Source organism: Thermomicrobiales bacterium (assembly GCA_041390825.1).
Classification (GTDB): domain Bacteria; phylum Chloroflexota; class Chloroflexia; order Thermomicrobiales; family UBA6265; genus JAMLHN01.
In genome coordinates this window covers 1-48,476 of sequence record JAWKPF010000032.1, presented here as the reverse complement: position 1 = coordinate 48,476, position 48,476 = coordinate 1, and the positions used below count along the sequence as shown (strand labels likewise).

The 48,476-nt window shown below is 60.5% G+C and carries 46 protein-coding genes and 3 tRNA genes; 33 read left to right on the top strand and 16 right to left on the bottom strand.

What is annotated here, in order from left to right:
* Window positions 1–373: 373 nt before the first annotated feature.
* Window positions 374–2,650, bottom strand: a complete 2,277-nt coding sequence (locus R2855_15920; GenBank protein ID MEZ4532481.1) for a peptidoglycan binding domain-containing protein — start codon at window positions 2,648–2,650, stop codon at window positions 374–376.
* A 494-nt stretch (window positions 2,651–3,144) separates the two neighbouring features.
* On the opposite strand from R2855_15920, the gene R2855_15915 reads away from it, so the two are divergent.
* From R2855_15915 to R2855_15870, 10 genes are all read left to right on the top strand, one after another.
* Window positions 3,145–3,525: a RidA family protein gene (locus R2855_15915; protein MEZ4532480.1), complete on the top strand. Its 381-nt coding sequence runs from the start codon at window positions 3,145–3,147 to the stop codon at window positions 3,523–3,525.
* Window positions 3,526–3,609: 84 nt separating this feature from the next.
* Window positions 3,610–3,686: transfer RNA gene (locus R2855_15910), tRNA-Val, on the top strand.
* 206 nt (window positions 3,687–3,892) lie between these two features.
* Entirely contained in the window at window positions 3,893–4,621 is a 729-nt protein-coding gene (gene extP, locus R2855_15905; protein ID MEZ4532479.1) for a selenite/tellurite reduction operon b-type cytochrome ExtP, read from the top strand.
* Window positions 4,622–4,683: 62 nt separating this feature from the next.
* Window positions 4,684–5,472: a hypothetical protein gene (locus R2855_15900; GenBank protein ID MEZ4532478.1), complete on the top strand. Its 789-nt coding sequence runs from the start codon at window positions 4,684–4,686 to the stop codon at window positions 5,470–5,472.
* A gap of 61 nt (window positions 5,473–5,533) precedes the next feature.
* Window positions 5,534–6,103: a Rieske 2Fe-2S domain-containing protein gene (locus tag R2855_15895; GenBank protein ID MEZ4532477.1), complete on the top strand. Its 570-nt coding sequence runs from the start codon at window positions 5,534–5,536 to the stop codon at window positions 6,101–6,103.
* A 71-nt stretch (window positions 6,104–6,174) separates the two neighbouring features.
* Window positions 6,175–7,758, top strand: a complete 1,584-nt coding sequence (locus tag R2855_15890; protein ID MEZ4532476.1) for a cupredoxin domain-containing protein — start codon at window positions 6,175–6,177, stop codon at window positions 7,756–7,758.
* A gap of 30 nt (window positions 7,759–7,788) precedes the next feature.
* Entirely contained in the window at window positions 7,789–8,025 is a 237-nt protein-coding gene (locus R2855_15885) for a hypothetical protein (GenBank protein MEZ4532475.1), read from the top strand.
* A gap of 91 nt (window positions 8,026–8,116) precedes the next feature.
* Window positions 8,117–8,575, top strand: a complete 459-nt coding sequence (locus tag R2855_15880) for a hypothetical protein (GenBank protein MEZ4532474.1) — start codon at window positions 8,117–8,119, stop codon at window positions 8,573–8,575.
* A 38-nt stretch (window positions 8,576–8,613) separates the two neighbouring features.
* A complete protein-coding gene (locus tag R2855_15875) occupies window positions 8,614–8,868 on the top strand; it encodes a hypothetical protein (protein ID MEZ4532473.1) in 255 nt (84 codons plus the stop codon).
* Window positions 8,865–9,125: a hypothetical protein gene (locus R2855_15870; protein ID MEZ4532472.1), complete on the top strand. Its 261-nt coding sequence runs from the start codon at window positions 8,865–8,867 to the stop codon at window positions 9,123–9,125. The genes R2855_15875 and R2855_15870 overlap by 4 nt, the downstream gene beginning before the upstream one ends.
* Before the next feature lie 106 nt (window positions 9,126–9,231).
* Here R2855_15870 and lhgO read toward each other — a convergent pair whose 3' ends face one another.
* Window positions 9,232–10,506: an L-2-hydroxyglutarate oxidase gene (gene lhgO, locus R2855_15865; protein MEZ4532471.1), complete on the bottom strand. Its 1,275-nt coding sequence runs from the start codon at window positions 10,504–10,506 to the stop codon at window positions 9,232–9,234.
* A 237-nt stretch (window positions 10,507–10,743) separates the two neighbouring features.
* On the opposite strand from lhgO, the gene R2855_15860 reads away from it, so the two are divergent.
* Window positions 10,744–11,412, top strand: coding sequence for a response regulator (locus R2855_15860; protein MEZ4532470.1), 669 nt, complete (start codon window positions 10,744–10,746; stop codon window positions 11,410–11,412).
* Between the two features lie 129 nt (window positions 11,413–11,541).
* On the opposite strand, the gene R2855_15855 is transcribed toward R2855_15860, so the two are convergent.
* Window positions 11,542–12,879: an ATPase domain-containing protein gene (locus R2855_15855; protein ID MEZ4532469.1), complete on the bottom strand. Its 1,338-nt coding sequence runs from the start codon at window positions 12,877–12,879 to the stop codon at window positions 11,542–11,544.
* 176 nt (window positions 12,880–13,055) lie between these two features.
* Complete coding sequence (locus R2855_15850; protein MEZ4532468.1) at window positions 13,056–13,472, bottom strand: hypothetical protein; 417 nt, start codon at window positions 13,470–13,472, stop codon at window positions 13,056–13,058.
* Window positions 13,473–13,885: 413 nt separating this feature from the next.
* Between R2855_15850 and R2855_15845 the strand changes: the two genes are divergently transcribed.
* Complete coding sequence (locus tag R2855_15845) at window positions 13,886–15,178, top strand: ATP-grasp domain-containing protein (GenBank protein ID MEZ4532467.1); 1,293 nt, start codon at window positions 13,886–13,888, stop codon at window positions 15,176–15,178.
* 16 nt (window positions 15,179–15,194) lie between these two features.
* Here the strand turns inward: R2855_15845 and R2855_15840 are convergent, their stop codons facing one another.
* The gene (locus R2855_15840) at window positions 15,195–15,503 is read right to left on the bottom strand and encodes an oxidative damage protection protein (protein MEZ4532466.1); all 309 of its coding nucleotides are present in this window, start codon (window positions 15,501–15,503) and stop codon (window positions 15,195–15,197) included.
* Window positions 15,504–15,634: 131 nt separating this feature from the next.
* On the opposite strand from R2855_15840, the gene R2855_15835 reads away from it, so the two are divergent.
* Window positions 15,635–16,552, top strand: coding sequence for a formyltransferase family protein (locus tag R2855_15835; GenBank protein ID MEZ4532465.1), 918 nt, complete (start codon window positions 15,635–15,637; stop codon window positions 16,550–16,552).
* A gap of 311 nt (window positions 16,553–16,863) precedes the next feature.
* Window positions 16,864–17,472, top strand: coding sequence for an NADH-quinone oxidoreductase subunit B family protein (locus tag R2855_15830; protein ID MEZ4532464.1), 609 nt, complete (start codon window positions 16,864–16,866; stop codon window positions 17,470–17,472).
* 109 nt (window positions 17,473–17,581) lie between these two features.
* On the opposite strand, the gene R2855_15825 is transcribed toward R2855_15830, so the two are convergent.
* A tRNA-Arg gene (locus R2855_15825) sits at window positions 17,582–17,654 on the bottom strand.
* A 474-nt stretch (window positions 17,655–18,128) separates the two neighbouring features.
* Here R2855_15825 and R2855_15820 point away from each other — a divergent pair.
* The 5 genes from R2855_15820 to R2855_15800 all read left to right on the top strand — a co-directional run bounded on the left by R2855_15820 (window position 18,129) and on the right by R2855_15800 (window position 23,715).
* Window positions 18,129–19,730: an ABC transporter substrate-binding protein gene (locus R2855_15820; GenBank protein MEZ4532463.1), complete on the top strand. Its 1,602-nt coding sequence runs from the start codon at window positions 18,129–18,131 to the stop codon at window positions 19,728–19,730.
* A gap of 115 nt (window positions 19,731–19,845) precedes the next feature.
* The gene (locus R2855_15815; protein MEZ4532462.1) at window positions 19,846–20,790 is read left to right on the top strand and encodes an ABC transporter permease; all 945 of its coding nucleotides are present in this window, start codon (window positions 19,846–19,848) and stop codon (window positions 20,788–20,790) included.
* The gene (locus R2855_15810; protein ID MEZ4532461.1) at window positions 20,787–21,677 is read left to right on the top strand and encodes an ABC transporter permease; all 891 of its coding nucleotides are present in this window, start codon (window positions 20,787–20,789) and stop codon (window positions 21,675–21,677) included. The genes R2855_15815 and R2855_15810 overlap by 4 nt, the downstream gene beginning before the upstream one ends.
* Before the next feature lie 24 nt (window positions 21,678–21,701).
* Window positions 21,702–22,856 (top strand): FAD-binding oxidoreductase, encoded by a 1,155-nt coding sequence (locus R2855_15805; GenBank protein ID MEZ4532460.1) that lies wholly within the window; start codon window positions 21,702–21,704, stop codon window positions 22,854–22,856.
* Between the two features lie 148 nt (window positions 22,857–23,004).
* Entirely contained in the window at window positions 23,005–23,715 is a 711-nt protein-coding gene (locus R2855_15800; GenBank protein MEZ4532459.1) for an SDR family oxidoreductase, read from the top strand.
* A 123-nt stretch (window positions 23,716–23,838) separates the two neighbouring features.
* Here the strand turns inward: R2855_15800 and R2855_15795 are convergent, their stop codons facing one another.
* The 3 genes from R2855_15795 to R2855_15785 are packed head-to-tail and all read right to left on the bottom strand — an operon-like array spanning window position 23,839 to window position 26,508.
* Complete coding sequence (locus R2855_15795) at window positions 23,839–24,192, bottom strand: hypothetical protein (GenBank protein ID MEZ4532458.1); 354 nt, start codon at window positions 24,190–24,192, stop codon at window positions 23,839–23,841.
* Complete coding sequence (locus tag R2855_15790; GenBank protein MEZ4532457.1) at window positions 24,193–24,891, bottom strand: metal-dependent hydrolase; 699 nt, start codon at window positions 24,889–24,891, stop codon at window positions 24,193–24,195.
* A 21-nt stretch (window positions 24,892–24,912) separates the two neighbouring features.
* Window positions 24,913–26,508, bottom strand: coding sequence for an amidohydrolase (locus R2855_15785; protein MEZ4532456.1), 1,596 nt, complete (start codon window positions 26,506–26,508; stop codon window positions 24,913–24,915).
* Between the two features lie 139 nt (window positions 26,509–26,647).
* Between R2855_15785 and R2855_15780 the strand changes: the two genes are divergently transcribed.
* The 14 genes from R2855_15780 (at window position 26,648) to R2855_15715 (ending at window position 40,201) form a co-directional block, all read left to right on the top strand.
* Complete coding sequence (locus R2855_15780) at window positions 26,648–27,550, top strand: ADP-ribosylglycohydrolase family protein (protein ID MEZ4532455.1); 903 nt, start codon at window positions 26,648–26,650, stop codon at window positions 27,548–27,550.
* A 158-nt stretch (window positions 27,551–27,708) separates the two neighbouring features.
* Window positions 27,709–28,833, top strand: coding sequence for a molecular chaperone DnaJ (gene dnaJ / locus R2855_15775; GenBank protein ID MEZ4532454.1), 1,125 nt, complete (start codon window positions 27,709–27,711; stop codon window positions 28,831–28,833).
* Window positions 28,834–28,928: 95 nt separating this feature from the next.
* Window positions 28,929–29,002: transfer RNA gene (locus tag R2855_15770), tRNA-Gln, on the top strand.
* 42 nt (window positions 29,003–29,044) lie between these two features.
* Window positions 29,045–30,427: a bifunctional UDP-N-acetylglucosamine diphosphorylase/glucosamine-1-phosphate N-acetyltransferase GlmU gene (gene glmU, locus R2855_15765; protein MEZ4532453.1), complete on the top strand. Its 1,383-nt coding sequence runs from the start codon at window positions 29,045–29,047 to the stop codon at window positions 30,425–30,427.
* A 2-nt stretch (window positions 30,428–30,429) separates the two neighbouring features.
* Window positions 30,430–31,368 (top strand): ribose-phosphate pyrophosphokinase, encoded by a 939-nt coding sequence (locus tag R2855_15760; protein ID MEZ4532452.1) that lies wholly within the window; start codon window positions 30,430–30,432, stop codon window positions 31,366–31,368.
* A gap of 146 nt (window positions 31,369–31,514) precedes the next feature.
* On the top strand, window positions 31,515–32,234 hold the full coding sequence (locus R2855_15755; GenBank protein ID MEZ4532451.1) for a biotin--[acetyl-CoA-carboxylase] ligase: 720 nt from the start codon (window positions 31,515–31,517) through the stop codon (window positions 32,232–32,234).
* A gap of 234 nt (window positions 32,235–32,468) precedes the next feature.
* Window positions 32,469–33,689, top strand: a complete 1,221-nt coding sequence (locus tag R2855_15750) for an acyl-CoA dehydrogenase family protein (GenBank protein MEZ4532450.1) — start codon at window positions 32,469–32,471, stop codon at window positions 33,687–33,689.
* 18 nt (window positions 33,690–33,707) lie between these two features.
* On the top strand, window positions 33,708–34,901 hold the full coding sequence (locus R2855_15745; GenBank protein ID MEZ4532449.1) for an acetyl-CoA C-acetyltransferase: 1,194 nt from the start codon (window positions 33,708–33,710) through the stop codon (window positions 34,899–34,901).
* The gene (locus R2855_15740; protein ID MEZ4532448.1) at window positions 34,894–35,427 is read left to right on the top strand and encodes a gamma carbonic anhydrase family protein; all 534 of its coding nucleotides are present in this window, start codon (window positions 34,894–34,896) and stop codon (window positions 35,425–35,427) included. Before R2855_15745 ends, R2855_15740 begins: the two co-directional genes overlap by 8 nt.
* A 4-nt stretch (window positions 35,428–35,431) precedes the next feature.
* Window positions 35,432–36,208, top strand: a complete 777-nt coding sequence (locus R2855_15735) for an enoyl-CoA hydratase-related protein (protein ID MEZ4532447.1) — start codon at window positions 35,432–35,434, stop codon at window positions 36,206–36,208.
* A 9-nt stretch (window positions 36,209–36,217) separates the two neighbouring features.
* Window positions 36,218–36,973: an electron transfer flavoprotein subunit beta/FixA family protein gene (locus R2855_15730; GenBank protein ID MEZ4532446.1), complete on the top strand. Its 756-nt coding sequence runs from the start codon at window positions 36,218–36,220 to the stop codon at window positions 36,971–36,973.
* A gap of 21 nt (window positions 36,974–36,994) precedes the next feature.
* The gene (locus R2855_15725; protein MEZ4532445.1) at window positions 36,995–37,795 is read left to right on the top strand and encodes an exodeoxyribonuclease III; all 801 of its coding nucleotides are present in this window, start codon (window positions 36,995–36,997) and stop codon (window positions 37,793–37,795) included.
* 91 nt (window positions 37,796–37,886) lie between these two features.
* Window positions 37,887–38,861: an electron transfer flavoprotein subunit alpha/FixB family protein gene (locus tag R2855_15720; GenBank protein MEZ4532444.1), complete on the top strand. Its 975-nt coding sequence runs from the start codon at window positions 37,887–37,889 to the stop codon at window positions 38,859–38,861.
* A 44-nt stretch (window positions 38,862–38,905) separates the two neighbouring features.
* Window positions 38,906–40,201 carry an FAD-dependent oxidoreductase gene (locus tag R2855_15715; protein MEZ4532443.1) on the top strand — a complete coding sequence of 432 codons (1,296 nt, stop codon included), beginning with the start codon at window positions 38,906–38,908 and terminating at the stop codon, window positions 40,199–40,201.
* 47 nt (window positions 40,202–40,248) lie between these two features.
* On the opposite strand, the gene R2855_15710 is transcribed toward R2855_15715, so the two are convergent.
* From R2855_15710 to R2855_15680, 7 genes are all read right to left on the bottom strand, one after another.
* A complete protein-coding gene (locus R2855_15710) occupies window positions 40,249–41,997 on the bottom strand; it encodes a hydantoinase B/oxoprolinase family protein (protein ID MEZ4532442.1) in 1,749 nt (582 codons plus the stop codon).
* Window positions 41,997–43,781: a hydantoinase B/oxoprolinase family protein gene (locus R2855_15705; protein MEZ4532441.1), complete on the bottom strand. Its 1,785-nt coding sequence runs from the start codon at window positions 43,779–43,781 to the stop codon at window positions 41,997–41,999. The genes R2855_15710 and R2855_15705 overlap by 1 nt, the downstream gene beginning before the upstream one ends.
* Before the next feature lie 2 nt (window positions 43,782–43,783).
* On the bottom strand, window positions 43,784–45,826 hold the full coding sequence (locus R2855_15700; GenBank protein ID MEZ4532440.1) for a hydantoinase/oxoprolinase family protein: 2,043 nt from the start codon (window positions 45,824–45,826) through the stop codon (window positions 43,784–43,786).
* 19 nt (window positions 45,827–45,845) lie between these two features.
* Window positions 45,846–46,937, bottom strand: coding sequence for a DUF917 domain-containing protein (locus R2855_15695; protein ID MEZ4532439.1), 1,092 nt, complete (start codon window positions 46,935–46,937; stop codon window positions 45,846–45,848).
* A 28-nt stretch (window positions 46,938–46,965) separates the two neighbouring features.
* On the bottom strand, window positions 46,966–47,529 hold the full coding sequence (locus R2855_15690) for a nitroreductase family protein (protein ID MEZ4532438.1): 564 nt from the start codon (window positions 47,527–47,529) through the stop codon (window positions 46,966–46,968).
* Window positions 47,526–47,849 (bottom strand): DUF6092 family protein, encoded by a 324-nt coding sequence (locus R2855_15685; GenBank protein MEZ4532437.1) that lies wholly within the window; start codon window positions 47,847–47,849, stop codon window positions 47,526–47,528. The genes R2855_15690 and R2855_15685 overlap by 4 nt, the downstream gene beginning before the upstream one ends.
* Window position 47,850: 1 nt before the next feature.
* Window positions 47,851–48,476, bottom strand: a 626-nt coding sequence (locus R2855_15680; protein ID MEZ4532436.1) for a DUF917 domain-containing protein, incomplete at its 5' end; no start/stop codon positions are given.

Below are 48,476 nucleotides of genomic sequence, written 5' to 3'. Positions count from 1 at the left end.
CACTCCCAACGGACCACCCGGATCGCTTCCGATCCCCCGGTCTCGTCGTCGTGCCTGGCCTGGCAACCAACCTGTCAAGGTGCTGCGCTTTTGGCCACAGCCAATAGCGCCACCCTCAATATGAGGGCCGCTTAATCTACCACGCACCGTCGTAGGTGTCAAGGAAAGATCAAGTCATCTGTGCGCGTCTACGATCAAGATCGATGCGCGTCCCTCTTGCGAAGGCCGCTCAATCTACCACGCTTTCGAAACCCAAGTCAAGGATGGATCGGGCCGATCGTTCGGTCGGTGAAGGAACGGTGAATCCTGTGCAAAAGGGCGCCAGAACGGCGCCCCTTCTTATGCAATCGCCTTGTTCGGAACAACAGCCCGGCTACTCGCTTGCCTCGGGCGTGGGGGAACCGGTTCGGGTGCCAACGAGAATCGTGTTTTCGGACGCAGCGTAGCTGCCGACAAGATCGCCGTCTGCCAGGACTTTGCCATTTTTGTCGGTGACCGTCCGATGAATCGTCGCAGTGAACCCTTCTTGCGCGTACTCCACCTGGAGCTTGGTGCCTTCTTCCAGCTCCGGCGATTCTGTGTACTGTGTGCTCGTGTCCGGCTTGATCACATCTGTGATCTCTGGCTGGCTTACGTCGACAGCCCATCCGGGATCGGTGCCAAGAATACGTGCGGTAAGAACGGCGCCGTCGTCGACCACCTCGACCGCAATCCAATTCCCGGTCGTGTTGGTGAACCTGAAGTCAAGTGTGCCGTTGACCTCGTCGATGTTGACCATTGCATCGAGGCCCTTCATGCCACGCGGCGGTTCACCGTACGTCTGGATCCAGTAAGGATGGCTGTAGCGCTCATCGATCTGCATCCCGGCCCAGAATGCGGCCTGGAAAATCGTCGTCGAAACCTGGCAGATTCCCCCGCCAATAACCGGAGCCGTCGTCACGCCGCCTGCGCCGTCATCGACGATGCCGAAACCGGTGACGAACCCCTGATCTTCGGTGACCCCGCCAACGAACTCGGCGTAGGAGAACTGCGCGCCCGGAGCAATCAGCCAACCGTTCTGAAGCCCAGCTGCGACCTCTACGTTGTTGCGCCGGGCGTCGCTCGAATCTCCATAGTAGGTGGACGACTCCGCGAGCACATCACCGAGATAGATCTGACTGATGACGGGCATCGACAGCGTCGGTTCGACGGTCTTCACCGTGAGCTCGGCCTTGCCTTCGCCAGCGGTTGCGGCGGCAACAATCGCGGAGATCGATGCCTCGACATCGACCTCCTTGCCGTTCTCCCCCTTTTGCGCTGGGATGATGACACCGTCGACCAGGCGCAGACGGGGCTCTTTGACTGCAACATTGATGTTCTTGAATGTCTGCGCGAGTTCCTGCTCGAAGATGGAGCCATCGAATCCAAAGACGAACGGGTCGTCCTGGCCCTCACGAATCCTGACCGTCAAAGCCTTCAACAGATCCGCTCGCTCGAGTTGGACTGAGCCGCCGTCCCAGGTAACGGTAACGCCGGCATCCAGGAGCGCTTCCCCGCGCTCGGCAGCCGCCTGGGCTACGGCGTCTGGTATCTCCTGCGGGGTCGTGGAGTAGATCAGCTCGACATCATGGGTGCCGGTTTGCAACGCAGCGACGATTGCGTCAGCCGTGGCGGCCTGGTCAACTGCGATCGCCGACTGCCCCGGCAGAGCGGCCAACTTGCCATTGTCGTCGACCGTGATGCCCGCGTCCTTGGCGGGTCTGTCCATTGCGCTGGCGATCTGGCCAACGAATGCTTCCACCCCAGCACGATCGACCTCGACCGTTTCGTCGCCCTTCTTAAAGGAAAGCAGCGACTGCATCTGCGTCGGATCGATACTCCACGACGTGTCGGGTCCGCCTACAACAAGCGGCGACTGCATCAGCGTTTCGATCTGCGCCACGCCTGTCTGCAAGTCCTCGACCTTGGTATCGGCTTGCTGAATCGACGTAACCAGCGTCACTGGCTCACTCGAATGTGAGAGCACCCGCTGGATGATGAGGTCGCGAGTCGCCTCGGCGTCGAACGAGACTCCTGGCAGTTCCGGCACAATCGTTGGATTTCCGGTGTCGTCATACGTCAGATAGGCTGGCTGAGGATCGCGCACAAGTTGGAGAGCGGCGCCCTGCAGGGTCGCGTCGATCCTGGCAGTGTCCAGCTTCAACTGCATCGGCACGTCGCGACCATGCAGCAACGCGCCAGCCCAATCCTGCGTCCGCGACCAGATAGATCCGGAGCGTCCATAGTCGAACGCGGCGTCGAGCGATGCTTCGGTATCGACATCGATGCCGGAGGCGGCAGGATCGAAATAGAACTTCTTGTCATCGCTGACCAGCAGCACGGGGCTCGAGGCAGCGTCTGCAAAGGTTCGAGCCACTGCGGCGCGGGCTTCGGTGCGTGACATTCCGCCCACGTCGATGCCGCCGACCGACACGCCCTCGTAGATTTGGTTTGTGTGGGAGAAGCCGTAAAGGAGGAGACCGATGATGGCCGCGCCGACCAGAAGCAAAGCTCCGAAGAAGAGCGATGTCAGCACTCGGCCAACCTGATGCAGATCGCGGGGACGAGCGCTGCTGCTCGCGTCCTTGAAATCGGCCTTGCCGGCGGTGAGACCCTTAAGTGAAATGCTCATAGGCCGTTGCGAGGTCCATCCTTTTCGGTGCGAGCATGAAAAACGGCGTATGGAGCGCCGGATGTCGAATCATATATGCCGTTCGATAGCAAAATCAATTTTCCGCAAAGTCACAGAAGATCGCTCGTGGCCGGTTCCCCATTCCGCCAGGTGCACGTCATCGGCGATCGCGTACTCGCCAGCCGATTCGGTTTCTGGTGCTGCGTCTGCGCATGCGTTTGGCTTCATATCCCGCAGTGAGAAGAGGGGCAGCCGGTCGATCTTCAGCTGAAATGGTCTCGATCTGATCTCTTCGGGTCCTGACCGGTGGGTCGGTATTCTTGCTTGCTGTCTGGCTCCTGCCATCGACGGGTTCATCCCGGATTGCGTCCGGTCAGGCCTGGGAATCAGGCGCCGAAAAGCAGCGAACCGCGGATATCCGATCGATCGAGATCGTGACATCTTCGATAATTGCGCTCAGGGAAGCGTTCGGTTCGCAACAGACAGGGAGAGTGATGAGCAAGAACATCGTGTCGACGGACAAGGCGCCCGCTGCCATTGGCCCATATTCACAGGCTGTCGTAGCCAATGGCTTTGTGTTCACTTCCGGAGTCATTCCGGTCGACCCAGCGACTGCCAAGGTCGTCGAGGGGGGAATCACGGAGCAGGTGACTCAGGTGATGGAGAACCTCACTGCAGTGCTGGCAGCATCTGGTTCCTCGCTCGACAGAGCGGTGAAGACTACCTGCTTTCTCGCCGATCTGAACGATTTCGCCACGTTCAACAGTATCTATGCCACCTATTTCACCTCCGATCCGCCAGCCCGTTCAACCGTCCAGGTGGCCAAGCTGCCGCTCGGTGTGCTCGTGGAAGTGGAGTGCGTCGCGCTCGTCTAGACCGTCGCTTCCGACCGCTTTGAAGAAGGGGTCGAGATTCACGAGAGATCGGCGATCGCTGTGGTAGAATCGCGACGCCGAAAAGGGCGCGTAGCTCAGCTGGTTAGAGCGCACGGTTCACATCCGTGAGGTCACAGGTTCGAGTCCTGTCGCGCCCACCAACGACCGTGTGGAATCGGTTCGATGCGAAGAGCATTCGAACCTGCTCATGTGCACAAGCACGGTCGCAGAAAATCGGCAACAATGGCGAAGATCGAGACAGCAGACGGGGCGCGGCCCCGGATGCAGCGGGTCTAGTGAGAAGATCCGCGGATCGATCGAAAAGAAACGTCCCGGGTAGGGGATCTCCCCAGAAGGAGGGCACCGCATGAGACGCGAGCAAACGCTTGCCGATCGCATCACCAGCTCATCGGTATGGCGTTCCGTCGTCCGCCATGGCTATCCGGACAATCAGCGCAACCAGGCGCTGATCATCGCCAGCAACGTTTTCCTGCATATCCACCCGGTCAAGATCAAGCGGTACGCCACCAAGGTGACCTATACGTTCTGTCTCGGCGGGTTGTCGTTCTTCATGTTCCTGGTGTTGGTGCTGACCGGCGTCTTGCTCATGTTCTATTACGTCCCCTCATCGGACCAGGCGTACCAAAGCATGAAGGACATCGAAGCCAGCGTGACCTTCGGGCAGCTGATGCGCAACATGCACCGCTGGTCCGCCCAGGGCATGGTGATTGCGGTCTTCCTTCATATGGGCCGCGTCTTCTACACCGGCTCGTACAAGCCGCCGCGTGAATTCAACTGGGTCATCGGCGTGCTGCTGCTCGTGGTGACCTTCCTCCTATCGTTCACCGGCTATTTGCTCCCCTGGGATCAGCTGGCCTACTGGGCGATTACGGTCGGCACGCAGATCGGCGGCGCGGCCCCGATCCTCGGCCCCAAGGTCGACTTCCTGCTCAAGGGTGGCAAGGAAATTGGTCAGCCAACCCTGATCCGCTTCTACACCCTCCATGTCATCTTCCTGCCGCTCATTGCAGCGTTCCTGATGGCTGTGCACTTCTGGCGCATCCGCAAGGATGGCGGCATTTCCGGTCCGCTGTAGTCGCGGCCAGATCACTGAACCTGTAGACGACGTAGGACAAGGATCAACGGGAGCACGGCGAAATGGCGGAACTGGTGCAGGGCCAACCGACACAGCCCCAGAATCAAATCGATGAAGCAAAGCGTCAGAAGCTGCTCGAGCTGGTGCGTGGTCGCGCGCTCGCACGGCCGACCGACCTTGCCGATGACGAGGTCATGGTTTGGCCATCGCTGGTCGTCGTCGAGGCAGTCTGCGCAGCGGTCTTCCTCTTGATCCTGACGTTCCTGTCCATTTTCGTGAATGCGCCCCTGCTGGCGCGCGCGAACCCCAATCAGACACCCAATCCGTCCAAGGCGCCCTGGTACTTCCTCAATATGCAGGAGTTGCTCCTGCATATGGATCCCGGGCTGGCCGGCGTGATCGTTCCGTCGCTCACGCTGCTGGCGCTTGCGGCGATCCCCTATGTCGACCGTAGTCCGCTCGGTGTCGGCATCCTTGGCACGTCCGCCAAGGGCCGCAAGATCATCGGCTTTACCACGATATTCACATTGGTCGTGATTGTCAGCCTCATCCTCCTCGATGAGAAGCAGGGGCGAGGCACGGTCTTTGGGCTCGGCAGCTACCTGGCTGACAAGGGCGCGCCGCGCGAGTTCACCGAAATCATCATGCCCTCGATCGTGATGCTCGGCGGAATTGCGACGCTCATGATTTTGGTCCATTTCATCTTCAAGCCCACGCGGCGCGAAATGATCATCGCGCTCTTCACGGGCTTCTATGTGGGCTATTGGATCCTGACCATCTTCGGTACATCGTTCCGTGGCGTGGGGCAAGACTTGACCTGGCCGTGGGACCTGCCGCTGACGCATCACTAGGTCGCCGGTCGAATTGGCGAACAACCAGGATTCGGATCGGGACAGAGGAGAGAAGCATTCGGTGAAACGCAGCGGGATTGGAGCCATCATCGGCGTGGCGGCGGCATCGGCCGTCTGGGCCTTTGGGCACCTCAGCAGTGTTCCGAAGGCAATCAACAATGTCGTATCGCGGCGGAACTTCGTCCGCAACGCTGCGCTCGGGGCGGTTCTGATCGTCCTTGCGCAATTCGCTGCCGGTTTCGTGCGGTTCTTTTGGCCGAACAAGATCGGCGCCTTCGGCAGCGTTCTCACTGTCTCGGCGGCCGATGTGCCGGAGGTTGGCGGAGAGCCGTTCACCTATACGCCCGGCAAGTTCTACCTGGTGAATCTCGAAGAGGGGCTGATGGCGCTCTATTGGAAGTGCACACACCTGGGTTGCACTGTTCCGTGGGTTCCGTCAGAGGATCGCTTCCATTGCCCGTGTCACGGATCGATTTTCTTCGAGAACGGAGTGAAGGAATCAGGTCCGGCGCCGAGACCGCTCGACTATTTCCCGGTCACGGTGCTTCCCACTGGCGATGTCGAGGTCAACACCGGGTCGCCGACCACCAGGCACGACTTCAATCCAGACCAAGCCGTCCCATATCCGTAGGCTGGTTGGGCGCCAGCGCTTTCTGACCGACTGCGGCGCGTTTCGCGGTCGAACGCAAGGAGATCAAGCGAGTGGGATCGGTTCAACGGATGGCGACGGTCGTCATCGTAGGGTTGGTGGCACTTTCGACAGTGCTCTTCCTCTATCTCGGTGACGAAGACAACCGCATCAAGGCTGAGGCCGAAGAACAGCAGGAAATTGCGATCGAACGCGGCATGACCACGTTCATCTCGCTCTGCCTGCCATGCCACGGACCGGCGGGTGAGGGGTATACCGAACCAGGCGTTTCCGGCACGGGACGCATTGGCGCCGCGCTTGGTGGTGTCAATACCTCGTTGAACCAGGAAGGGATCAACTCGCAGGGAACTCCCGTTGCAGGTGGCGTCGAGGGCCGCGAGACGATCATCCACGACACCATTTACAACGGTTTGAAGAACCCTGACGGGACGTACCGCATGCCGGCGTTCAGCGACACCCTCGGCGGACCGCTGAACGATGAGCAGATCAACGAACTCGTGCTTCTCATCCAGCATGGAGATTGGAACGAGGTCTACAACCACGCGATCGAAACGTCCGGTGGCTATCCCACCCCGCCACCAGGGGCAGCAGCGGAAGAGCCCACGGAGGCGGCCGCTGAGGATACGACGGCTTCCTCCGGGACCGGCGCGATCGAAGTCGATATGCACGACATCTACTTCGATCCAACCGAGATCACGATCCCGGTCGATACGCCGACAGAAATTCACTTTGTGAACAAGGGCGCGGCCGTTCACGACTTCACGATCGACGCGCTCGGGATTCACGTCACACTCAATCCGGGCGAGGAAGCCACCGAGACGGTGACCGCTCCGGCCGGCGAATACGAGTACTACTGCAGCATTCCTGGTCACAAAGATGCCGGCATGGTCGGCAAGATGATCGCGAGCGCGGATGCGGCCCCGGCTGCCGCCCCGGCCGAAGAAGAATCCGCTTCGACCGAGGAAGCTCCTGCCGAAACCGGTGCGGCCCCAGCTGCCGCCGGCGGCGCGGCAGTCGAAGTCGACATGCATGACATCTACTTCGATCCGGCTGACATCTCGATCGCGGCCGATACCCCGACGGAGCTTCACCTCGTCAACCAAGGGGCAGCGGTTCACGACTTCACGATCGATGCGCTCGGAATCCACGTCACGCTCAATCCAGGCGAGGAAGCCACCGAGACGATCACTGCCGCTGCTGGCGAGTATGAGATCTACTGCAGCGTTCCGGGCCACAAGGACGCCGGCATGGTTGGCACATTGACCGTTGGTGGCGACGCGGCGCCTGCAGCCGAGCCGGCCGAGGAGGAAAGCGCTTCGACCGAGGAGGGCGCTGCCGCAGCAGGTGATGGAGCCTCCGCCGCCAGCGCTGCGCCGATCGAGGTCGACATGCACGATATCTACTTCGATCCGACGGAGATCACGGTCTCGGCCGACACACCGACCGAGCTGCATTTCGTCAATCAGGGCGCGGCCGTCCACGACTTCACGATCGATGCGTTAGAGATCCACGTCACGCTCAATCCAGGCGAAGAAGGCAGCGTGACGGTAAACGCCCCTGCTGGGGAGTATGAGTACTATTGCAGTGTCCCGGGCCACAAGGACGCCGGAATGGTCGGCACGTTGACGGTGAGCTAGGCGCGTCGCGTCCGACCGCAGGAGAACGAAATGGGCGACTTGATCCGTACGATTGGCGATTTTCGCGTCAATAATCTCGCGCAAGATTTCGGGACTCGAGCAGAATCGGTCGAGCTGATTTTCGCCATCATCATGATGCTTGGTGGGATCATCCTCACGTACCTGATTCAGCGTTGGGCCGATCGCGCAGGCGAAGTCCAGTCCGCCGCGAACGTCGGACTTGGTGGCGGTCTCCGCTCCCATGAGGATCGAACCATCCGAGAGTGAGTCACTCACCGTAGCAGTCGCGCATCCTTGGGCCGGTGGTCGAATGACTGCCGGCCCTTTCTGTGATCAGTCAGTCGAGTAAAGTTCGCGCATGACCGAAACCTCCCCCTCGAAAACCTATCTTTGGTGTGATCCCTGCCGTCGCAGCTTTACGCATTCTGACGCTGAGGATGGCGATTGCCCGGTATGCGGCACGCCCATGCGCGAGATGGGCAAGATGTCTGCCGTGCTGCGCGGGCTCATGGCGACAGAACTCGTCGCTTCCGATCTTCGGATCAAGCACCGATCGCTGGTGCGCATGATTTGGACGCGCAACGGCATGGGGGAGGGCTACTACCGCATCCTCGAGCCAGACATGCCGTATGGGCGTTTCGAATCTCGGGTGACCGACATCGTTTGCCGGGGAGCCGAGGAAGGTTGGATTACGATCAAACTTCCCGTCGCCCCCTCCCTGGATGACGACACCTATCAAATCGAGATACACGACGAAGAGCGTTTCATCGATGAAATGCACCGCATGGTGGAAGCAAACCGCAAGAAGCGGCGGTGACCTCCTCATGCGACGCATAGCGTTTCGGGACTAGACACATGGATCCGTTTGTTCAACTGGCAGGCGCGTTGCTCGTCCTGCTCGGCTATGTCCTCGGGCAGCTGGGAAAACTCGATCCCACATCCAGACGCTATCTGGTGGTGAACCTCGTCGGGTCCGCTTTACTTGCAGCTGACGCCTTCGACGGCCGGCAATGGGGATTCATGTTGCTAAATGGCGTCTGGGCCGCGATTTCATTGGTAAACCTGGTTCGCACGTTTGCGAACCCTTCAGAAGCGAACCGCGCTCGATGATCGAGCAAGCGGTCCAGCTGGTTGGGGCAGCCATGGTGTTGGCCGGATTCGTGGGACTGCAACTCGGTCGTGTGCGCGTTTCCGACGTGACCTATCTCGCGCTCAATGCCGCTGGGTCGGGCATGCTGCTCGTTGTCGCCGTGCTCGACCGGGAATGGGGATTCATTCTGCTCGAAGGTGTCTGGACCGGTGTGGCGTTGTTCGGACTCATCCGTGCGACGCTGACGCCGCGCCACCGCTCTGCAACCAAGGTCTGATCGCTGATCCGGATGCACTCGCCAAGGCGCTGATTGGCCACCATTTCCTGCCGTAAATCAAACCGAACCCGCGGCCCGATTTCGAAGCGTCCGGGCGGACTATTCGCTAGACGATCGCTCCCGCCACTGAGGCTCGCCCCCCATAGGCGGGAAACTGCTCGGCGAAACGATCCACTACATACCGGCCGATCTGCATCGAGGAGGTCGCTGCGGGCGACGGTGCATTCCGCACATGCAACACCCCTGGCTGGACGTCGATGACGAAGTCATCGACCATGTCGCCTGCCTCGGTCAGCGCCTGCGCCCGGACACCCGACGGTCCGGGCAACAGATCAGCCTCGGTTAGGTCAGGAACATATCGTTGCAAGCTCTTGAGGAAACTGGATTTGCGCAGATCCCGTTCCATTTCACTGAACCCGGTGCGCCAGTTTCGGCGCGCGAAAGTGCGAAACCCGCTGCTTCCGACGATCCCTCGCAGATCCCTGATGTTCACACTGCTGAACTGATACCCGGACCGCGAGAACGCCAGAACTGCGTTGGGACCAAGCCAAATGTCTCCATTCACGCGCGGTGTGAAATGGACGCCCAGGAACGGGAATCGTGGATCAGGAACGGGATAGATATTCGAGCGCACCAGATATCGTCGATCCGGCCTCAGCACGAAGTAGTCTCCCCGGAAGGGCACGATCACCGGTGAGGCAGGGGCGCCAGAGAGCGATGCAACCCGATCCGAATAGAGGCCCGCGCAGCTCACGACCGCCGGGGCCTTGAACTCGCTGTAGCCTGCTCGCACGACCAGACTCTTGCCAAACCGTTGCATCCCGGTCACTTCATGATCTCGTCGAATCTCGCCTCCGAGCGCTTCGATTTCACGGGCGTACGCCGACGAGACCTGTCGGTAATCGACGATCCCGGTTCTTGGGGACCATAGCGCCCGGATTCCCTGGCAATAGGGCTCGCGCTCCCGGAGCTCGCCTGCGTCGACTACCCGCACATCAGGGACCCCGTTGGCTTCTGCCCGCGCTGCAAGATCGTCCAAACGAGGAAGTTCCGATTCATCGGTCGCCACGATCATCTTGCCGCACAGCCGATATGGAATACCCTGAGCGTCGCAGTATTCGACCAACTCGGCTGCGCCGGCCACACAGAGCCGCGCTTTCAGCGATCCGGGCTTGTAGTAGATTCCGCCATGAATCACCCCGCTGTTGTGCCCGGTCTGCTGCGTCGCCAGTTCCGATTCCTTTTCCAGCACGATGACTCGGGTTCCCGGGCGCCGCAGGAGCAACTCCCTCCCCACGGCCAACCCCAGGATTCCGCCGCCGATGATGATGACATCGCCTCGCCACGACTCGGGTTGAGCTCCAAGAGCACGCAAATTCATCACTGCAACAACGCCTCGCGTACCGTTTCATTTCGAACTGATGCGTCCACCGAGCCCAGTCGAGATCGAGCAACCGGTGAACGCAATCTGCGCTCGTATCCTACTTCCTCTCGCGTGCCCCAGGCGTTATTGCGATCTGGTTATCGAGCAGCGTTCGCGGACTCGGACCTTGGCGAGAGTGCGTACAATGCTGGCGAGGATCACCGTTGGCAGATCGATCGAGTGGGAACGTCCGATATGTCCGAGAGCCGTTCACTCGGTGAGGCGATTCGTCTGCGCCGTCTCGAACTCGGGATGAGCCAGGAAGAACTGGCGGAGCGTATCGGGCCGGACGTGCGTCAATCTGATGTCTCACGGCTCGAGCGAGGGCGGATCCTCTTTCCTCGCCATGAGCGGCTCCACCAGATCGCGTCCGCGTTGGGCATTTCAGTCGGTGCGCTCCTCGTCGAAGCCGGCTGGTTCTCCGAAGAGGATTCGGAGCGAATTGCCGTTCCAGAGCCGCGCGTTTCCAGCCCCCCAATTCCCATTCTGATTGCGGATGACGAGCCGATCAGCCTGGATGCCATTGTTTCGCTCTTGGCCGACTACGGCTATCACGCTTCAACCGCGTACGATCTTCCCTCGTTGCTGGATGCGGTCGCCGCCTCGCGACCGGAAATCATCATCGTCGACATTGCGTTGCCTGGCCTGAATCCCGAAGCATTTGTCGAGCATGTCTCCGATCTCAACCCGAGACCGGAGGTTGTGTTCATGGGCACAGGGTTTCCCCGAGTGGACTTCGATGGAGCGTATCTGGAAAAGCCGATCGATTCACGTCAACTACTGGCGATGGTGGGCTCGATCGATCGGCATGACGCCAATGAACCCACTGGCAACAGCGGCAACGGTCGTGTCGCCGATCGGTAGCCAGACAGCCATTTGTCTCAGCCACATCGATCCGCTCACCGTCTCTTCGATGGCTCGACCGTCTGGACTGAGCGACAAGCGACCAGCTCTCGGCGCCCTGACAGGCAATGCCGCCATGACTCGATCAAGTCACTCGACAGCATCGAGCCGATTGCCGATCACGATTCCGCCATGCTCGATAGTGAATTGCCGGATCGTCGAGTCGAACCAGCTTTGCCGATGCTTGAGCACCGATATCATCCGTCGGATCTCTGAAGTCTGGCCGACCGGCCGCATCCAGATTCCCGAGTCGATCATGCGAGAGATGCTTGGCGCCGGAGATTCGTGCGGCTGACCGAACGACGCTCCGAACTCCAGGTTCACGAGCGTCGTCACGTTTCTCTTGCGCAACTCGGTCGAAAACGCTACCCCAAAGCTGGTCTGTCGTGACGGGTAAATGAACATGCGGGCAACGTCGGAGTAGGTGTCGATCGTCAGCCGCCGGGGATGCAGCTCGTCGACGATCTCCAATACCGACCACGCCCAGTCGTCCGGAGACCGGTCCAGGGCGGAGTCCACTTTCACGCGCACGTTTCCGCTTCGCAGTAGCTCACCAATTGGCAATCCAAACCGATCGCTGGTTGCCCGCAGCACATCAGCCGGCTCATGGAACGTCACGTGCAGCCCCGTGCCGCCTTCCGATGCCCCCATGCCCAGATATTGCAGGCTCAGCAGGGTTTTTCCGATTCCAGGTGTGCCGAACACAGCGTTCGTGCTCCCCTCGATCAATCCGCCTCCCAACATCTGGTCCAGTCCTTCGACTCCCGTCGACATGCGCTGCCCCGAATCGAGCCAGGGCGGAGCGACGACATCGGAGATCGATTCGAGCCGTGGAAAGACCGTGATTCCGTGCCGGTCGATCGAAAACTGGTGGCGCCCGTCGAGGTGGTGGGATCCTCGCTGTTTCGCAACACGAATCCAGCGTGTGTCCCGCGATTCCACCGGCTCGAAAAAGAGCTCGATGACTCCATCTACATGCGGCGAAAGCAGCGGCTGCGCAGGACGGGACGAGAGCAACACGCTCGTACAGTTCAGCATGGAAGCGCGCGCTTGCAGATCGCGTACGAATCGACCGTAGCCCACGGCAGAGGCGGAAGAAACGTCGGTGAGACCGGCGCCGTCCAATACGATCAAGCTGGCGTCGTGATCCCGCACCACGCCCTGTATGGATTGCAGGACACCTGACAGCCCGTCGGTTTCCAACTGGCGCAAGAGACTGACATAGTGGATTCGCTTGTTGAGGAGTTCCGGCTGAATGAAATCGAACCCACCGAGATGGGCAAGCATCCATTCGTGCGGTTCTGTTTGCAGCATGAAAATAACTGCTGTTTCGCCTGCTGCTGCATGCTGAAAGGCAAGTTGATTTCCGAGGGTCGTCTTCCCGGTCCCGGATCGCCGGCAACGAGATAGGCATCTCCTGCGAGCAATCCGCCATCCAGGAGGCGATCCAAACCTTTGACGCGTGTCCGCAGGCGCGGGTGATCGGAGTTGCCGCTGACACGAACGATGCGATCCGGCACGACGGTGAATCCCCGGTGCGAAGCGAGCGCGATCGTCGATCGCGACCGGAGTGATGGTACATCACGCATCGGGGAGAGCATCTCCTAGATGGTTGGCCGTCTCCCGCCACGCACTGTCCACTCACCGAGCCCGGCGAGATACGACTCGTGGCGCATCTCTTCGATCTGGAACTCCCGCTCTGCGATGCGCACCATCAGGTCTTCGAGATAGGCAATTTCGCGGCGTATCAAGCGCAGACGTTGGATGTTCGATAGCCCGGCCAGCATCCCTTCACCCTTGCCAGGAACCGACGGCGGAAGAGAGACACAACACGTCCCGGGAGTCGATTGTTTGGTTGCCGCCTCAAAGTCGTGGCGAAGCTGCCGCAACCGAGCGAGGGCCAAGCGCGCATCGCCGATCGTTTCAAGCTCGAACACGTTCGAATGCGCGTTCAGCTCCTTCGGAATGCTCGTTCGGTCGTTGGCAACCTGCGGCGTTGGGTGGGCGAGATTCAGAGTCATGATTCCTCGACCTGCCTTTGTTCTGAATTTCGTTTCGTGCTCAGACGCGGATTCCAACACGTGAGGATCCGCTTCACCATCGAGTGATCAGTCCGGGCTCACGGTCCATGCCCTCAGTTTGCCGAGCTGGGACACGCGTGAACAGAGCAGCGATCGCATATGTTCCAAATGCATGGATCGAGGATCGAAAAGGCATTGGTCTGGCAATGATCATTGCGATCATTGCCTCCTCAGAGATCTTCGAAGCTTCAGGAACTGGGCTCCTTGATCTCCGACGAGTCCATTCCTTGGAAACGCAGGTCGACTCTCCAGCACGATGGCGCGATGCTGGTCGCGTCCAACATGATTTCGCGGTCAATCGCTGCTAGTGTTCGGGTCTGTCTGGATTCTCGTCGCCCTACAGGTGATCAAACATGCAACCGCCGCCCGATGGACTCGCCAGCATCAGCAGAGGAACCGTCTTGCTGGTCATGAGTTCGGCTTCGTACCGGACCGCAGCGTTTCTCGAAGCTGCGCGTTCGGTGGGTCTGGACGTGAGTTGCGCACTTGACACCCCCGAATCGCTCTCTTCGAACATCGAAGACAATGTGGCAGTCGATTTCTCTGATATCGATGGGGCAACCCAACGAATTGTCACGTTCGCGCGGGAGAGAGCCGACGTACGAGCCATTCTTGCCATCGATGACCGAGGAGCGGTGATTGCGGCGAAGGCCAGCGCCCAACTGGGACTTCCCCACAACGATCCAGACTCCGCAATCGCCGCAAGAGACAAACTGGTCATGCGCAATCGACTGCGCGCTGCCGGTGTTCAGGTGCCCGAGTATCAGAGCTATCCAGCCGACATCGATCCTTCGTCGATTGCCAACCATGTGAGCTATCCATCAGTCGTCAAACCACTTCTGCTCTCCGGCAGCCGCGGCGTGATTCGTGCCGATACCCCGGATGAATTCATCGCAGCGTTCGAGCGGACGCGGTCCATTCTCGATGCTTCGGGAATGCCTCCTGATGAAAACGAGGTGCTCGTCGAACGGTTTGTCGAAGGCTTCGAGGTTGCGCTGGAAGGGCTGTTGACCGACGGACGCCTCGAGACGCTTGCGCTTTTCGACAAGCCGGATCCGCTCGATGGCCCCTTCTTCGAAGAGACGATCTATGTCATGCCTTCGCGTCTGCCAGATGACGTCCAGGCGGCGATTTCTTCACGGGCGGAGGAGGCTGCCGACGCGATCGGTCTCCGACATGGCCCGGTTCATGCGGAGCTTCGCGTCAATCGAGCCACGGGTGATATCTGGACGATTGAGCTTGCTGGCCGCTCGATCGGTGGACTCTGCTCGAGCATTCTCGACTTCGGAGCGGGAATGACATTGGAAGAGTTGATTTTGCGTCACGCGGCAGGAATGCGCGCAACGCCTCGCCAACGGAACGAGGCAGGAGCCGGTGTCATGATGATACCGATTCCTCGAAGTGGAATGCTGCGGGGAGTGACCGGGTTGACCGAAGCGGCGGGGGTTCAGGGCATTACGGGAATAGAGATCACTGCGCCGCTGAATCAGCCGATCGTGGCTCTCCCTGAGGGAAGCAGCTATCTCGGGTTCATCTTTGCCCGCAGCGATTCGGCGGAAGGCGCAGAGCGTGCGTTGAGACGTGCGCATTCCCTGCTGAGCTTCGAAATAGCGCCCATTCTCGCGCTTCGTCCGGCAGACCGATAGCGCGTGGAGCCAGGGCCTACTTGCGTCGGGGCGCTCCGCCTCCCTTTGTTGGCGCTGCGTCTGGCGGAATCCACCCCTCAGGCATCTTCGCATCCGCGCCGAAGAAGAAGTTGTCCATCTCCTGCCGCAGTAGCTTGCGGGTCTCGGGATCGGCGGGGTTGAGACCATAATGATTGATCAAGATGGTCATATGTGGTTGCCAGAGTGCAAATCCCTCGGCGGAAACTTGTTCGTAGATTCGCTCCCCAAGTGGACCAGGAAAGGGGGGCGCTTCCAGTCCAGGCCGTTCTCCGCCCAGCTTCACGCAATAGACCATTCGCGTCATATCGATGTTCTTTCTCCAGAATTCGGTACTGGTTCCTGCGCACGAGAACCACCGGCGTGGCGAGTGTATCACCGTAGAATCGAAACACAGATGAGCGCTCTTCCAACAATCCATTCGGCGGCGGACAGAACATGACTGTCGGCGTGAACAAGCGTGACAATAAGCGTGTTGTGCTCTTTGGCATGGAATGCGGCTTCACGGCGCATTTCCTTGAAGCGCTGCTAGCAGCTCAATCGGCGGAAGTCGTCGGGATCGTCGTGCCCGGAACCGAATCGGGATTGGCCTCGGAGGTTTCGCGGTCAATGCTGGCCGACCTCGCTCCGCACGCGTCCGTCGTCGAGGCGCCAGAACGAAGCGCGCTGAGCACACAGACGTTTCTCTCCATCCTTGCGCGTCTGGATAGCGACTTCATCGCGGTAGCGTGTTTCCCTTGGCGGATACCAGCTCCGGTCCGCGTACTTCCCCGGCATGCCAGCATCAATGTTCACCCCTCGCTTCTCCCTGAGGGGAGAGGCCCCGAACCCATCTTCTGGGCGTTTCGCCGAGACCTGCGCGTGACCGGCGTCACCCTTCACCACATGGATGACGGGTTGGACACCGGACCGATCATTGCGCAACGCTCCGTTCCGATACCAACTGACGCAACCATGGCTTCGTTGGAGCGCACCCTCGCCATCGTGGGAGCGGACATGCTGGGCGACGTTCTCAGCCTTCGATCCCACATGGTCACCTCTCGTGCCCAGCCCATGACCGGTGGGCGTCCAGCCCCGTTCCCCGGCATCGATGATCTCATTGTGACGACGTCGTGGGAGGCGACTGCCGCGGCCAGATTCATCAATGCAGTTGGCCCTGTCTTCGGCCCGATCGAGGTTCTCGTCCTGGCCAATGGACAACGTCTTGCTGTGGCAGAAGTGCTTGGCGTCGAGCAAAGCGCATCCACCAACACGCCCGTGCTGGTTCACCAGGATGAAGGCTGGGTTCGATTCGCAAGCGGGGTGCTCCACTGTCGGCTGGTATCGGTATCCGGTTCTCTCACGATCAAGATGTGACATCGCTCAGGACCCGAGCTCCGATGGCTTCTGCCTCTCGAAGGTGGGAGCTGGGGGCACTGCGACGGGGGAGCATGACGTCAGATATCACCGAGCGTGACCCGCTGGCTGGTGCTGCGGCCGCTTGGTCCAAACCCGCCATGGTTGACACGATTTTGCAACACCACGTCTCGGAACGATGACGAATTTTATGTGACCCCGAAAGCACGATGGCCTCAAAGAATTGGAGCTGCCGGGTTCGTCAGAGGGATTGCACTGCCAGGGAACCCCAGGTCAACGCTCCAGCTCTGGCAATGAGGTGGGAGGTCTGAATGGGTGTCGTGGACGACCGCATCGACCGGAACGTCTTCATCACTTCACTGGACTTCATCTTCAATTGGGCCCGGAGATCCTCCCTCTGGTGGCTACAGTTCGGGCTCGCGTGCTGTGGCATGGAGATGGTTGCCGCTTCGATGAGTCGTTTCGACATGTGCGAACGGTTTGGAATGTGGTTTCGTCCGACGCCGCGTCAGGCCGATCTCATGTTTGTGGCTGGCACCGTCACCAAGAAAATGGCGCCATTCGTCCGTACCCTCTACGATCAAATGCCCGAACCGAAGTGGGTGATCGCGATGGGAAGCTGCGCGTGCGTGGGCGGCCCATTCGATACGTACGCAGTGGTTCAAGGGGTCGATCAAGTGGTCCCGGTCGACGTCTATGTTCCTGGCTGCCCCCCGACCCCCGAAGCACTCTACTACGGAGTGCTGATGCTCCAGAATCAGGTCATCGAACATGAAACGATGGCGAAGCGGCAAGGTCTCGCTGCTGCAGCGGGGAATCGCGAAATGCAACGACTCGGGGCGTATGAGGCGCTCCATTGTTCGCCGGAAAGAGCGATGTCGTCCACGCGCGCGCGGCGCGTATCCTCATCCCAAGCTTGACGCGCGCGGTCGCTCGTGTCGCTTCGAAGTGCTCTCCGCGAACGAGCGCAGTGCCCCACCGGGCCATCAACACTTGCGGGACTCGGTCACTGCGTTTTCTCGAAGACGGTACCCCAGGCAGGGATCGAACCTGCGACCCTTCGCTTAGAAGGCGAATGCTCTATCCACTGAGCTACTGGGGCCAAATGTTGCGCGCCTGGTCCCTTAGGACACAGCCAATTCCCGGCGAATCACTCGCTTCGCCCGCACGCGCATTGCCGTGCGGGCACGCGCCTGACTCGAACGAAGAGTATACCGTCGTTTGCTGTTCGGACCGACCCGCCGAAGGATCGGAAGGGTCTTTGGAGGAGCCGATTGGGACGGCAAATGGGGCCGCTTCACGGCGCAACCGGCTCGAGGAACGTTGCTGCTAGTCGCGCATGTCTTGCGTGACCAAGGAGTTCATGTGGTCGGCCCGATCGTCTGGTGTATAGTGGGGCGCAAGCTGTTGAGAAGAACCATGAGTCGATCTGTCGCATGCGTCGACGAGCGCGATGTTGGTGTTAACGGTTCGCGCTTGTGATCGAACTCCGGGATCGGATCAGTGCAGCGGGCAATGAGGGTAATGAATCGGCGACAGGGTCGATTCGATTGTAGTCATGTCCAACGGAGGAACCATGATGAAGAAGAGCACGCGATTGATCTCGCTGTTGAGCGTCGTTCTGCTCGCCCTGACCGCGATCGGGCCGCTGTCCGGGACCATTTCAGCGCAAGAAGACCGACCAGTGCTGGTGCACGCCACGAACGCTGGCGACAAGGCGACCTTCGATCCGCATCTTGCGTCCGGAACCCAGGATCGCACCGTGGTAGACATGATCTTCAACGGATTGCTGCGGTTCAAGCCAGGTGACGCCAGTGTGATCGAGCCGGATCTCGCGACCGCTGTGCCGGAACCGGTGGCCGAGGCAGACGGCACTCAGTCGTGGACGTTCAACTTGCGAACTGATGCAATGTGCCATGCGAGCAGCGCGACCGATGCGTATCCGCTGACGGCGGATGACGTTGTCTTCTCGCTGCAGAAATCGGCGAATCCCGATACATCGGGCGTTTCCGGCGATTACGCGACCTTCACATTCGAAAAGGTCGATGACGCAACCGTGAAGGTCATTGCGTCGGAACCGCTTGGGCCAGCCGTGTTCTTGCCGAAGTTCGCCAACTACGGCGGTGGCTACATCGTTTGCCAGAAGGCCTACGAGGCGCTCGGCGCTGAAGGCTTTGCCAATGAGCCGGTGGGCACCGGTCCATTCAAGTTCTCGGCCTACACTCCGCAAACCAGCACCGTTCTGGTGGCGAACGACGACTACTTCCGTGGCGCGCCGAAACTGGGCGGCGTGGAAGTTCGCTATATCGCCGACAACACCGCGCGCGACCTTGGCCTGCAATCTGGCGAGCTCCACGTCATCAACGGGCTGCCAGAAGCGCAGTATGTCGATCGCATCAATGCCTCGGGTACGCAGGTTGCCGATGTCTTCGGTGTCGGTGAAGCTGTCTGGCTGAACCTCGACATCACCAACGAGTACCTGCAGGACCCGATGGTGCGTGAAGCGATCATCCTCGCCGTCTCCCGCGAAAACCATCTCGCGCTTGCGGGTGTGCCAGTCGCACAGCCTATCTTCTCTGTCGTACCGACCGGAATCGTCCAAGGGTCGCTGTCAGAGGAGGAAGCGCAGGCTGCCGGCGTGGCCTATAGCCAGGACATCGAAAAGGCGAAGCAGCTGATGATCGATGCTGGTTATGCCGATGGCTTCGGCCTGAAGCTGGTGACTTCGGAGCAGTCTGCGTACCTGACTCAGTACACCGTGCTGCAGGAAGAGCTTGCTCAGATCGGTATCGATGTCGAGCTCGAGGTTGTCCAGCACCCGGTGATGCACGAGCAGATCCGCGCCGGTTCCAACGCGATCACGATCTACATCGCCTATCGCCCAACCGCCGACACCTATCTGACCCAGTTCTTCACCGAGGCCGGAGGTTCGACCAACTTCTCCCATCTGCAGCTCGACGATCAGGTCGTTGCCGCTCGTGGTGAGACCGATGCCGCGGCCCAGATCGAGGCCTGGAAGCAGATCAACATCGAGATTCTGAAGAACTTCGCGGGTTACGGCATCTTGTACACGAACCAGGTCTATGCTCGGCAGCCGAACGTCGACTACGGGCACGAGCTGATCTCGGTTCCGCAACTGTATCCGGGCTATAACGAAACAACCACGATCACCGCGTAGCTCGGTACGCGAGGCGAGAGCCTCGAACCGGCACGCTTGCGAGCGACAGGTGGCGCCAATTGGCGTCACCTGTCGTCCCCCCTTTTGACGCTCGGCCCAAGGAACGACGCGGCGCATGCTCAGATTCATCGTCAAGCGGCTGCTGCTGGGAATCCCGACCCTGCTCGCAGTCCTCACCATCATCTTTTTGCTCATGCGAGTGGCGCCTGGCGACCCCGCCTATGCGGTGCTGGGCGACTATGCGACTGACGATGCGGTGGCGGCGCTTCGTGAGCAGATGGGTCTCAACAAGTCGATTTGGCAGCAGTACGTCGACTACCTGAGCGGCATCCTTCGCGGCGATCTCGGGGACTCGCTGGTGACTCGCCAACCGGCATGGGACCAGATTCGCACCGTGCTTCCGTATACCCTGGAGCTCACCGCCGCGGCCATCGCCATCGCGCTGGCACTCGGTATTCCCGCAGGCATTATCAGCGCGGTCCGCCGCAATACCGCGGTCGACTACTACATTCGCGTCATCTCTCTGGCCGGGTTGTCGGCGCCCGCGTTCTATATCGGCCTGCTCCTGATGTACTTCCTCTCCGCCCGGGCAGGCTGGTTTCCCGCGATCAGCACTGCTGGCTTCGACGATCCAATGGCCAACCTCCACGCGCTGATTCTTCCTGCGTTCACCCTCGGACTCGTCGAAACTGCCTATGTCACCCGCATGACGCGTTCGGTCATGCTGAACGTGCTCTCGGATGACTATGTGCGCACAGCGCGCGCAAAGGGGCTCCCAAACACCACCGTCCTAATCCGGCATGCGCTCAGGCCGGGACTTGTGCCCATCGTCGCGCTGACGGGTGTTTTCATGATCGGATTGATCGGCGGCTCAGTGTTGACCGAAGAGGTCTTTGCCCGGCCAGGGCTTGGCAAGTTGATGGTCGGCGCCACTACTCGCCGTGACTACACACTGCTTCAGGCGATCATGGTCGTCTACGCCCTGATCATCGTGCTCGTCAACATTCTCATCGACATCATTTACACCATGGTCGATCCACGGATGAGGAGCAGACAATGACAGCGGCCTCTTCCGTTTCGGCAATGCCCGACCAGTCCATCGCGATCGTTTCCGAACGGCGCCGCGCCTGGAGAGCGTTCTCCCGAAATCGATCGGCCATGGTCGGTCTGGTGCTGGTCATCGCCATCATCCTGGTCGCGATCTTCGCGCCAGTGATTGCGCCGCACAACCCGCTGACCCAAAGTGTCACCAACCGGCTGGAAGGTCCATCGCGCGATTATCCCCTCGGCAGGGACGCATATGGCCGTGATGTGTTGTCACGCATCATCTACGGGACCCGCATTGCGCTGCAGGTCGGCATCTTCTCTGTGCTGTTGGGTGGACTCATCGGTTCCCTGATTGGTGTCGTGGCTGCCTACTTCGGTGGCAAGACCGAAGCTGTATTGATGCGGCTCGTCGATGTCTTGCTGGCGTTTCCTGACCTCATCATGGGGCTGCTCGTGATGGCCGTGCTCGGTCCTGGGCTAGGGAAACTGATCCTGGCGATTGCGTTCACCATGATTCCGCGGTTTGCGCGCATCGCCTATGGCCAAACCTTGGTGATCAAGCAACGGGACTTCGTCGAGGCTTCGCACGCCCTGGGGCAACATACTGGTGTGATCCTCTATCGTCACATTGCTCCGAACATCGCCGGGGAGTTGGTCGTCCTTGCCAGTCTGTGGATCGCGGCGGCAATTCGGCTCGAGGCTAGCCTAAGCTTCATTGGGCTGGGGGTTCCTCCCCCGACGCCTACCTGGGGACAGATGATCCGCGAAGGGACCGTCTACCTGGCATCGCTGCCGTTGTTGAGTCTGGCTCCAGGCATGGCCCTCCTGCTCACGGTGTTCGCGTTCAATCTCGTTGGCGACGGGTTGCGAGACGTTCTCGACCCGCGATCGGGCAGGTAACGACAGGAAATTGGGGCGATAGCCATGAGCGACCGTGTCATTGTTGTTGGTGGAGGGATAAGCGGAGTTGCGGCCGCCTACGAGCTGGCGCGCAACGGAGTCAGCGTGACGCTGCTCGAACGTGACGAGCTTGCCGGCATGGCGTCAGGCTGGACGTTGGCAGGTGTACGCCAATCGGGGCGCAATCCATCTGAGCTTCCATTGGCTGCTGCAGCTGTCGCGCGCTGGCCCGAGCTTGCGGAAGAGCTCGAAGCCGACACCGAGTACCGTCAGCATGGAAATCTGCGGCTTGCCCTCGCTGAATCAGACGTGCCGATCATTCGCGACGTCGTCGCCGCGTCGGCTGCGGCGGGAATCCCGATCGAGTATCTCGATTCGATCGAGGAGATACATGCGATTGCCCCGGCGTTGACCGATCGCATCTTCGGCGCGTCGTTTTGCCCGTCCGATGGGCACGCCAATCCTGCGAAGACCGTGCTTGCCTTCGCCGCAGCTGCGGCACGGCATGGCGCCGAGATCCGCACCGGGGTGGAAGTGACCGCCATTTCGACGAGTGCGGGCAAGGTAACGGGAGTCATAACCAGCGCCGGTCCGATTCCTGCCGATATCGTTATCGTGACGGCTGGAATCTACACACCTCGGCTTCTCGGGCCGCTCGGCCTGAACTTGCCGCTGGACGTTCGCCATGTTCCTGCCGTGCAGACCGTGCCAGTTGCCCCGATGCTCGATCAGGTCATTGGTGTCGCATCCGGGATGTTCGCCGGTCGCCAGCAAGTCGACGGTCGTTTCCGCATGACACTGAATGGCGCCGCGTGGAGCGGAGGCGAATGGCACGACCAGTACAGCATCCAACCGACGATGCAGCAGGTGCGCGACACAATCGAATTCGCGGTGAGCATCCTGCCGGCAGTGCGTGAGATGCGCGTGGCGCAGATTTGGGGAGGTCTGCTCGACCTGACTCCGGACGCCCTGCCAGTCATCGAGCGATCGCCGGACATCGACGGTCTCATCATCGCCGCTGGGTTCAGCGGGCACGGATTCTGCCTTGGCCCCATCACCGGTCAGATCATGGCAGATCTGGCGGTCATCGGTTCGACCGAGCTGCCGATCGAGCCGTTCCAGCTTTCGCGGTTTGCGGGCCAATCCGCATCTCCCGAGTCGCTGACGCTGCACGGTTGACGTTCGTTCCCGGAAAAGACGATCCAGATTCCCGTGGCAAGTTGGCATAGGGTCATTTCGGCTGTCCCGGTCACGGTGATAATTGCTCGCAAGAAGAGTCAATCGTTCTGGCGTAGACGCGTCTGAAGGCGCGGACGGAGGAATCATCGTGGGAAGCGGGGATCAGGGTCGCCGGCGTGCGCTCGTTACAGGTGCGGGTCTGGGAATCGGGCAGGGCATCGCAATCGAGCTTGCGCGGGCCGGTTACGACGTGGCCGTCCACTATGCGAGCAGTCGAGAGGGCGCCGACGCGACAGTGGCCGAATGCGAATCCCTCGGAGCACGCGCTATCGCCATCGGTGGCAATCTCCGGGAGGTCGAGACCTGTTTCCGCGTGGTCGAGGAGGCGGTCGACTTCCTCGGCGGTATCGACGGACTGGTAAACAACTCGGGCGTCACTCGCGCGGTCAATTTCTTCGACACGGATCAGACGCTCTTCGATGAGCAGTTCGAGATCAACATCCGTAGCCACTTCTTCTGCGCCCAACGCGCCGCCAGATTCATGGATGAGCAGGGAGGCGGCGCGATCCTGAACATCTCGTCGGTGCACGGTGGCGGCGGAGCGCCCAACCATGCGGCATATGCCGCGACCAAGGGCGCAATCGTCGCCTTCACACGCACGCTGGCGATCGAGTTGGCGGAGAAACACATCCGAGTCAACTGCATTGCCCCCGGCTTGATCGAGGTGCCACGGTATTTCGACATGCCGGGCTACACCAGGGCTCCGGTGGAAAGATGGTGCCATGGGGCCGTGTCGGTCTCCCGGAGGACATCGGCAAGCCAGCCGTCTTCTTTCTGTCCGACGATGCCGATTTCATAACCGGCCAGACGGTCTATGTGGACGGCGGCACCAACGCGCGCATGGGGATCTCCTGGAAGCAGGGAGAGTAGGCGTCAACGGCGCGATGCTTGCGAGTTGCGTGCGCTTCCGTGATCGCGCGCTTCAGCTTGGGACCGGTGCGTTCCTCGCCTTGCTCTCCGACCGAAGCAGGGCGAGGAACGCCTTCATCTCCGGTCCCAACCGCTCGCCGGCTGCGTCCACGGTCACCAGTGTCGTGCCAGGTTTCCCCACGTTCTGCCGGGCGGAAATCTCTCCGGTCACGCGCGGCAGGACCCCTTCGCCCGGTCCCATCACCATCAGGTATCCCGGCCGGCCAGTTGGGCTGGCCCGATACCCCCGCGCTCGAAAATGGTCTTGCGCCAGTGTCAGGACTTCGGATGCGGGCAGCTTGACGACCGCTTTCTTCTGAAATGCGGTCCGCTGGAGTTCTGCATTGATTTCTTCGATGCTCGCCATCTACACGTCCGACAGGTCGACGGTCTCGCCCGGCTTCAGCGGCATGCACCGCACCCCCGTCCGTTCTTCTACTTCCCGCTTGAAAAGCGCGGCATCCTGCTCGATCGGGGGAAACGTATTGAAGTGGCAGGGAATCACCACCTTCGGGCTCAGGAACTCCACGGCTCGTTGCGCGTCGGTTGGTCCCATCGTGAAGGCATCTCCGATCGGAATGATCGCGATGTCGAGCCCTTCCTCGCCGATCAGCTTCATATCGCTGAACAGGCAGGTGTCGCCAGCGAAGTAGATGGTCTTCCCGCCGAAGCGCACCACCAATCCGGCAGGGGGCGTGATCGCGTGAATCCCATGCTCGTCCTGATACGACGAGGTGTGCCACGCCGGAGTGAATTTCACGGTTCCTCCGGCGAATCCGATCGTGCCCCCCATGTTTCCACCAGTGGCCCGTTCGACGCCTCGGCTTCCCACGAAGTTGGCGATCTCGAAGAGCGCGATCACATGACTTCCTGCTCGCTGAGCGATCGAGACCGTATCGCCAAAGTGATCATTGTGCGCGTGGGTGAGCAGAATCGTTTCGGGCGTGAAATCGGTGGCGCGCACCGTTGCCGCCGGGTTTCCAGTAATGAACGGATCGACGAGCACGGAATGAGTTCCGTCCGTCAACGCAAATGCCGAGTGACCAATGTAGGTGAGCGAGAGCATGGGTCGTAATCTCCCAACGATCTAGCGCGAATAGACAATCACACCATCTATGATCGTGTGATCGACCCTAACCTGCCCAATCTCGTCCGCTGAGACGCTGTCGAGATCAGTCTCGAAGGCCGTCACGTCCCCGCGCATTCCCGGCCGCAATGTGCCTTTCAGATGTTCTTCGTGCGAAGCATAGGCTCCGTTGACGGTATATGCGCGCAATGCTTCGTCGAGGGAGACCGATTCGTCCGTCCAAACCTCGTTGCCGTCCATATCACGTCGCGTCATCATCGTCTGCAGGCCAATCGTTGCGCTCGTGGGCACCACCGGCGCATCCGTGCTCGCGGCAGCAATGACACCCCGGTCGATGTACGACCGCATTCCATAAACATGCCGGATTCGCTCCATCCCCAGGTTCTGCACGTAGGCATCCCTAAAGTGGTAGAGGAATGAGGTTCCGGGGATGGGCACGACGCCGAGCCGCGCGATGCGGTCGATGGTCTCCAGATCGACGATTGAGCAATGCTCGATGCGGTGCCGCGGATTTGGCCGCGGATCGGACATCTGCGCAGCCTCATAGGCATCGAGAATCAGATCGATGGCGGCGTCGCCGATCGCATGAATACCCACCTGGAAACCCGCAGAGTGCGCCTTTTTCACGAGCGCGGTCATCACGTCAGGGTCCTGCATCCAGAGCCCGACGTTCTCCGGCTGACCCTCGTAGGACTTCCTCATTCTTGCTGTTCGACCGCCGATGCTGCCGTCGCTGAACAGCTTCGCTGGACCAATTCTCAACATCGGGTCGCCAAGACCGGTCTGAATGCCGAGTTCGATCAGCTCGTCCAGAGTCTCTTCGATGATCATCATCAGATAGGACCTGGCTGGCAGCTCACCACGCCGCCAAAGCGCCTGGTAGGCACGGAGCTCCTCTGGTCTGCGTATACCCGCTTCGACCGTACTCGTCACCCCCGAGGCGAGAAACGCTCGCAGTCCTCTGGCGATATACCCTTCGAGTTCATCCTGGGTCGGATCGGCGATGGCTTCCTGCACCAGGGTGAGTGCTGTCTCGCGCACGACGCCAGTTGGTTCGCCGTCTTCGTCACGATCGATCTGGCCGCCATCTGGGTCAGGTGTGTGCCGATCGATCCTCGCCAATGACAACGCGGCGGAGTTGGCAACCCCGATGTGATGACAGGCGCGAAACAACAGGACCGGATGATCGGGCGAGACCGGATCGAGGTCAGCGCGTGTCGGATGACGCTGATCAGAAAGACGCGCCTGATCGTATCCTCGGCCGATGATCCAGCTCCCCGGCGCGCGCCGCTCGGCTGCCTCATCCACCATTGCCACGATTTCGGCCACCGTGTTCACCGGCGGTGTCGAGATCACCAGATCGTCGAGCGCCATGCCGACCAGTCTTGGATGCGCATGAGCATCGTTGAGCCCGGGTGTTGCAGTTCGCCCGTTCAGGTCGATGCTTTCGTGTTTGGCGGCCGTTGCGGCCTTCGCTTCCGCGTTCGATCCGACAGCCACGACGATCCCATCGCGAATGGCCACCGCCTCCACCAACGGGTTTTCCGGATCCATCGTCTTGATCCGGCCATTGATCAGCAGCAAATTGCCCGACATAACTTCGTCTCCCGACCGGATAGCTCATCGAATCGTTCGGTGCTGGAGAAGCAACCGTTCCTAGCGTCAGTCTATTGCAGCCTCACGGCCGTCATGTGCGACTATCTCCGGAAGTAGTCGCATGTAGTCGGAGCATCAGATGGCGGCGCGTGTAACCCAGGAACGAACCTTAGGAGCAATCCTCGGACTTGCCATCGGCGATGCGTTGGGCATGCCGGTGACCGGGATGTCTCCAGCGGAAATCGAGCGCGATTTCGGCCCGATCGACCGTTACTTCGGCCGCACCTTTCCCGATGGCGCCGAACTCGCTCCCGGGGAGTTCACCGACGAAACCGAGATTGCCCTCTGCATCATGGAAACCTATACCTCGGCGAACGGCGACCTCGATCCGGACCTGATCCGGGCCCGTATGCAGTTCCTCGCCCGTGATGAGTCGCGCCGCTGGATGAGTCCGGAAACCCTGCGCGCGCTCGATGACGCTTCAGAACCACCCTATTGCTCAGATGATCCGGACGATCCAGAGGTCGCATTGCGCGGGGTCCCGATCGGCGTAATTCATGCCGCTCCGGTCATCGATGAGGCCGCGCTGGTGCGTGACGTCGAGACCGTCGTCGGACTAACGCATTGCAATCGGCCGTCCCGGAAGCGAGCCGTTCTGGTAGCGACCGCGGTCGCCCGGGTCCTGGCCGGAACGAGCACGCAGGCGACGCTGATGGCCGACCTCGGAATCTCCGACGAGCGGTCTTCGCAACCAGCACACGAAGCCGACGCAGTCGTTGCTTCGGCCCTGAGCGCGTTCGTCGCAGCGGAGCGATTCGAGGACGCGGTCGCTACCGCCGCCCAGCAGGGTGGAGCGGCAGATGCCCGCGCCGCATTGGCTGGCGTCCTTGCCGGGGCTCATTTCGGAGCGGGAGGCATTCCCCAGAACCTCATCGACCAACTGGAAGGGCGTATCTACCTCACGCTGGCAGCTCCCTGGTTCTATCGCACGGTCCAGCTCATGTCTGGACGAGGCATTTCCATCGGCAGGAACGGGCATTAGCACTCACCAGGGGAGAGTGCTAGACTCCCTTGGCTGGGAGCCGCCCGGACCTTATACTTCCCCGAGGCTTCGGGGGAGCGACTCTGTTGTGACGTGCGTTCATTCCGTGCACCCCGGCCCATTTGACCGCTTTCGACACGAAATGACTCGACTCCCTCATGGCTGAAAAGCGCGACTACTACGAGATTCTTGGCGTCTCTCGCACCGCCACGGACGATGACCTGCGCAAGGCGTATCGCAAGCTCGCCCGTCAGTTCCACCCCGATGTCAATCGAGACCCGGGCGCCGAAGAGAAATTCAAGGAGGTCAACGAGGCCTACGAATGCCTCTCTGACCCAAACCGACGCGCCGCCTATGACCGGTACGGTCACGCTGCCAACGGTTCCGGCGGGGCAGGAAACCCCTTCGACTTCGGTTCATCCACGTTCACGGACATCTTCGAAACTTTTTTCGGCGGGGCGACGCAGGGACGTCGCCGAACCGTAAGCAACCGCGGTCAGGACCTGCAAGTGACCGTGGAGATCGACTTCGTGGAAGCCGTCTTTGGCGCCGAGAAGGAAGTCGAAGTGACCCGTTTGGAGACCTGCGAAGGCTGCAACGGCACGCGTATGCGGGATGGCAAACAGCCGCAAAAATGCGAGACCTGTGGCGGGAGCGGTGAGGTTCGTCGCGTCCAGCAGACCATTCTTGGCCAGTTCATGAGTTCTGCGCCGTGTTCCTCGTGCAACGGGGAGGGTGTGCAGATCACCGATCCATGCCCGCGATGTCGTGGCAAGGGGCGGGTGACGTTCGCGCGTCGCATTTCGGTGACTATTCCGCCCGGAATCGACGAAACAGCAACCCTGCGGTTGACCGGACAGGGAGAGGCTGGACCCGCTGTCGGACAGCCGGGCAACCTCTTCGTCAAGGTTCGCATCAAGCCGCATCAATACTTCTCACGACAGGGCAAGACGATCCAGCTACAGGTCGGTGTCAACGTGGCGCAAGCCATCCTCGGAGACGAGATCGAGCTCGAAACGGTCGATGGCTCGGTTGCATTCAAACTCCCGCAAGCCACTCAGTCCGGTCAGCAGTTCCGGCTGAAAGGGAAGGGCGTGCCTGACATGCATGGCGGAGAACGCGGCGATCAGATCGTGACCATCCACGTCATCATCCCGAAGGAACTCACGGATGAACAGCGCGACTTGGTCGAGCGGCTCGGCCAAACGCTCGGATCCGATCTTGCGCCGCAACCAACGCATCGCGGCTTTTTCGATAAGGTGAAGGACGCGCTCGGCGTCTAGGTTCCCTGGCACGCGTCGTCGACCGTCAGGTTCGACGCCAGTGCTATCATTTCAGCCGCGATTCGCGCCCGTTCGGCAGCGTCGCGGTCACCTATTCGCGGGTGGTGAAAAGGTATCACATGGGTTTTTGGCACCTATATTCCAGGTTCGAATCCTGGCCCGCGAGCCAATCGAATTCCCCGAACGCGCCTAGCCCCGGCCACGACCGCTGATGTCGTCGCTCTCTGTCGTCATTCTCGCTGCCGGCGCCGGCACGCGCATGAAGTCGAGCCTGCCCAAACCGCTCCATTCGGTCGCTGGACGCTCGATGCTGGCGCATGTCGTCGATACTGCGCGCCAGCTCGATCCGCTCGATATTGTCGTCGTCGGCAGCCAGGATGTGCTCGACGCGATGGAAACGGCAGGTTGGGCTGGAGGAATCTCGGTCGTCGAGCAGAAACCACCGCGGGGCACAGGTGACGCGGTCCGAGTTGCTCTCGACGCCGGCGCGAATGGCGACGCATTGCTCGTGCTCTACGCCGATCATCCGCTTGTCACCCCGGATGTGCTCGTTCCGCTGATCGAAAAGGTCGTGCACGATCACAATTGCCTCGCCGTTCTGACGTGCAATGTCGACGACGCAGCCGGATATGGCCGCATCGATCGGGACGAGTTGGGTCGTCTGCGCACGATCATCGAGAAAGTCGACGATGACGAATCGCGGCGCATTGGCAGCACTGAGATCAACAGCGGGGTCATGGCGCTCGATCGGAGATGGGGCGCCGACGCGCTTGCCAATCTCGCTCCAAATCCACGCAAGAACGAATACTTCCTCACCGATCTTGTCGCTGTCGCGTACAGCGAGGATCCCGAGTCGGTTGGCTCGACCCCCGGCACCACAGACGTGTTGGTCGGAGTCAATGATCGTGCAGAACTTGCAGTGGCCGATCATCTGCTGCGTGAACGGAAGCGCGCGCATCTGCTCGATTCGGGTGTGACGCTCATCGCGCCTGTTTCGAATCAGATCGACCTCGACGTCGAGATCGGCGCCGACTCGATCGTTGGACCCAACTGCATCATCGAGTCAGGCACACGAATTGGCCAAGGGTGTCGTATTGGTCCCAACGCAGTGATCCGCAACAGCACGTTAGCCGAACGTGTCCGGATCGAATCGTCCATCATCGAAGACTCGGCGATTGGCGCAGATTCTGATGTGGGACCGTTTTCGCACGTGCGTGGTGGCGCCGAAATCGGTGCACGCGTCCACATCGGCAACTTCGCAGAGCTCAAGAATGCCCGCGTGGAGGAAGGCGTCCGGGTCGGCCATTTTAGCTACATTGGCGATGCCAGCCTGGGGGCCAACGTCAACATCGGCGCAGGCACCGTGACCTGCAACTTCGATGGCGTCGACAAGCATCGCACCGAGATCGGTCACGATGCCTTCATCGGAAGCGATTCCTTGTTGATTGCTCCGGTGACCATTGGCGATGGCGCTCGCACCGGGGCAGGTGCGGTTGTGACCAAGGACGTTGCGCCGGGCGCGACGGTCGTCGGCATGCCAGCTCGACAGATTCGGAGAAATCCGGCAGCAGCCGGCGAGAGAGGCGAGGAGTAGCGATGGAAGGCCGCATGCAGGTGTTCACTGGAACGTCTCACCCTGCGCTGGTGGATGACATCATGCGCGAGCTCAACGCACCGCTCGGTCGCGCCATCGTCAGCACCTGGAAGAACGGCGAAACGCGCGTCAAGCTCGACGAGAACGTGCGCGGATCAGATGTGTTCGTCATCCAGTCGCTCTGTGACCCCGTGAATCACAACATCATGGAGCTCTTGCTCATCATCGACGCCCTGCGCCGCGCATCCGCGGACCGCATCACCGCGGTGATTCCCTATTTCGGGTATGCGCGTCAGGAAAAGAAGACGACCGGTCGCGAACCGATATCCGCCAAGCTGGTTGCGAACCTCATCGTTACCGCCGGAGCGCAACGGGTGCTCACCATCGATCTGCACGCGCCCGCCATCGAGGGTTTCTTCGACATCCCGGTCGACCATCTGCGTGCGACTCCATTGCTTGCACGGCGATATGGCAGAGAACACGAAGGGCCCATTGTCGCGGTGAGCCCTGACGCCGGCGGAGTCACCCGCGCGGAAGACTTTCGCGCGCGCGTCGGCGGATCGCTCGCCATCATCTCCAAACAACGCCCGGATGCAGACTCCACCGAGGTGATCGAGATGGTTGGCGACGTGGACGGCAAGACCTCCGTGATCATCGATGACATGATCTCGACAGCCGGTACCCTGACAATTGCGGCGGACTTGCTCGTCGAGCGCGGCGCACAACACGTGCATGCCGCCGCTACGCATGGCGTTTTCGCGGGCGAAGCCATCGAGCGAATTCTTGGTTCGCCGATTTCGAAGTGCTACGTCACCGACACGATTCCGCTTCCGCGCGCAGAGCTTGGCGATCGCCTCGAGGTGGTGACCGTTGCTCCGCTTCTGGCCGAAGCGATCACCCGCATCCACAAAGACCTGTCGGTCAGCGCGCTGTTTACCTAGGGGGTGGGAAGTCAGCTGGAGCGGGCGAAAGTCGCTCCAATCGCTGATCGCCGAACCTCGATCACATTGTGATGCACCGACAACCTTCGCTCACCAGCCGCGACGCATCCGAAGCCAGGCGTCTTCTTGGTCGGCCGATGATCCGCATGGGCGACGTCACATCGACCATGGATATCGTCCGCCGTCTCGAAATCATGGGTGTTCCCGAGGGCGTCGCTGTCCTTGCCGCATCCCAATCCCGCGGCCGCGGTCGTGCCGACCGCATTTGGCATTCTCCCGCAGATGCTGGTCTCTATTGCTCGGTTCTCCTTCGGCCTGACATCCCGGTGGATCGGTTTCAGGCGTTCTCGATCGCGACTGGTCTTGCCGTTTGTGATGCTCTCGACCCAGACGCTTCCCTCGGGCTCCAGCTGAAATGGCCCAACGATATCGTTGCGCGTGATCTCAAACTGGGCGGAATTCTCATTACCACGAATGTGCAGCACGCGCGTGTTGCCTCTGCGGTCGTGGGAATTGGTGTCAATCTGCGGCCGGCTCCGGAGATGCCCGAGACGGCAATCTCACTTCAGCAGCTCTCTCCCGATGCTCGCTCGACGCCAGTCGCGATAGTCCACTGCATCTTTGAATCGCTGTCCCAACGTTATGCCATGGTCCTTGCTGGTCGATCGGGAGATGCGATCGCCAACTGGCCAGATCGTCTAGCGTACCAGGGGCAACAGATCAGCCTCCAGGACGGCCAGATTCTTCACACAGGAACGCTTCGCGCCATCGACGCAACGGGCTCCCTCATCATCGATGGCCCGCACGGGCCAGTAACTGTGACATCCGGTGAGCTCACCCGTGGCCCCCGCCTTCTCGACGCATGATCGCCGACCATCCGCCACGCGGCCCAGCCTCCAACTCGTTTTAGGACTCACGACTTACGACCCAGGCCCAGTACTCCGGACTCAGGACTCCGGACTCTGAACCCGGCTCCATCCCAATTCGCCATTCCGGCTAGTCGCGCCATATCACCCTCACCTATACTCACCGATTGGCAAATGGCGCGCCGAAAATCCGGTTCGGTGCGGTGGATTCCAGTGAAGGGCAATCGATCGACGATGGATTTCAGTCTCACCGAGGAGCAGATTCAGGTTCGCGACATGGTGCGCGAATTCGCCCAGCGTGAGGTCGCGCCCTACATTCAGGAGTGGGACGCCAAGGGCGAGTTCCACCGCGAAGTGCTGACCAAGATGGGCGAGCTCGGTATCCTCGGTCTCCCCATCCCTGAGCGGTATGGCGGGTTGGGTCTCGACTATGTCTCCTTTGCGCTCGCTTGCGACGAGCTCGAGTATGTCGACACCTTCCTGCGGGTCGTCATGAGCGTGCACGTCGGCCTGAACAGTCTTGCCCTCTTGCAATGGGCAAATGAGGAGCAGAAGCAGCGCTGGCTGGTTCCGCAGGCGCAGGGCCTGAAGATGGCGACCTTTGGCCTCACCGAACCGAACGCCGGTTCCGACGCAGGTTCGATCGAATCGACCGTCGTGCGCGATGGCGACCACTACATCCTCAATGGCGCCAAGATGTGGATCTCGCTGGCCGATGTGGCCGATCACTTCCTCGTCTTCGCCAGCATCGACCGCTCGAAGAAGCATCACGGTCTGTGCGCATTCGTGCTCGAGCGGGGCATGGAGGGCTTCACCACCGGCACCATCAAGGGGAAGCTCGGTGTCCGGGCCGGCAACACCGGCGAGCTCGCCTTCAACAATGTGCGCGTCCCGGTCGAAAACCGCATTGGCGAGGAGGGCGAAGGCTTCAAGATTGCCATGAGCTGCATCGACCAGGGACGGTTCACGGTCGGCGCAGGAGCGGTTGGGCTCATTCGCGCTTCGCTCGACGCGAGTGTCCGCTATGCGAATGAGCGTGAGGCGTTCGGCCAACCGATTGGCAAGTTCCAGCTCGTGCAGCAGATGATCGCCAAGATGGTCGCGGGGCACCAGGCCTCGTACCTGCTGACGATGCAGGCCGCCGAGCTCAAGAACCGGGGTATTCGCAACACACGCGAGACCTCGCTTATGAAGTGGTACGCCTGCGATCAGGCGCTGCAGGCCGCCGATGACGCGATCCAGATTCACGGTTCGTATGGCTTCTCGAACGAGTATCCAGTCGAACGTTTCTGGAGAAACTCGCGGGGAGCTGTCATCTACGAAGGCACCCGCGAGGTGCATACGCTCCTGCAGGCCGAATATGCCCTGGGATACCGGCAGGACAAGCCGCTTTCGCACCCGCAGCCTCCGGCGCAGGGATTCGATTCGGCCGAACTGCTTTCGATGACACGATAGAAACCGCGAGGTTTTCTCATGACCAAGAGCGTCATACTCGGCGGCGCACGCACGCCGGTCACCAAGATCAACGGCTCGCTCGCGAGCAAGACCGCGGTCGAGCTGGGCGCGGTCGCGATCGAGGGCGCGCTCGAACGGGCGGGGGTTGCGCCGGAAGAGGTCGAGCACGTCATCATGGGCCAGGTGCTCCAGGGTGGCGCCGGACAGATTCCTTCCCGACAGGCGCAGCTGCTGGCCGGTATCCCGCGCACGGTCACTTCAGAAACGATCAACCGAGTTTGCGGTTCTGGTCTGCGCGCAGTCACCCTAGCGGACACGCTCATCAAGGCTGAGGGTTACGAAGTCATCGTTGCCGGTGGCATGGAATCGATGTCACAAGCGCCTTATTTCGTGCGTAACGCGCGGGGCGGCATGCGCATGGGCAATGGCGTGTTTGAAGACATGATGATGACCGACGGTCTGTTCTGCGCGCTCGATCACGTTCAGATGGGTCTCCATGGCGACAATGTCGCCGAGGAGAACGGCGTCACGCGCGAAGAGCAGGATGCTTGGGCGCTTCGCTCGCACCAGCGCGCCATTGCCGCCCAGGACGCCTGCCGGCTTTCGGCTGAGATCGTCCCGGTCGAGGTCAAGACGAAGAAAGAAACGATCGTCGTCGACAAGGACGAGCAACCTCGCCGTGACACGTCGCTCGAGGCGCTTGCCCGACTCAAGCCCGCCTTCCGCGAGGGCGGTACAGTCACTGCCGGGAATGCGCCCAGCGTCAACGATGGCGCCGGGGCATTCGTCGTTACGAGCGAGACATGGGCGGATGATCACGGACACGAACCGATCGCCCGCATCGTCTCGCACGGCGCCGCTGCCTGGGATCCGCCCTATCTGGCGTACACACCGCAGATGGCCGCGGAGATCGCGCTCAACAAGGCGGGGTTGACCGTCGCCGATCTCGATCTGGTCGAGATCAATGAGGCGTTCTCGAATGTGGCCCTAATCGCCTCACGGCGGCTGGGCGTCTCCGAGGACATCGTCAATGTCAATGGCGGTGCGGTCGCGCTGGGTCACCCGCTGGCTGGCAGCGGACCGCGTATCCTGCTGGCGCTCATCTATGAGCTCCGAAGGCGCGGCGGCGGCATCGGACTAGCGGGCATCTGCTCTGGCGGTGGCCAGGGCGATGCGATCATCGTCGAGGTTCCGGGCGCCAAACATGCCTGACGCCAAGCTCTTCAAACTGCCTGATTCCGAGCCGTCGATCGACGGCTCGGTTTTTCGCGCCCCTGGGTCCGTCGTGGTCGGGGATGTGCAGATCGGGCCGGAGTCCAGTGTCTGGTACAACGTGGTCATTCGTGCCGACGTGTCGCCAGTCCGTATCGGATCTCGCACGAATATCCAGGACGGCTCGGTGCTCCACGCCGATCCAGGCTTTCCCTGCATCATCGGTGACGATGTCACCGTGGGCCACAAAGCCATTGTGCATGGCGCGCAGGTCGCGAACGGAGCGCTGATTGGCATGGGAGCAATCCTGCTGAATGGCGCGCAGATCGGTGAGAACGCAATCGTCGCCGCTGGTTCAGTTGTGACCGAGGGAACGTTCGTCTCTCCAGGAACGCTCGTCGCGGGTATCCCGGCGAAAGAAAAGCGGCAGTTGGACGACGAAGCTCAGCAGATGGGCCGCAAAGGGGCGGAAGGATACGTTCGCAACGCGAAGCGTCATCTGGGCGCTGCCCCAGTGGAGGAGTAGAACCATGGCCATCGAAGTCGAACGACGGGGCGCTATTGCCGTCGTCACCATGAGTCGCCCGGAAGCGCTCAATGCCTTCAACAACGAGCAACTTGTCTCGCTTGCCGAAACCTTCGATCTCCTCGCGGCGGATGGCTCGATTCGAGCGGTGGTGTTGACCGGTGCCGGTGATCGCGCCTTTGCAGCCGGCGCCGATATCAAGGAGATGAAGGATCTCGATGGGGTGGGCGGGCTTGCCTTTGGCCGCGCCGGCCATCGCGCCACCCGCGCTGTCGAGGAGTTGCCACAACCCGTCATCGCGGCGGTGAACGGATTCGCGCTGGGCGGGGGCTGCGAACTCGCCCTCGCCGCGGACATCCGACTCGCCTCGGAGAATGCGGTATTCGCCCAGCCCGAGGTTACCCTTGGTATTCCGCCGGGCTGGGGTGGCTCGCAACGATTGCCACGCCTCGTCGGCCCGGGCATGGCGGCCGAGTTGATTCTGACCGGACGGCGGGTGAAAGCCGACGAAGCGCTTCGCATCGGCTTGGTCAACGCCGTCTATCCGCTCGATCGACTCATGGACGAGGCGGTCAAGATGGCGGAATCTATTGCTGCCAACAGCCCGCTCGCGGTTCGTTCCGCCAAACAGCTCATGCGGTTGGCGTTCAATGGACAGACTATCGACGGGCTCGACAGCGAGGCAAGAGCTTTTGGCGTTGCCTTCACAACCAACGATCAGAAAGAGGGGATGACGGCGTTTGTCGAGAAGCGCGCCGCAACCTTCCAGGATCCAGCATAAGGACGTTTCATGGCCTACAAGATCGCTGTTCTCGTCAAACAAGTGCCCGATCTCAATGCAATGCGGATCGATTCCGCTACGGGCAAACCCATCTTCGGTGGGCAAATGGTCATCAGTTCGTATGATGACTATGCCATCGAAGAAGCGATTCTCCTCAAGGAAAAGCACGGCGCCGATGTCACCGTGATCGCCGCCGGACCGTCGGGCGCGAAAGACGCTGTCACCCGCGCGCTGGCGATGGGGGCCGACAATGGCGTGCTGATCGAAATGGCTGCCAACGATGTCGATACACGTGTGCTGGCTCGTGTGCTGGCGGAACAGCTGTCCGGTGGTGGATTCGACATCATCCTGACCGGGCAAAGTTCGGACGACACCGGCACCGGCCAAATCGGACCGCAGGTGGCCGAACTGCTCGGACTGCCCAGCGTTTCTTCCGTCATTGGTCTCGATGCCAACGGGTCGACACTCACACTCTTGCGCGATACCGAAGATGGCAAGCAAAAGGTATCGACAGAGACGCCGGTTCTCGTGATGGCATCAAGTGGCCTGAACGAACCTCGCTATCCGTCCCTCAAAGGCATCATGGCCGCCAAGAAGAAGCCGCTCGAAACGATCAAGGTCGACGTTTCGGTTCCGCATGACATCAGTTGGGGCGAACCATATCGGGAGGAGCGCGCTGCCAAGGGCACCATCGTTGCCGATCTGCCCGCGTCGGACGCTGCCGCTCAACTTGTTGCCTGGCTGCGGGAAAAGAAACTCGTTTAGGCGCCCATCGAGACATCTCCTATGCTCAAACTCTATTCCTGGAACGTGAACGGGCTTCGCGCCAACATCAAGAAGGGCGCGTTTGCCGCCTTCGTTTCCGCGTGCGATCCGGACATCTTGTGTATTCAGGAAACCAAGGCCAAGCAAGGTCAGGCGGAGATCGATCTCCCGGACTATCGCGAATACTGGTATTCGGCTGAGAAACCCGGGTATAGCGGAACGGCGATCTTCACAAAGATCGAACCGTTGCGCGTGGTCGAGGGGCTTCCATCCGACATCATCGACCGATTCGATTGGTCGATCGATTCCTATGGCAACCCAAACGACGAGGGGCGTGTGCTCGCAGCCGAATTCGAGGAGTTCTGGCTGGTTACGGTCTACACCCCAAATGCCAAGGACGACTTGAGCCGTATTCCGCTTCGTCAGATGTGGGATCCGGCTTTCCTGGCATACATCGTTCGCCTCGAGGAGCAGAAACCGGTCATCTTCTGTGGTGACCTGAACGTCGCGCACAACGAGATCGACCTTGCTCGCCCAAAGCAGAACATCGGCAAGAAGGGATTTACGAGCGAGGAACGCGGCGGTTTCCAGGCGTTCATCGATGCTGGATTGATCGACACCTTTCGAACGCTGCATCCAGACCGAACTGGCGCCTATACCTGGTGGTCTCAGATGGCCAACGCCCGGGCCAGGAACATGGGTTGGCGTATCGACTACTTTCTGGCTTCAAGAGCACTCGAGCCTCGTATTGTGTCGGCCGATGTGCACATGGACATCATGGGTTCCGATCATTGTCCGGTATCACTCGTGCTCGACCGATGATCGGCGAACCTGCGTAACGATCGACGAAAAGCATCCACGTCATCGGGCCGTTTTCGACCCGGACAGCGCCAGAAGGCAACAGGAGCAAACCATGGCATTCAAGAAGATTCTCGTCGTCGGCGAGTCCGGTCCGAACGGTATCCGTCCCGAATCGCTGGAGGCGGTCACCGCGGCCAGGGAACTGGCGGCCATCAGCGGCGCCGAGCTGGCAGGCGCAGTCGTCGGCGCCAATGCGGCAGATGCGGCGGCGACATTTGCGAAGACGGGCCTTTCGACCGTCTATCTCGCGAACGATCCACTGTTGATGACAGATCAACCAATCACCAAAGCAATCGCTATCGCAGCGGAGACGTCCGGCGCTGATGTTCTCATCTTTGCCGGCACGACCACTGGTCGTGATGTTGCCGCTCGTCTCGGGGCCCGGCTGAATGCAGCAGTTGCCTCAGATGTTGTTGGCCTGGATGGCAGCGGTCCGGATATCATCGCCCGTCGTTCGATTCTGGGAGGCAAGGCACTGGTGGACGTCACCCTCAAGGGTGACCCCGCACGCATCGTCAGTCTTCGACCAGGTTCCTGGGCGAAGGCTGCAACCGACCAGACGGCCGGCAGCATCGTCCCGCTCGAAGTCCCGCTGACGGACAGCGACACCCGCGTGCGTGTCGAAGGCTACGAGACTGGTGGCGGGGATGCCGGCGTGAAGCTGCAGGACGCGGAAATCATCGTCGCCGGGGGCCGTGGATTGAAGGAAGCGGAGAACTTCGCCCTTGTCGAGCAGCTCGCTGCGACGCTCGGCGGAGCCGTGGCTGCGTCACGCGCGGTCGTCGACGCAGGGTGGCGTCCCCATCATGAGCAGATCGGCCAGACTGGCCAATCGGTTACCCCACGGCTATACATTGCAGTCGGCATTTCCGGTGCGGTGCAGCACAATGTCGGCATGCAAGGTTCCGAGTACATCGTTGCGATCAACCGCGATCCAGACGCCCCGATTTTCAAGATCGCGTCATTTGGAATCGTTGGGGATCTCTTCGACGTCGTGCCAGCGCTGACGGCCGAACTGGCCAAGTAGGGACAATCGCAGATCGATTCGACGGCAAGAAATGGGGGCCAACAATGGATGACGATCGATTCGACGCGATAGTCGTCGGAGCCGGCCCCGCCGGAATCACTGCCGCACGCGAGTTGGCATCCGCGGGTTTGTCCGTCGTGGTGTTGGAACGGGGTCAATACCCAGGCTCCAAGAATGTCTCTGGCGGCATTCTCTATCGGCAACCGACCGAGCAGTTCGCTCCAGGGTTCGAAGAGGAAGCGCCACTCGAGCGGCCGATCATCGAGCAGCGCTATCTTGCGCTCACTGAGGACGCGATGCTTGGAGGCGTCTTTCGTTCGATGAGATTCGCTGAGCCTCCCTACAACGCCTACAGCGTGCTTCGGTCCGAGTTCGATCAGTGGTATGCCTCGACGGCGGAAGCCGCAGGCGCCGAGGTCTATCCAGAGTTCACCATCGTCGACCTGATCTGGGAAAACGGCAAGGTTGCTGGCGTCACAACTGGCGACGAAGATGGCGAGCTGCTTGCGCACTGTGTCGTGCTTGCTGACGGGGCAAACTCACTGCTGGCCAAGGCCGCCGGGTTGCATCGTGAGTGGCAACCGTCTGAGCAGGCGCTGATCGCGAAAGAACTCATCGCGTTGCCAGCGGAGAAGATCGATGACCGATTCGCGCTTCCGCAAGGGATGGGTGCGGCGTACGAGATCTTCGGCGAGTCCACCTGGGGGCTTCTCGGCTACGGCTTCATCTACACGAACAAGGAATCGATATCGATCGGCACCGGCGCGCTCTTGCAGGACTTGATCGACAGCGGCCGCAATGTAAGCGACATGCTCGACCGCTTCAAGCGGCACCCGGCCATTGCGCCATTGATCGCCGGCGGCGAAACGATCGAGTACGCCGCGCATCTCATTCCAGAGCTCAACGTGGATCGCCTGCCACAGGTTTACGCAGACGGGGTGGTCGTCGTTGGAGACGCGGCTGGATTGCTCAATCCGGTCAACCGCGAAGGCGCGAACCTCTCCATGCTCTCGGGCAAGCTCGCCGCCGAAACGATCATCGAAGCCAAGGCAGCTGGCGACTACTCTGCGCACGCGCTATCGGCCTACAAGCGTCGCCTCGACGACAGCATCATCATGGCCGATATGAAGAAGGTCTCCAAGATGGCGCCGTTTGCGCATGACCGGCCCCATCTCTTCACCGAGTACCCGAAGCTCGCTGCCAGCGCCGCACTCGAGTATCTGACCGTCGACGGAGTCTCCAAGAAGGAGAAGCAGAAGAAGATCATGTCGATGGTGAAGGGTCTTCCGAAGCGCCGTCTCCTGGGTGACGCGTTCGGTGCGTTGAGAACTCAGCGGTAGTCGCGAGGGGCCCAGCAGCTCTCGCCGCGAACCCCGCACGACAGCAGCTACGCCGCGCTGAGACGAGCGGCGCGCACCTTTGTGGTCTCAGCAGTGTCGACTTCGCCGTGTTCGTCGAACACGACGCCGTAGAGCTCCTGCGCGGCCTCCACGGACACCAGCTCTTCCAGTACGTCCTCTTGCACCCGATCTGGGTCTCGCAGCAACGGGTTGCCAAAGCCTCCGCCCCCACCAGTCCGAATCGAGAGCAGATCGTTCTTTGCAATTGGCTGATCCGGTGTCTTGATGATTTCCACGCCTTGCCCGTAGATCGACGAATCGAGCACGCCATACGTGCGACCGCCGGGCAACCCGCCTTCGACGCCAGCATGTGGCGCAATGCATCGCTCGAGGACCGAGATCATTCGACCATCAGCCAGCAACCGATAGTCACGCCGTACACCCAAGCCGCCACGGAACTTGCCTGCTCCGCCGCTGTCCTGAATGAGCTCGTACCGTTCGATGATCTCTGGATCCTTGGCTTCTTCCAATTCCACTGGGAGATTGCGGCTACATGCTTCCAGGATATGGACCATGGCGCTCTCGCCGTCGGCAAACGCGGATGCGCCCATGCCGATGCCTTCGATATTGGCCTCCACCCACATTTCGCCTGTCTGCACGTCGAATCCATAGCGAAAGACCGCACAAAGGTCTCCTCCCGATTGCGCCGGCAATCGTTCCGGAAAGATTGGCGACATAGTGGACATCACCGCCTCGATGGCGGTCATGCCCGGCCACCCGTAGAGATTGGTGGGAGCCGCATCATGAGGGTTGAAAAGCGATCCCTTGGGCGCAACCACGTTGATTGGTCGGAACGATCCCTCACAGGCCGCAGAATCAGGCGCGGTCAGGATCTTGCCCAGCATGCGTGAGATAGAGATCGCCGTGATGAATGGAACGTTCATCGGGCCACGTTGCTGCTCCGCGGACGCAGAGTAGTCGAACGTGATCTCGGCAGCGTCTGGATCGATCGTAACAGTCACACCGACTCTCAGCGGCACTCCTCGATCGATACCGTTATCGTCGCTGAAGTCGATACCAGTCCAGGAGCCGGCCGGCATCTGCCGAATGGCATCGCGCGCCATCGTTTCGGCATGGTCATAGATCTCCTGGACACAAGCATTGACGGTACCGAATCCGTACTTGTTCAGCAGTCGAAGCACGCCTTCTTCTCCAGTGCGGAAGCTCGCAATCTGGGAGTGGATGTCACCCCAGATCGTCTCTGGGGCTCGCGAATTCGACTTGATCACCGCGGCCAGTGTTTCGTCGAGCGCACCGCCTCGATAGAGCTTGACTGGCGGCAGGCGCAGGCCTTCCTGGAACGCATCGGTCGAGTCGGTGGGGTAGGGGTCCTTTGCGCCGACATCGACAAGATGCGCCTTGCTTGCGGCGAAGCCAAACAAGATCTCTTCGTGGAAGATCGGCATCCAAAGCATCATGTCTGCCGGATGCGATCCAGTGTATTCGGGCATCGAGGTGCAGAAGATATCCCCAGGTGCGATGTCGTCCTTTCCTCGCTGGGCAAGACTACGCTTGATACCGGGACTCAAGGTGCCCATGAAGGCAGTCAGGCCAGGAGCCTCGGCCAGCGTGCTCGCATCTGCGTCGAGAAGCCCGCAGGCAAAGTCGCGATCCTCGTAGATGATCGGGGAAAACGATGTCCGCTGAATGACCTCGCGCATTTCACGCGCGGTGGTCAACAGTGAGTTGTGAACCACTGCTGTCGTAATCGGATCGACCGCTACCGTGTGAACCATCAGTTCGACCTTTCAGCTTCTGTTTTCATCTCCATCGATTGAGAAATTGACCACGTCTGCCGGATGGAATCGGTGGCGGCTCGGTCGAGCACACCGTCCGACGTGACGGCGACTCCATAAAGATCTCGGGCCGCTTCGACAGACACAAGGCCTTCGATGACGTCCGCCACCACACGATCGATGTCGCGCTCGAATGGGTTTCCATAGCCACCACCGCCGCCGGTGACGATCGTGAGAAGGTCTCCTTCGGCAATTGGCTGATCCGGTGTCTTCATGAACTCGGTCCCCTGGCCATAGATCGAAGAATCGAGGATTCCGATCGTGCGGCCGCCAGGCATGCCGCCGGCCACACCGGCGTGCGGAGAGGTGCAGCGCTCGAGCGTGGAGATCATGCGCCCGTCCGCCAGGAGCCGATACGCACGGCGCACACCGAGTCCTCCCCTGAACTTTCCGGCCCCTCCGCTGTCGGGCACAAGTTCGTAGCACTCGATGATTTCAGGGTTCTTGGTTTCTTCCAGTTCGACAGGGAGATTGCGGCTGCAGGCTTCCTCGATATGAACGATAGCGCTCTCGCCATCTGCCCATGCGCTCGCCCCCTGGCCGATACCCTCGATATTGGCTTCCACCCACATGTCGCCGGTTTGAACATCGAACCCGTACCGGAAGCAACCGCAAAGATCTCCGCCCGACTGGGCCGGGAAGCGATCGGGGAAATCGCCTGCCAGGGCTTTCAGGATCGTCTCGACAGCAGTCATTGACGGCCAACCATAGAGATTTGTAGGCGCAGAGTCATGCGCGTTGAAGATCGAACCCAATGGAGCGACAACTTTGATCGGTCGAAACGATCCCTCGCAGGCGACTGATTCGGGCGCAGTCAGGATCTTGCCCATCATGCGCGCGCACGAGATGGCCGTAATCAGCGGTGCGTTCATCGGCCCACGTTGTTGCTCAGCCGAGTCTGAAAAGTCGAAAGTCACTTCTGCGGCGATGGGGTCGATGGTGACCGCCACTCCAACTCGAACTGGTACTCCGCGGTCGATACCGTTGTCGTCGCAATAGTCGACTGCAGACCATGTCCCTGCTGGCATCCGGCGAATTGCTTCTCGCGCCATGTGCTCTGCATGGTCATAGATCTCCTGCACGCAAGCATGCACCGTGTCGAACCCATACTTGTCGAGCAGTCGAAGCACTGCTTGTTCGCCAGAGCGAAAACAGGCGACCTGAGCATGGATATCTCCCCAGATCACTTCGGGTGCGCGAGAGTTGGACTTTATGACTGCCGCCAGTGTCTCATCGAGTCGACCAGCCCGATAGAGCCTGACAGGCGGGATGCGCAATCCCTCCTGGAACGCATCGGTCGAGTCGGTGGGGTAGGGATCCTTTGCCCCGACATCGACGAGGTGGGCCTTGCTCGCCGCGAATCCGAACAGTCTTCCGTGGTGGAAGATAGGCATCCAAAGCATCATGTCGGCCGGATGGGAACCGGTGAACGCAGGCATCGAAGTGCAGTAGATATCGCCCGGCTGAAGCTCGTCTTTTCCACGCTCATCCAGTGAACGCTTGATCCCTGGACTGAGCGTTCCCATGAACGCCGTCAGTCCCGGCGCCTCTGCCAGCGTGTTCGCATCGGCGTCAAGCAAACCGCACGCAAAATCGCGGTCCTCATAGATGATCGGTGAGAACGAGGTGCGCTGGATCGTCTCGCGCATCTCTTTGGCGGCGGTCAGAAGCGCGTTGTGGACGACTGCAGTGGTGATGGGATCAGCTGTGACTTGCCCCGGCATGACTAGTCATTTCCGACTGCGATGCGCAGCGCGCCGAAGTCATCGACCGTTGCTACATCGCCTGGCATCAGGACGGTGACATGACTTGGTTCCTGGATGAGCGCTGGTCCAGCAATCGTCGCACCCGCTAGCAGCCTCGATCGATCATAGATTCCGGCATCGCGCCACTCGCGATTCACGAAAACCTGCTTGGTGCTGGTCAGTGCGTCGTTTGCGGATTCCTCGCCTTTCTCGATTTCGACCAGTGGCAGCCGATGCATCGATCCGAAAACACGCAACCGGAAGGTCACGGTCTCGCGCTTGGAGGGCATCTTGTGCCCATAACGCACTTCGTGAACTTCATCGAAGAGTTCGGGCAGAACATCGATGAGCTTGTCGTCGATGGGTATCTCGCCGAGCGGTACCTCGACCTCGTGACCTTGCCCGGTGTAGCGGCAATCGATCGACCGGTGGAATGAGACCTTGCCGCGCGGCACGCCGGCTTCGTCAGTCAACTCGTAGGCTTCCGACTCCATCTCGGCAAAGAGGCGCCCGACATAGTCGAGATCGAGAAGCGGAATCTGCTTCAAGTAGCTGCGCGCGAAGCTACCGACAATGTCGGCACTCAACATCCCCCATGCCGAGAAGACCGACGGATGTCGCGGGATGATGACATTCGGAATGTCGAGCGTGCGAGCGACTTCACTTGCGAATAAGCCGCCGCCGCCCCCGAAGGCAAGTAAGGCGAAATCACGCGGGTCGTGCCCCTGACCCACCAATGTCTGCCGCGTGACATTCGCCATATTGTTGCGAGCGACCGTAAGAATGCCCTCTGCTGCTTCTTCGACTGAGAGGCCAAGTTGCTCGGCGATCGGTCGAATGCCGGCCAGCGACAGATCTGGGCGCAGCTTCATCTCACCTCCCGCAAAGAGCGTGGGATCGATCAAGCCTGTCACCACGGCCGCGTCGGTGACAGTGGGTGAGTTTCCTCCGCGGTCGTAGCACATCGGCCCCGGATCCGCCCCAGCGCTCGCCGGACCGACGTGCAGACGGCCACCGGAATCGACATTCGCGATGCTGCCCCCACCCGCACCGACGCTTCGCACGTCGATGCTCGAGACTTTGGCGGTGTATCCCAATAAATCATGTTCGGTGGCCAGCAGCGTCTTGCCGTCGACGACGATCGAGACGTCGTAGCTCGTCCCGCCAACATCGCCGGTTACCAGGTTCGGTGTGCCGAGCTTTTCCGCCAGGTATGCCGCTCCGATAGCGCCTCCCGCAGGACCGGACTCCATCATCTGAATCGGTGCCCGGCCGATCGCCTCTACGGTCGAAACTCCGCCCGTCGAGTTCGCAATGAGCGGCGAGTTCGCCAGCCCAGCATCTTCGCGCAGAGTCTTGTCGAGCCGATCGAGATAGCTCACCACTGGTTTCTTGACATAGGCATCGATCACGGTCGAACTCGTGCGCTCGTATTCGCGAATCTCACGCGCGACCTCATGGCTCATAGACACATAGATATCTGGATCGACTTCACGGATGATGTCGCGCACCACCAGCTCGTGGCTCGGGTCTGCATAGGCATGCAAGAGGCAGACGGCGATCGACTGTGCGCCGAGTTCCAGGAGCTTCTCGGTAACGACTCGCACTTCCCAATCATCGACAGGCTGCAACACAGTCCCATCGAACATCATCCGCGCCGAAATCTCCAGTCGCCTGCGACGCGGAACCAGTGGCTTCGGTTTCTCCCAGAAGATGTTGTAGATGTGCTCGTCCGGTCGGTCGATTCGCCGAATCTCCAGAATATCCCGGAAACCCTTCGTTGTGATGAGGCCGGTGACAGCCCCCCGCTGAGTCACGAGCGCATTCGTTGCAACGGTCGAGCCATGGATGAACTGACCGACCTCGTCTGCTGCCACGCCAGTTTTGGCGTACGCGGCCATGACACCCTGCACAACATCGGCTGGGGTGGTGGCAGCCTTGTCGGCCTTGATTTCTCCGGTTTCGTCGTCCACCCAGACGATATCGGTAAACGTGCCTCCGATGTCAGTTCCGATGCGGATCATCTCGTTGCTTCCACCTTCCCTAGACCGCCATTGCCTGGTAGTCCATATCGATCCCAAAATGACGCGGTCCCCAAACCGCGAGCGCTTCCGGTGTCCGCATGATGTCGGGCACTTGCACGGCCATTACCTTGACGCGTTGGCCGTAGCGGAGTTCTTCCGTGGTGATCGGCTCTGCCGTCTCACTGTCAAGTACGCAGATGAGGTCTGGAACAACTGCTAGCACGCGCTCTCCCTGTCGCGCAATGATGTTTTCGTTCTGAAAGCTGATGAAGAGCTCGTCGTCCGCAGCGGAATCCGCAAGCGGCGCGATGCGCACATGTCCCATCGCCCAGCCTTGCTCGGTTCGACGGCTGACCTCGGTGATCTTGCCATCGAAGATCACCTTTGCCGGTGTGTACTCCGTAGCGGAAAACACATCACTGATTGCCGCGAACGGGTCGCGATGCTCTTCGCGTGCTTCGCGGATCGCTCGGCCGACCCGCAAACCGAGCCCAATCGTGCCCGAAACAGAAACACGCTTGGTCGTTGCGCCGTCCATCGGGAATTCTGCGATATACCCGACACCGCCCATGCGGATAGTCAACCCGCGCGCGAACCACTCCAACGCGAAGTTGTCATGCGCCTCGATCACGCAGGTGTCCAAATGATCGTTCGTGAGTACCAGTGGCGAGCCGCTAACACCGTAGATGTGAAAGGTCTCATGGAAGAGTTCTGGAAACGCGCGACCCATGCCGTCGCCGTCCACCACGGGAATGCCGAGTCGCAATCCCACCACCAATGGCATCATGGAATTCATGCCTCCCGCCTCGATTGGCATGGTGGCGAAGCCTTTCCTGCCGAGGTGTTCTTCCAGACGCTGGAATGAGGAAACCAGCTCCCCGCCATTCGGCAGCTTCTCGACGATGCAGGTTGGTGCACCCATCATGGCGGTAGGAATCACGAGCGCGTCGTCGGGCACTTCGGACAGATCGAGGAGCTCGATTTCTCGTCCAGTTTCGTCCAGCGCTCGTTCGACCATAAGCCGGCCGACATACGGATTTCCACCGCCTCCCGTTCCCAGGAAGGCCGCCCCGCGTGCCAGATCCTTCAGATCCTCGCGACTCAACTTCAAGCCCAAGGGACGTATCCTTTCATGTCGGCTAGTCTCGATCGTGGTTGCCGAACTGCTCCCATGAGGTGAGGTCACGGGTGGTCACCGACTTCGGAGCATCTGCGGCGAGGCCACGGTCCACCGGCTTTGGATCGCCCAGCATGATGAGCAGTTCCACGGACATGTTCGGCGGAAGGCCGATCACGCCTGCGATGCCCGACTGGCTGAACGAGGTCACCGGACAGCTTCCAACTCCAAGCGCATGAGCCATGTTCAGCATGTTTTGCGCAGCGGTTCCAACATCGACATAAGGAATCATCGAGGGTTCGATAGAGGAGAACTCACGCGACACCTGGTCCCAGTCGATCAGAATCGCGATGATTGCATGCGGTTCGGCCAGCATCCCGGGAGAGAACGATCGGATCTGGCGAATCCTGTCCGAATCGCGTGTGATCAAGAAGCGGTGTGGTCGCAGATTCCCGCCGCTGGCGGCCCATCGCCCGGCCTGGACGATCTCCCACAGCGCATCGTCAGAAACTGATTCGCCGGTGAACGAGCGTACCGCTCGCCGGGTCATCATGTTCTGAAAGACGAGATCGCTCTCTTTGCTCATTCGGTGCTGCCCTCTGAGGTGGTCACCACATACTCAGCCATTCCGCGAGGTGCGTTGCGAAGAAAGTCATAGAAGGCCGGCTTGTCCCACATGCACCACTGCTTCTTGACATCGATCTCATCCTTCAGGTTTGCGAGGTAGCCGTCGTCCGGTACGGAGCCGTTGGACTCCATGAATCCAATGAGCCGGCTAACCGCGTCCACCAGACGCAATGGCCCATAGTGAATCGGCTCCTTCAACGTGATTTCCGCGGAACTCAAGAGAAACGAGATCAACTCGTTCGCCTGTGCCTCGGTCAAGACCGCATTCTGCTCGTCCATTTCAGTCTTCCGCAGCAAGTGATTCGATAGGCGAGTACTCGATGTCGTATCCGAAATAGCGAGGACCGGCGAGCTCGATCCCACCCGCAGTCCGCCAACGGGGGTCGCAGGGTATCCCCAACACCGCGACACGGTAGCCGTATCGCAGCGATTCGGTCGTAATCGCATTGCCCGCCTCGGAGTCGAGAATCGTGATCAGGTCCGGCGTGCTGGCGATCGTTCGGTCTCCTTCGCGAGCGATCAGAAACTCGTTCTGGAAATCGATCGCAAGGCGACGACCTTCATACTCGTCCACACCATCGATCAACGCTGTCCCGCGCGCGAATCCGGTTTCGGTGCGCCGGTTCAGATCTGCGATCTTGCCCTTCCAGATCAGATGACCGTTGGTGGCGGCGCGAACCGCTTCCACCGGATCGACGTGGGACGCATGCGCGGCTCGGATCGTCTTGCCAATCGATTCGACCTTTGTGATCGTGCCGGCCACGGCAGCTGCTTTGATCTGCTTGCCTGTCATCACGAACAGCCCAATGAATGCTGAGCAACCCATATCGATGGCGATCGTACGAGCGAAAGTCTCGGTCCAGCGGTTGTTGCAGGTATTGAGAATGCAGGTGTTGCCCTTTTCGT

Bases quoted from the DNA above. Each gene is read 5' to 3' on its own strand.
- glmU (MEZ4532453.1), top strand. From the start codon at position 29,045: ATGTCGTCGCTCTCTGTCGTCATTCTCGCTGCCGGCGCCGGCACGCGC.
- R2855_15720 (MEZ4532444.1), top strand. From the start codon at position 37,887: ATGGCATTCAAGAAGATTCTCGTCGTCGGCGAGTCCGGTCCGAACGGT.
- R2855_15820 (MEZ4532463.1), top strand. From the start codon at position 18,129: ATGATGAAGAAGAGCACGCGATTGATCTCGCTGTTGAGCGTCGTTCTG.
- R2855_15785 (MEZ4532456.1), bottom strand. From the start codon at position 26,508: ATGTCGGGCAATTTGCTGCTGATCAATGGCCGGATCAAGACGATGGAT.
- R2855_15740 (MEZ4532448.1), top strand. From the start codon at position 34,894: ATGCCTGACGCCAAGCTCTTCAAACTGCCTGATTCCGAGCCGTCGATC.
- R2855_15745 (MEZ4532449.1), top strand. From the start codon at position 33,708: ATGACCAAGAGCGTCATACTCGGCGGCGCACGCACGCCGGTCACCAAG.
- R2855_15780 (MEZ4532455.1), top strand. From the start codon at position 26,648: ATGGCGGCGCGTGTAACCCAGGAACGAACCTTAGGAGCAATCCTCGGA.
- R2855_15815 (MEZ4532462.1), top strand. From the start codon at position 19,846: ATGCTCAGATTCATCGTCAAGCGGCTGCTGCTGGGAATCCCGACCCTG.
- R2855_15790 (MEZ4532457.1), bottom strand. From the start codon at position 24,891: ATGCTCTCGCTCACCTACATTGGTCACTCGGCATTTGCGTTGACGGAC.
- R2855_15685 (MEZ4532437.1), bottom strand. From the start codon at position 47,849: ATGGACGAGCAGAATGCGGTCTTGACCGAGGCACAGGCGAACGAGTTG.
- R2855_15880 (MEZ4532474.1), top strand. From the start codon at position 8,117: ATGACCGAAACCTCCCCCTCGAAAACCTATCTTTGGTGTGATCCCTGC.
- R2855_15805 (MEZ4532460.1), top strand. From the start codon at position 21,702: ATGAGCGACCGTGTCATTGTTGTTGGTGGAGGGATAAGCGGAGTTGCG.
- R2855_15835 (MEZ4532465.1), top strand. From the start codon at position 15,635: ATGACTGTCGGCGTGAACAAGCGTGACAATAAGCGTGTTGTGCTCTTT.
- R2855_15750 (MEZ4532450.1), top strand. From the start codon at position 32,469: ATGGATTTCAGTCTCACCGAGGAGCAGATTCAGGTTCGCGACATGGTG.
- R2855_15730 (MEZ4532446.1), top strand. From the start codon at position 36,218: ATGGCCTACAAGATCGCTGTTCTCGTCAAACAAGTGCCCGATCTCAAT.
- R2855_15885 (MEZ4532475.1), top strand. From the start codon at position 7,789: ATGGGCGACTTGATCCGTACGATTGGCGATTTTCGCGTCAATAATCTC.
- R2855_15875 (MEZ4532473.1), top strand. From the start codon at position 8,614: ATGGATCCGTTTGTTCAACTGGCAGGCGCGTTGCTCGTCCTGCTCGGC.
- R2855_15735 (MEZ4532447.1), top strand. From the start codon at position 35,432: ATGGCCATCGAAGTCGAACGACGGGGCGCTATTGCCGTCGTCACCATG.
- R2855_15710 (MEZ4532442.1), bottom strand. From the start codon at position 41,997: ATGGTTCACACGGTAGCGGTCGATCCGATTACGACAGCAGTGGTTCAC.
- R2855_15920 (MEZ4532481.1), bottom strand. From the start codon at position 2,650: ATGAGCATTTCACTTAAGGGTCTCACCGCCGGCAAGGCCGATTTCAAG.
- R2855_15760 (MEZ4532452.1), top strand. From the start codon at position 30,430: ATGGAAGGCCGCATGCAGGTGTTCACTGGAACGTCTCACCCTGCGCTG.
- lhgO (MEZ4532471.1), bottom strand. From the start codon at position 10,506: ATGAATTTGCGTGCTCTTGGAGCTCAACCCGAGTCGTGGCGAGGCGAT.
- R2855_15755 (MEZ4532451.1), top strand. From the start codon at position 31,515: ATGGGCGACGTCACATCGACCATGGATATCGTCCGCCGTCTCGAAATC.
- dnaJ (MEZ4532454.1), top strand. From the start codon at position 27,709: ATGGCTGAAAAGCGCGACTACTACGAGATTCTTGGCGTCTCTCGCACC.
- R2855_15860 (MEZ4532470.1), top strand. From the start codon at position 10,744: ATGTCCGAGAGCCGTTCACTCGGTGAGGCGATTCGTCTGCGCCGTCTC.
- R2855_15795 (MEZ4532458.1), bottom strand. From the start codon at position 24,192: ATGGCGAGCATCGAAGAAATCAATGCAGAACTCCAGCGGACCGCATTT.
- R2855_15900 (MEZ4532478.1), top strand. From the start codon at position 4,684: ATGGCGGAACTGGTGCAGGGCCAACCGACACAGCCCCAGAATCAAATC.
- R2855_15715 (MEZ4532443.1), top strand. From the start codon at position 38,906: ATGGATGACGATCGATTCGACGCGATAGTCGTCGGAGCCGGCCCCGCC.
- R2855_15725 (MEZ4532445.1), top strand. From the start codon at position 36,995: ATGCTCAAACTCTATTCCTGGAACGTGAACGGGCTTCGCGCCAACATC.
- R2855_15700 (MEZ4532440.1), bottom strand. From the start codon at position 45,826: ATGATCCGCATCGGAACTGACATCGGAGGCACGTTTACCGATATCGTC.
- R2855_15845 (MEZ4532467.1), top strand. From the start codon at position 13,886: ATGCAACCGCCGCCCGATGGACTCGCCAGCATCAGCAGAGGAACCGTC.
- R2855_15870 (MEZ4532472.1), top strand. From the start codon at position 8,865: ATGATCGAGCAAGCGGTCCAGCTGGTTGGGGCAGCCATGGTGTTGGCC.
- R2855_15850 (MEZ4532468.1), bottom strand. From the start codon at position 13,472: ATGACTCTGAATCTCGCCCACCCAACGCCGCAGGTTGCCAACGACCGA.
- R2855_15690 (MEZ4532438.1), bottom strand. From the start codon at position 47,529: ATGAGCAAAGAGAGCGATCTCGTCTTTCAGAACATGATGACCCGGCGA.
- R2855_15705 (MEZ4532441.1), bottom strand. From the start codon at position 43,781: ATGCCGGGGCAAGTCACAGCTGATCCCATCACCACTGCAGTCGTCCAC.
- R2855_15915 (MEZ4532480.1), top strand. From the start codon at position 3,145: ATGAGCAAGAACATCGTGTCGACGGACAAGGCGCCCGCTGCCATTGGC.
- R2855_15840 (MEZ4532466.1), bottom strand. From the start codon at position 15,503: ATGACGCGAATGGTCTATTGCGTGAAGCTGGGCGGAGAACGGCCTGGA.
- R2855_15830 (MEZ4532464.1), top strand. From the start codon at position 16,864: ATGGGTGTCGTGGACGACCGCATCGACCGGAACGTCTTCATCACTTCA.
- R2855_15810 (MEZ4532461.1), top strand. From the start codon at position 20,787: ATGACAGCGGCCTCTTCCGTTTCGGCAATGCCCGACCAGTCCATCGCG.
- extP (MEZ4532479.1), top strand. From the start codon at position 3,893: ATGAGACGCGAGCAAACGCTTGCCGATCGCATCACCAGCTCATCGGTA.